This is a genomic window from Falsiroseomonas ponticola (assembly GCF_016805305.1).
GTDB lineage: Bacteria > Pseudomonadota > Alphaproteobacteria > Acetobacterales > Acetobacteraceae > Falsiroseomonas > Falsiroseomonas ponticola.
On sequence record NZ_JAERQN010000009.1, the window covers coordinates 168,219 to 225,492 of the forward strand.

Genomic DNA, 57,274 nt, shown 5'->3' on the forward strand with positions numbered 1-57,274 from the left:
CAGCACGGAGGGTTGCCGCGTGCTGGACCTGCAGGCCCAGGGCGTGGAGCGTGCCATTGCGGGCCTGGCGCGGACGGAGGGGTTGCGGGTCAGCGGCCTTCGTGCCGCCGCGATCGGGAAGGAGGCGATCCACCTGGCCGATGGCGCGCGGGACGCCACGCTGCGCGACATCACCGTGGCCGATTACTCCCGCGATGCCGCCGCGCGCCATGCGGCGATCCGCCTCGGCGCGGGCTGCGACGGCGCCATCCTGCGCGACATCCGCACCCGCGACAGCGGGGAGGAGGGGGCCCGGACCGCCGGGCCGGCCGTGGCGATCGACGGTGCGTCGCGCGGCGTGATCCTGGACGGCATCGTGGCCGCCCAGGCCCCGGCCGCCGTGGCGGGCGCCGAGCGCCTGTCCGGCAGCATGGTCGGCGCCACCGTCACGCTGTGAGCGAGGGGCGCCGCCCTTTCGTCCCCGCGGGCGTACCCGGCGGGAAACCCGCCAGCCTCAGGCGAGGTCGCCCTCGAGGCTCGCCGCCGGCTCCGGCAGCACGACCTCCTTCTCCAGGAAGCGGCGGACGCGATCGACCGTCATGGAGCGCAGCGGGCCCCCGGCCTCCCGCATCACCTGGTAGGAGGCGGCGATGAAATCCTCCAGCGCCATGCTCTCCCCGTCCTGGGTGCGGAAGGTGGTCTCGCCCTCATGGTTGATCCGCCGCGCCAGCTCCGGATAGAGCGGCCAGCCGGGCCCCTTCGCCAGCTCATCCTCCGGCACCGGCGCTTCCCGCGTCGGCAGGCCCGCCTGGGCGAGGGCCTGGCGCGTCATATCGTGGATGATGTCGGCCTTGGGGTGGTTGATGGTGTGCATGTAGACCGTGCCCGCCGCGACGAAGCGGGAGAAGTCGTAGCCGAGCCGCCCCGTGTCGCGTTGCAGGCTGTCGGAGGCCCGGGCGATCTGCTGCGCGTAGCTGGCGCCGGCATAGACATAGGCGTTGAACAGGGCGGTCGCCCGCCGTTCGGACAGGCCGAGCTGGAACGCCGCCGTGCAGATGGCGGAATGGTATTCGCCGAGCGGCCCCCGCAGCCGGCCCGACGGGCCTGCCACATAGGTGCAGTCCGGGTGGAAGCCGGTGACGGCGATGTAGGGGAATGGGACGACGCGCACCTTGCTGGACAGCGCCACCTGGCCGAGCGGGCCGGCCAGGTCGTGCTCCGGGTGCTGCGCCAGGACGAGCTCGCACTTCGCAAGCCGTTCCGCCGCGCCCTGGCGCTGTTCCGGCGTGTAGCGGCCGATCTTGGCGGCGTGGATGATATCGACCTCCGCCCCCGGGATCAGGGCGGCCACGCTGCGCGCCACGCCACGGGCCTGGCAGTTGCCGATGACGCCAACCTTCATGGATCGAGAGCCTCTTCGTCGCAGACGACCTTGTAGAGCGCTTCCAGCTCCGCATCCTCCGTCGCCGCATTGCTGGGGACGGGCTTGGGCGCCGGCGCGGCGGCCTTCTCGGCCGGCCGGGGTGCGGCCGGGGCGGGCGGCGGCGCGACCGCCTTCCCCGCCAGGAAGCGCCGCTTGAACATGCCGAGCACATGGTCCACGCCCGTCGGCTGGACCGATCGCAGATCGTCGGCGAAGTGGCCGTAGCGCGCGTGATGGCCGGTGATGATCTCGTAGGAGGGGAAGTAGGCGACGTCCGGCAGGGATTGCGACACTTCCTCCGCCACCACGCGCAGCGCGGACTTGCTGTAGATGGTGGAGACCAGCACGTGCCGCGGCTCATAGGTCGCGATCAGCGGGACCGGCGACACGGTGAGGATCACCCGCAGGTCCGGGCGCAGCAGCCGGAGCTTGGTGATGAAGGCCGTCAGGTCTTCCGTCATCTCCGCGACGCGGCGATTCACGAAGCGGTAGCTGGCATGTTCCGGCGCGCCTGCGACGCCGGGGGCCAGCGGCACCACGGCGCCATCCTGCTCGCATTCCCAGGTCTCGGTCAGGCCGAGGGTGAAGACGAAGACGTCGCAGGTCTCGAACATCGTGCGCACGGCGGCCAGGTGCCGCGTGCGGTCCTTGACCAGCGCTTCCACGGTGCGGAACCCATCGGGTTCCACCTGCGGGCGGAAGGGATCGACGAAGGCGCCGTCCGGCCGCCGCCAGACCTCATCCACCGGGGAGAAGAGGCCATAGGCGCGCTGGAACAGCTGCAGCATCTGCCGGGTGGAGTAGATGTTGCCGAAGCGCGCGGGATAGACGCCGTAGTTGCGCGCCTCCGGCCCGGCCTCCGTGACGATGTAGTTGAAGCCCTCGCGCAGCAGGGCGCGGGAGATGTGCTGGGCGAAGCAGCTGCCCGCCGTCGCGATCCGGTCTTCCGGCGTCAGGCGGAAGGGGGGATCGTCGGTCGGATCGACCGCCTCCGGCGCCGGGCGCGCCACCGAGCGCCCCCAGAAGGCACGGTCCGGCAGGTTCGCGTAGGGGCTTTGCATCGGGACCACGCTCCTTTGCGCAATCAGGGTTTGCGCTTCACTGGCAGGCAATCGGATGGGCGCGGCGTCAGCGCAGGCCCGCCGCCCGCAGCCTTTCCCGCGCCGCCGCGATCTGGGGCAGGTCGAGGTTCACGCCGGGGTTGGCACGGTAGATCGCGAAGCAGCCCGCGACATAGTCCTCCAGCCCGATCCGGCGGTCCCCGTCGGGGCCGCGCAGCCGGGCGTTCTTCAGGTAGATGGTATCTCCCTTGAATCCAAGACGCCCGGCGATTTCCGGGAAGACGGGCAGCACGCCCATCTTGGCCAGGCCGTCGCGGATGGCGGGCGGTTCGCCGGCCGGCACCGCTTCCCCGGCCCGGGCCAGGGCCAGCGGCACGATGGAGGCGATGACGAAGGCCTTGGGGTGGATGCCGCTGTACATGAAGCTGCCCTGGGCGCGCCAGGCATCGATCGGCAGCGTCAGCCCCGTGCGCGCCGCGGCTTCCTTCAGGAAGGCGAGGGAGCGTTCATATTCCTCGAAATAGCCGAGCGCCGAATAGACATAGGCGTTGAACAGCCGCGTCGCGCGCGCCGCCGAAAGGCCTTCCGCATAGGCGGCCGCGGCGATCAGCGAATGCGCGCCCCCGATCGGGGAGGAGAGGTCCTTGCCATCGGCCTGCAGGGAGATCTCGTCCGGGTGGAAGCCGCGGAAGGTGATGGCGGGGAAGAGCACCATGTTGCGCAGGCGCTTGGAGAGCTGTTCCGTCCGCACCGCGCCGTAGGAGGCGCGCAGCGCCGGCTGCGCGAAGACCGTGTCCAGCGTTTCCAGCCGTTGCACGATGGCCTCGTCGTTCATCAGCATCCGGTAGGAATAGACATCGACCTCCGCATCCGGCTGGATGGCCTTGATGCCCGCGGCGAAACCTGCCGACTGGCAGTTGCCGACGACCGCGTATCGCTTACCCACGGGCCTGCTCCGCCTTCTCCAGGACCTCCTCGTCGCACACGGTCTGGTTCAGCTCCTCGAGGTCGGCGACGACGCGGGGCGCGCCGGCCAGGGTTGGACGGATGGCGGGGGCGCGATGCGCCGGCGCGCGGGGGCGGGGCGGGGCGGCGGCGCGCGTCGGCGGGGCCGCGCCATCGGCCGCCAGGAAGTGGCGGCTGAAGATGGACATCACGTGCTTCACCCCCTCCGGCGTCACGCTGCGCAGGTCGGGCTCGAAGAAGCGGTAGTGGTTGTGGTGGCCGGTGATGATCTCGAAGGAGGGGAAGTAGGCGACGTTGGGCTGCGCCATCACCACCTCCTCCGCCACCACGCGCAGCGCGGACTTGCTGTAGATGGTGGAGACGAGGACGTGCCGCGGTTCGTAGGTCGCGATCAGCGACACCGGGGAGACGGTGAGGATGACGCGCACCGTGGGGTTCACGCTGCGCAGCATGGTGACGAAGGTGTTCAGCTCCGTCGCCATGTCCACCACGCCGAAATTGGCGAAGGCGTAGTCCTCCTCGCGCCCGCCCTCGGGCTCCGCCACCACGCCGGGGGCGAGGGGGAAGACGGCACCGTCGCGCGTCGAATACCAGCCTTCCGTCAGGCCGAGCGTGTAGACGAAGACGTCGCAGGTCTCGAACATCTCCCGCACCGCGGCCAGGTGGCGGGCGCGGTCGGCTTCCAGCGCTTCCAGCGTCGGGTAGCCGGCGGCCTGGATCTGCGGGCGGAAGGGATCGACCCAGGCGCCGTTCGGCATCCGCCACGCGGCGTCCAGCGGTTCGAACATTCCGTAGGCGCGCTCGAACAGCTGGAGGAGCTGGCGCACGGTGTAGACGTTGCCGAAGCGCGCGGGATAGACGCCGTAATTCTCCCCGCCGCCGGCGGGCTCGGGCTCCGTCACCAGGTAGCGGAAGCCCTGGCGGACGAGGGTGCGGGAGATGTGCTGCGCGAAGCAGCTTCCCGCGGTGGCCACCTTGTCGGCGGGCGCGATGGCGAAGGGGACGTCGGTGACGGGATCGACGGCCTCGGGCGCGGGCTCCGACACGGCGCGGCGCCAGAAGGATGTTCCGGGCAGGTCGCGGTAGGGATTACGCATGGTCATGCCTGGCTCCGTACGAGGCGCGAGGAGACCTGCATCGCCTCGCCTCCAACCCTCGGCAGGCGGCCGTGCGAAGGGCGAACCGGGCAACACGGGCCGGCGGGAAGGCGAGAGGCGGAGCGATCACCGCGGATGATCCAACCGGGCCGGCGGGCAGGCGGCCCGCCTCCAGCAAGTCCTCGCGCTGCGGTCGACAAGTCATACTCACTTCCCTACCTTATCGCATGCGGGTAGGGTCCGTTCAAGTCCGCGGGGGGTCGCCCCGAAGGGCCCGCCGGTCCCCGCGCGACCGTCGTCGCCGCGGCGCCGTCACGGGACGGAAGCCAGGCGGCGGTGCCGCGCCCACCCGGCCATGCGGTTGCGTCTGATCTGGGAGAATTGCGACATGCCATCGCCCTATGCTGGCCTGCCGCCCACAAGCTTCTGGCGATCCGGCATCGCCGGCGCGGCCGAGGGCCAGTTCCCCGGCATCTTCAAGCCCCGCTTCGACATCACGCGGAAGACGCGCATCGCCACGGCGGGCAGCTGCTTCGCGCAGCATGTGGGGCGCCACCTCCGCTCCCTCGGCTTCCGCATCCTCGATGCCGAACCCGCGCCGCCCGGCCTTTCGGATGACGAGGCGAAGGAGTTCGGCTTCAACCTCTATTCCGCGCGCTACGGCAACATCTACACGGTGCGGCAGCTGCTTCAGCTCGTGCAGGAAGCCTTCGGCCTGTTCACGCCCGCCGATGCCATCTGGCAGCGGGACGGCCGCTTCTTCGACGCGCTGCGGCCGACGGTGGAGCCCGATGGCCTGGCCACGGCGGAAGCCGTGCGCGCGCAGCGCGCCCAGCACCTGGCCCGCGTGCGCTCCGTCCTCCTCGAAGCCGATGTCCTGGTCTTCACGCTGGGCCTGGTGGAGGGCTGGGTGCATCGCCCCTCCGGCACCGTGTACCCGACCGCGCCCGGCACCGTCGCGGAGAGCGCGGCGCCGCAGGATATCGGCCTGCACTGCTTCGACTTCGTCGAGGTGCGCGATGACCTTCGCGCCGTGCACGCGCTGCTCAAGCAGCACAATCCGAAGCTGCGCTTCCTGCTGACGGTGTCGCCCGTGCCGCTGACCGCGACCGCGCTCGATGACCATGTGCTGGTGGCCACCACCTACGCCAAGAGCACGCTGCGTGCCGTCGCCGGCCAGATCCGGCAGGAGAACGCGGATTTCGACTACTTCCCCTCCTTCGAGATCGTCGCGGGCCATCCCTCCGGCGGGCGCTTCTACAAGCCCAACCTGCGGGAGGTGACGAACCAGGGCGTCGCCTGCGTCATGTCCCACTTCTCCGCCGCGCTCGGCGTCACCGCCGCGCCGGCGGCGCCGGCGGAAGCGCCACCGCCGCCGCCGCCCGCCTTGGATGCGGAGGAGGAGCGGGAGAAGATCATCTGCGACGAGATGCTGCTCGAAGCCTTCGCTCCTCCCTCGGCAAAGGGCCGCTGAGATGCTGCGTCTCTGCATCGTGGGTGCGTCCCACGTCCTCGCGCTGCGCGAAGGCGCGCCGGACCTGGCGGCCGAATGCCAGCGCCGCGGCATCCGGCTGACCTTCTTCGCCAACAAGCTCAACGCCGTCACGGTGGCGGATGGCCTGCTGGCCCCGGATCCGCCGCTGCGCTCCAAGCTGCGCGCCCGGGTGCTGAGCAAGGGCGGCGTGCCCGATGTCTCGCTGGGGGACTACGATGCCTTCGCCGTGGTCGGCGTCGGGCTGTTCCGCACGGCGCTGCAGATCTACGGCCAGTGCCGCGCCGAATCGCATGACCCCGGCGACGGGTCGCAGCAGCTTGTCTCTGATCGCTGCTTCGAGACGTCGCTGGCGAACACCATGCGGCAGACCGAACACGCGCACCGCTTCTCGCTGCGGCTGCGCGCCGGCACGGATGTGCCGATCGCGCTGCTGCCCGTGCCCTTCTACAAGGAATCGATGGCGGACAGCGAGGAGTTCGGCCCGCGCCTGATCCCCATGCGCGATGCACGCGCTGCCCAGGCGCTGGCCGACAGCTACCGGCGCGCCATGCGCCGCCTGGCCGGCGACCAGTTCACCGTCATCGACCAGGCGCCGGAAACGCTGGCCACCCCCGCGCTGACGCATGACGATTTCTCCGTCGGCAAGCGGGAGACGAGCGAAGGCATCTTCGACGACCCCAACCACATGAACGGCACCTATGGCCGCATCATGCTGGCGCGCTGCCTGGACTGGGCGGAGACGGTGGTGAAGGTGCCGGCCTGAGGAAAAAGGCAGGGCCGCGCGGCCTTCCTCCCGATTCCTGAAGAGGCGGTAACCCCCCTCGTCTCCGGTCCAGCATGGTATGCTTGAGGCCGCGTTCCGAGATTGTAACTCGGCCGGCCGCGATCGGGACGACTCAGGACGGGACGCGTTTCTCCTACGTCTCGATCAGCGCTGGTTAAGCGGCTGTCCTGCGGCCCCTGCCCCAAATCGCCTTTTGTATCCCTTCTTCACCACAGTGCCGCGCGGGCAGGACGCTTGGAATCATGGGGAGGTCACTAGGGTCAATTGCCGTCCTTCGGGAAAGGTGACGTGGGGTGTCGGGCGATGCTGGAGAGCGAGACTCCCTGGGCGCATATCGGCAGCGGCACGGAGTTCGGCTCGCGGATCGAGACCACTGACGTCCGAACCCTCGCTGGAAGCCTTGCGAATCCTGTGGGAGGCGTTGATGACGAGGACACGGTTTGACGACAAAACCAACCCTTCGCGACGGAGCCGCGCAGACTATCTCTTCGACTTTCCCGCGAACCTCTGGTGGGTGAATGTTTGCCCCTCCGTTGACGACTCGGCATTGCAAGAAACTCGGGTATCCGCGCATGCTTCGGTCAATATGGAAACAGGTGGTCAGGCGCGGCCACGATTCGCCGGGGCGGAATGATGCACGTCAGTTGGCTTCATATCTCGGACGTTCACTCGCACGAAAGCGAAGGACATCATCGCACCGCGATGTACGCAGAGATCGTCGCGGCAGTGAAGGCCAGATCGGATAAGCCGGATTTTGTGTTTTTCACCGGCGACCTAGCATACTCCGGAGCAAAGACAGAGTATGATCTTCTCGAGAACCATCTGCTCGTTCCTCTCCGCTCGGCCTTGCCATCTCCGTGTAAGTTCTTTGCGGTACCGGGCAATCACGACGTTGACCGAAAAAGGATCGTCAATCCCCGACTTTGGATGACGGAGCAGAGGGAGAGCGATGCCTTTCAAGAAGTCAGTGCAATTGGCCAGCGGAAGCGCCGTGACGCTCTACTGGCTCGGTTTCAAGAATATTGCTCCATCGAAAGTCGCCTTTTCGACTGGAAAGACAACTGGCTTGATTCGGAGCGTGGCACAGCGTGCAGCGTCGAGACGGTCGGTGGACGTTGCATCGCGATCGTTGGTATAAATACCGCTTGGCTGTGTCATGACAACGACGACTGGGGGAAGCTAACGGCCGGTCGCACCATGGTTGACGCTGGTCTGCGCAAAGCGGCAGATGCGAACGCGGACATCACAATCGTGCTGGGCCACCATCCGCTTGCCGCGATGAAGGGCGAGAAGCCTTGGTCGGATGGAGCCCGGATTGAGGCCCGCTTGAGCCAGGCAAATGCTGTTTATCTGCATGGCCACCTCCACAGATCAGGGGCTCAGCAAACCGGCGATTCAATGCGCTCGGTACTTGCTATCCAAGCGCCGTCTGGCTTCCAGGCGGGCGATAATGCGACGTGGCGCAATGGAATTCTGTGGGGAGGCGTGGACTTCTCGACCCGACGCGTGATCATTCAGCCCTTGCGTTGGAATGACGAACACCAATGCTACGTGCCAGATTCTGACGCTGCCCCTCCTCATCTCCGCGTGCCCGATATCGACGGGTTCGCCTATCGGCTGCCAGGCAAAGCGCCTGAGAGCAACGCCCTCCCCGTTGCTACCGTTCTCGGACAAGTCCTTCCCTCGGTCCCAGATGGTTGGGAAGTCATCAATCGCGATGCGCTCGGGCAGCGTACCGCAACCCGCCCATCCGCAGCCATGATGAAGGATTGGTTCGACGGCCAGTTTCCTCGCTGGGAAGTAGCCGCCGCGGAGGGCGTTCGGCCGCGCCGTGTCGTCGAGGACGTCGCACGGCGCTTCGCGGCAGCACATGCTGGAGCATCGCAGCCGACCGTGACCTTATTCACTGGGGCCGGCGGCGAGGGCAAGTCAGCCGCGCTGCTTCAGGTGGCTGCGTCACTGCTACGCGGTGAGCAGGAATGGACCTGCGTGTCTCGCAAAGCTGCTGCAGCCGAGCTGCCGGATGACCTGTTTGCGAAGCTATCGCTCCGTCCTGGCCATGCCTGGATCATTGTCGTGGATGATGCCGAGAACATTGGGCGGCAACTGGCAGCCGCGATGCGCGGACTCCAGCCGCGGACCGACGTGCATCTCCTGCTGGCGGCTCGTGCCGCCGATTGGGCGATCCGCGGTTTGACCGATGCGGTATGGCAAGGCGTGGCGGAATTTCGTCGCGCCACGATCGCCGGTCTCGATGCCGATGACGCGCGCCGGATTGCGGATGGCTGGGCCGCGTATGGTGATGAGGCGAAAGGGGCGATGCTCCGCGGGAAAAGTGCCGAGCAGATTGCCGCGGCGCTGCTTGAGCAGGCACGTCAGTCAGCGGCTCGACAAGACGAGGGCGCGCTGCTGGGAGCCTTGCTCATGGCGCGATCGGGGGAGGACCTCAAGGCTAGAGTTGGAAGGTTGATCACGCCCTTGGCGGGTGCGCCTGGAGTCGGCGAGTACTCGCTGCGCGACGTCTACGCGATGATCGTAGCGATGCATGCGGAAAACCAGTTGTATCTCTCGCGGACCGTTCTGGCTTATGCGCTGAATTGTTCGGAGGCGGAACTCGACCAAGGGTCGTTGCGGCTGTTGCGGAACGAGGCGATGTTGGACACCGGTGGAACCTATATCTTGACGCGGCATCGCCGGGTCGCCGAGGCCGCGCGGGACTGGTTGGTTGAAACGGGTGAAAGAGTGGACCGCTGGTATCCCTGGCTCGCCCGTGCTGCGCTGCGGCAGTTTTTGCAGCAGCGCCCATCGACGCACGATATGGCGATGTGGTGCAATGAATTGCCACGACACTTCACGCAACAACCGCCGAATCGGCGGCCGGTGGCTGTGGCTATCACAAAGGCATTGTTTGAGGCGCATCCGGCCGATCCGATGAGATTGACCAGCTATTCTTCAACGCTCCGCCGTACGGGAAATGCTGGCTCTGCGTTCGATCTCATGAGCAAGGAAGCGCCAGCATTTTCGCGTCGCCGCGACGTGCTTTACGAATGGAGCGTTTCTGCTGGCGGGGCAGGTGACTACGGCCTCGATGTTTGGCTTGCCGCAAAATCATTCGCTGACGATACCGGCCCGGATCTCACGCCATTGCGATTCAAGCTCGGCCTTGCAGGTCTCGGCGCAGCCTTTCGGAATCTGCGAAGCATGACGCAAGATCCTCGCTTTTCTGCAGGTCAGGCAGCGTGCGGGCGGCTCGGCCTTATGCTCCAGGAGGTCGATGTAACCACCAAGGGCTATTTCGAGGAACACGCGAGAGCAGAGCAATCGCGATCGGCGATGCGGCCAACCGTGCAAACGGATATAGACACCATGCGCCGCGCCATAACCGCGGCGGCCGACGAAGTGCAGGTGGAAAACAACCCCCCGGCGATCGCAGATTTGATCGGAGAGCCTGACGGCTACCGCTTCAGCGCGCTTGCAGCGCTCTTGTCCGATCGGCGGCCAGGGCACGAAGGTGGCCGAGACACCCCGAAGCCGGGCCGCGGTCTTCGGCGCTGATGTGAGCATCCTGGCGGCACCTAGCCGAGCGAAAAGCAGCGTAGCGGTGCGAACGAGAGCGCAACTGGCGGTGGAAGTGCGACTCGGTACAGGCGGTGTCCAGGCTGGAGCCTTGGAAACCAGCAGATCAAAGTGCTGCGCAGTACAGAACCGGCCACACAGTAGAAGCCTGAATCATCGAAAAATGAAGTTGGAGCGCCCACCAATTCGACCGGACAGGCGCTCCAACCGTGAGGGCCTGTTCGTAAGCCTAAGCCCCGCCTATGTCGAAGGCTATCGAGCGCGTCGGAATCATCACCGGCCGGGAGCGTCGGAGGCGATACACTGCCGACAAGAAGGTACGGCTGGTCGAGGAGACGACCCGAGCCGGCATGACGGTCTCGGCCGTCGCCCGCCTCCACGGCGTCTCTCCATGCCTTCTCTTCAGGTGGGGGCGACGCATGGCCGAGGGTGGCTTGGAGGCGGTCAGAGCTGACGAGGACGTGGTCGCCGTAAGCCGCGTCCGCGAGCTCGAGGCGATGGTCCGCGAGCTGGAGCGCCTTCTCGGCCGCAAGACGATGGAGGCCGAGATCCTCCGCGAGGCCCTGGAGCAGGGCCGACAGAAAAAAGGACGCGTTGCGCTTGCCGCCGTCGCCACAGGGCGGTTCCCGGTGAAGGCCGTGGCCGACACGCTAGGCGCTACCAGGTCAAACCTAGTGTCCTGGCCGAGAAATAGCTGGCCACTCAGAGTTGGCCCTGATTCGCTGCACTCGGCAGCGGAGTTCGGTCATGGCAGCGCCGAAGGCGGTTCGGATCGAGTTGTCGGCAGCCGAGCGCGGCGAGCTGGAGGCCCGCCTGCGACGCCGGAAGGTGGCACGTGGCGACGCGGTGCGGGCGGAGATCGTGCTGCTCGCCGCGGACGGGCTGAGCAACTTGGCGATCGTGGAGCGCCTCGGGGTGGCCCGCATGACGGTGGCGACTTGGCGGCGCCGCTTCGCCGAGCTGCGGCTTGACGGCTTGGCCGGCGAGCCCCGCCCAGGTGCTCCACGCACCGTCACCGACGAGAAGGTGGCCGCGGTGGTGACCGCGACGCTGGAGACCCTGCCGGTGGGCCGGACTCACTGGAGCTCGCGCGGCATGGCCAAAGCAGCCGGGCTGGCGCCGTCCACCGTCCAGCGGATCTGGAAGGCGTTCTCACTCCAGCCTCATCGGGTGGAGACCTTCAAGCTCTCGACCGATCCGCTGTTCGTCGAGAAGGTGCGCGACATCGTTGGCCTCTACCTCAGCCCGCCCGAGCGCACCCTCGTGCTTTGTGTCGATGAGAAGAGCCAGATCCAGGCGCTTGACCGCACGCAGCCGTTGCTGCCGCTGCGGCACGACCTCGCTGTTCGCCGCGCTCGACGTGAAGGCCGGCACCGTCATCGGCACGTGCATGCCGCGGCACCGTGCGGCGGAGTTCCGCCGCTTCCTGGATGCGGTTGAGGCCCGCGTGCCGGCACACCTCGACATCCACGTCGTGATGGACAATGCCTCGAGCCACAAGACGAAGCTCGTTCGTGACTGGTTTGCAAAGCGCCCGCGCTGGCAAGTCCAATACACGCCGACCTCGGCCTCCTGGATCAACCAGGTCGAGCGGTTCTTCGCGCTGCTGACCGACGACGCCATCCGCCGCAGCGCCCACCACTCCACGGCGGAGCTCGAAGCCGCCATCAAGGCCTACATCGACGCCCACAATGCCGAGCCGAAGCCATTCAACTGGACCAAGAACGCCGACGACATCCTCGCCGCCGTCCAGCGCTTCTGTCAGCGCACCATCACCGTCCAGGTAAAGTGCCTGGGAACTTCAGAGTCGGGACGCTAGGCGAGCAGATGCCTCGAAGGCCGTGATGGAAGTCGCGTACAAGCCGGATTGGCGGTGAAGGCATTCTAGCCCGGCCGAAAATCTCAAGCCGCGGCCATGCGATCCGCCGGAGGCGGCGGGCGCTTCGACCAAGAATCCTATCGCCGTACCAACTTGTCCGCTCCCGAAGTACGGATTTCGAGCAGGTGAGATTCGAACCGAGGCGAATGATCACCACGCTGAAACTGGCGTGTTACCTAGGTTTCTGCATTCCGTACTAGATCGGCTAAGTCAGGAGGTCTGGAGAGAATTGGCCTCCGGAGAGCGTTTTCCGGCCGTCTCTGCGCCAGGCCAGTCAACAGGTCCGCCCCAAAAACCCCAGGAAACCTGCCACTCAGCGCGGCGGTCGGTCAGGCGGAGAGCGCGGCGCGCAATGGAACTGGCGGAGGGAGTGCGACTGGGTTCGAACAGTCTCCAGGTTCCACGATGAGGCGTGACGTCGAGGAAGCGGCACATCCTGTTTCTGATGCCCAACTTATCGTGGGCTCGGCTGACTGAAGGAGGTCACGCCGCCTTCAGCGTGATGGTGAAGACGGCGCCCTCGGCTTCGTTGTGCGCCTCGATGCTGCCACCCATGCCCTTCATCAGGCCGTGGCAGATTGAGAGGCCGAGGCCTGTGCCCTTGTCGGGCCCCTTGGTGGTGACGAAGGGCTCGAACAGCCGCGCCATAACCTCCGGCGCGATGCCACCGCCCGTGTCGGCGACCGTCAGCCGCACTATCCCGTTCGCCCCTGGAGCCACGGCGATGCGGATCCGCCGTGGCGCGCTGGCGTGGCGGGTGGTCAGCGCATCGCGGGCGTTCAACAAGAGGTTGGACAGCACCTGCTCGATCAGCACCGACTGCCCCTGGACGATCGGTGTCGGCTCGCCGAGCGCCACCTCGACCTCGATCGAGGCGTCGCGCAGCGCGCTGCGGGTGAGGTCCAAGGCGCCCTGGACAGCCGCCGCGAGCGGCACGGCCTGCGGCGGCACACCGTCCTCGCCGCCCCGTGCGAAACGCCGGAGGCGGTCAATCATGTCCGCCGTGCGTCCTGCCTGCTCGACGATGCGTTCGAGGCTCTCATCCACGCTCTGGGCGTTGCCCTGGCGGGCCTCGAGTTGCGCGATCTCGGCGGCGAGGGAGATGGTCTGCAGCGGCTGCTTGATCTCATGCGCTAGGCCGGCCGCCATCTCGCCCAGAGAGGCTAGGCGTGCCGAGGCCTTGGCGCGGGCCTCGGCCTCACGCCGCGCGCTCACGTCGACCGTGTAGCCGACGATCTCGGCGCCGCCGTCGTGCCGCCGCACAAGCACCCTGGCGAGCGTATGCAGCGTTCGCCAGCCGCCGCCGGGCTGGCGCATTCGCCACTCATAGCTCGCATAGCCTTCCCGCAGCAGCTGCGGCATCTCTCGCGCGAGGTTGGTGTCCTCAGGGTGGATCAGATCCTCGAAGTTCCGACGCGTCGCGAGGTCAGCTGCCGGCCAGCCCATCACGATGTCCAGGTCGCCGCCGCGATAGACCGGTCGGGAGGAGCCGTCGGGCGCCACCTCACGCAGGAAGATCACTGCCGGGAGGCCGCCCAGTAACCGTTCGACCTCAGCCCGCCCGGTGCGCAGCGCCTCGGCTTCGCGGCGGGCGTCATGCACCGCCTCGCGGCGGCTGGCCCACACCACAACCGCAAGGCCCAGACCCAAGGCGGTCCCGCCGGCGATGAGCCAGCGCAGAGCTTGCCAAGCAGAGGCCTGCTGCGCGGCCAGTGGCTCGGCCACCGTCACGGTCCACCCTGGAGCCAGTCTCAGCCGCTCGACCGCGTAAATGTTGTCCTCCCCGCTCCAGCCAGGACCGGTGACGAGGGCGCGCTGCTTGCCCGCAATTGCGGCGTTGACCCAGCCGGGTGCCCGAACGCCGATCCTTTGGCCTTCGGGATCGAAGCTGTGCGCCAGGATATGGAGCTGTCCGTCGGCGACGGCGGCGAAGGTGCCAGGCGGCAGGTCCTGGCGCGCGAGCAGCTGTCGCAGCGCCGCCGGCTCAAAGCTGAGCGCCAGGGCCCGCGGCGGCAAACCGTCGCGAACGACCGGGACCATTGCGGTCAGGATCTGCCGCCGTATGACCGATCCCTCGAACAGGTCGGATATGCCGGCTCGGCCATGCTCGAAGACCTCGGCCAGCAGGGGCTCGATGGCACGCCGGTTGTTCGGGGGCAGCTCGGTCGGGAGGGGGGTATGGTCCTCCTGCTTGCTGAGAGAAAGGACGCGATAGCCAGGCGGCGGGCCCAGCAGCACGATCCAGCCGTCGAATAGCTCGCCCACGCCGCGGCTACGCGTGGTGAAAGCCTGGGCGTCGAAATCCTCTTCAAGTTCCCGCGAGGTGGCGAGTGCCTGCAACGCCACGAGATAGGTGCCCAGCTGGGCATCTACCGCAGCCGCAAGAGCTCGCGCGGTATCGCGCAGGCGTGCCTCGTCGGAAGCGCGGTACGCTCCCAGAGCGCTGAGGACGGCCAGACCGGCGAGGACGACGAGCGGCAGCAGCGCCACGCAGCCCATCAGAAGTGCGCCGCGCCGACTCTGGCTCCCGCGGGCTGGCGCCTTCAGGGTCTTCACGTCCTGCTGTTCCATGCGATGCGGGCGCCCGACGTGAGTCACGCAAGATTGCGCGGCTATTCCTCTACCAGATGGTGATTTCGGAGCCGAATATCAGGCGGGGCCTGCCGTCCGCCATCGCGGTGTCGTGATACCGCAAGCCTAAACCGTCGCTGGTCGGGTCGTTGGCTGACCGGCAGTTTGCAACGCATCGAATTCCACCGAGGTGGGATGCCTGTAATGGACAGCCTCATCGATCGACGTCGGAGCCGGGAGACCCCCGCCAGCCGCGTTCTCGTGGTGGACGACGACGCGACGCTGCGCAGCCAGGTGGCGTCTGCGCTCAAGGTGACGGGATTCCGGACGGTCGAAGCGGCCGACGCCGATGGCGCACTCACGGCACTCGCCGTGAACCCCGACATTGCCGTCGTGCTGAGCGACATTCGGATGCCGGGACGCAGCGGCATCGCGCTTGCGGAGGAACTTCGGATCGGCCAACCGGGGCAGCGTGCCGTCGAGGTGGTGCTGATGAGCGGGCATGCCTGCTTCGGCGAAGCCGTTGACGCCATGCGGGCGGGTGCCTTCGACCTGCTGCGCAAGCCGTTTCGCCTCGCGGAGATCGCCAACGTGGTCAGTCGTGCGATGGCGCGGGCTCGCGCCCGGCGCCAGGCCGCGCGCGCCACAGAGCAGGCTCGCCTGGAGCGCGAAGCGCTCTGTCTCGCGGCACCGGTGGGCCTTGGTCGCATCGGGCACGACCTGCGCCTCGCCGGTGCTAACCCGGTGCTCACGGAGATGCTGGGCATCGCGGAGAGCGCCAATATAGCTGATCTATGGGCGCAGGCGCCCGAGCTTCGGCAGGAACTGGAGCCGGCCGTCGCGCGCATCCTCGCGGGCGAAGCCGGGCAACCTGCGGCGTGTCTGCGGATCGAACTGCCGCTGCGGTCAGGCGCTGGCATGGCCTGCGCCCGCGTCGTGGATGTGCGACTCTATCCTGTGCCCGACGGTACGGATGCCTCTCGCGTTGACGCCGTCGGCCTGGCTTGCCTCGACGTGACGGCAGAGACCGCGCTGTTGCGCGAACTCGATCATCGCGTGAAGAACGCCTTCGCGGTCTTTCTGGGCCTAGCCCATGGCGCCGCACGTCACGCTGCCGACCGCAATGCCACCGATGTGGTCGGTGAACTGACCGGGAGGGTGATGGCGTTGTCGCGCGCGCATGACTTGGTCAAGCCCGCGGTCGGCGGCCGCCTTGAAATCGCGAAGGTGGAGGTGACCACGGTGCGGACGCTGGCGGAGGCGGTGCTCGCCCCGTTCAGTGGCGGCGGTGACGCGCGGATTGCGCTGCAGGGACCGGATGTGGCGCTTGGCCCTCGGGCGGTCTCGGGGCTGGCCCTGGTGCTGCACGAACTCGTCACGAACGCATTGAAGCACGGGGCGCTGTCCGCGCCGGCCGGTCGGGTCGGGTTGGCCTGGGCGGCCGCTGCGGATACCTTGATGCTCGACTGGAGCGAAACCGACGGCCCGCCTATCGAGGGTCCGCCGGCGCGCTCCGGCTTCGGCCTGCGACTGCTGGGCCAGCCCAATCGAGGCGGCATGCGACTACGAACGGCGCTCGACTGGTCCCATCCCGCCGGCCTCCAGGCCCGGATCTGCCTATCCTGCGCATCAGCCTGAGGGGATCCGCGCCCGGTCGCGGATCGCGTCGCGCGGAGTCTAATCGGACATGAAGGCCGCTATTTCAGCGGGCAGTGAGGCGCGCCAGGGGATGGCGACGGTCGACGAGGTTCACCAGGCCCAAGCGGAAAAGTTCGGGCGGCTCGGACGGCGGCGACATGGGCGGCATCAGTGGGCTCCGGCGCGGCGACCCGCCGGCGGAATCACAGCCTCTGAGCGGCCTCAGCAGTGGCGCGGATTTGCGAGGTTTTCCCCACTCCGGATAGGTGCATTGCAAAGGCGAATACTTACGCTGTAGGAATCATCCAGGAATTCCGCAGGCTCCCGCGTTTTTCACGGTCGACTACCAACCCAGTCTCATCCGGGTGCGCCGGAGGCCGCGGCGCAGCCGCTCCGCAAGCGGCAAGGACGCTGCTTCCCGCGCATCGCGCGCTGTCCACTTCCCACGATTCCACGCAAAGTCCCGTCGGATTAGCTGTGCGCGGTCGCGCACCGCAAACTCGAGCGTCAGCGCCCGTCTTGGCGCGGAGGATGTGTTCGGACCGGCGCCGTGCAGGACGCGTGAATGGTGCAGCACCGCATCCCCTGCGCGCAGCCGCACGCTCTCGACGCGGCGGAGATCGGGCGCGACGGCGGCCAGTGCATGGGCGCGGGGATCGCCGCCCACGCTCTCATGGGCCAGCAGAGGGCCGTGGTGGCTGCCTGGCACATAGCGCATGCAGCCCATTGCCTCGTCCACATCCTGCAGCGCGATCCAGCAGGACACCGCCATGCGGTACGGCGTGCCGATGGTGAAGGAGGCCTCATCCTGGTGCCAGGGCGTCGCCGCGCCGATGCGGGGCGGCTTGCAGATGGCGAACTCCCAGACGAGGTCTGCCGCCGGCAGCAGCGCGGCAGCGAGCGCCTGGGCGTTCGCCCGCATCTGCGTGTGCGCCAGCCAGGGCGCGTGGCGTGATGGCCAGGCGAGCTGCGTTAGTCGGGGCTGCTCAGGTCGATCGGCGGGGTCCAGCATGTCGAAGAAATCGCCGCGCTCCCAGCCGGCGCGGGTGTCGAACAGGGCATCGTAGAGCGCACGGATTTCTGCGAGTTCTGCAGGCGGGACGACCCCTGGCACGGCCACGAAGCCGTCACGCAGGAAGCGCGCCCGCGCGACCTCGTCGAGCGGCAGGAGGGCATCGCTCGGTCTAATCAGCATCCGTTGGTTATCCGGTCTTTCCAGGAATGGTGCGCTTATATCGGCTGGCTCCTGGCAGCGGGGAGTCACGCTTACGTTGCCCGACCACGCCATCTCACTGTGGTACGGCTCGGGCCCGAAGGCGCGGAGATCGTCGGCCACGGTGCGCCAGGGGGCCAATCGCTTACATAGGTGGGCACGGCGGCGCCCCCGCTCGTCCCAAGCAACCGGATACCCACTGTCCGTCAACTGACAGAAGTTTGCCGCCTCGACTACAGCCGCGCCGCCTGTCGGAACAGCTCATCAACCTGCTCCGCCGTGGCGTGTCCTGCCGTGATCAGCGCCGCGAACAGCGGGTCGCTTCGGCGCGCCTCAAACATCGTCGCCCAGGTGATGCGCGCGGCGAGCGCGGCGTCCTCCGGCAGGGTGGCGATGATTGCGTCGAGCTGCGGCGGTCGCGCCCTTGTCTCGGCTGCGGCAAGCGCCTGGTCGGCGGTGAGGAAGCCACTCCCCAACAGCCCGAGGATCAGCTGCCGAAAGGAGATGCTGGCAGGCACGGGGAGCGGTGGCGCGGGCGGCGCTTCGTAGGGCGCGACCGCGCCGGCCTCGCCTACCGCCAGCCGCGTCCAGATCTCGCGCGCGTGCGGCAGCGTGTCGCTGGCGGTTGCCGTGAAGGCCACCCAGCCGAGGCTGCGGAAGTTCACCTCGAGCTCGATGCGGCTGCCCTCCGGATCGGCGGCGCGGGCGTCGCGCAGGCCACCGTCGCCATGAGCGCGGCGCTCATGAGTGCGCAGTTGTAGATGATCTTGTCGATGATTTTGACTCGCCGAGCCGGTTCGCCGCCCAGGTCATCGAGTCCGCGATCTGTCCGCACAGCAGGGAGCGGACCGCGGTGCCGTCCCGCGCGGCGAATGCCGCTACGATGCGCTGCCGCGTATCGCGCCCGTCACGCTGGCTGACATAGTCGGGATAGAGGAGTTGCCGGTAGGTGCCGACGCGCAGCCAGGCGCTGCCGATCAGGTCCAGCAGCGACGGCATCCCCGCCGATGCGTAGAGCGTGAAATGGAAGCGCCGGACGCCCTCCATGTCCGCGACCAGATGCCTGCTCCTCCGTGCCTCGTAGAGAGCCTCCGCCGCGGCCTCGAGCTCCCGGACCGCCGGTTCTGTGGCGTTCATCGCGGCGCGCTCTGCTGCAAGGCCCTCGAGTGCGAGGCGGACGTCGCGCATCTCGAGGATCTTGGCCCGCGTCAGCTCCGGCACGCGCACCGAGCGGTTCGCCGCGCCGATCAGCGCGCCTTCCGCGACAAGGCGGCGGAGCGCGTCGCGAACCGGCATCGGGCTGACGCCGAGCATGTCCGCGCAGCTGCGGAGCGTCAGGCGTTGCCCCGGCGTGAAGCGGCCGGCGGCGAGCGCAGCCTGGAGTTCCAGATAGACGCGCTGATGCGCGAACGAATCCTCGGCGGTGCTCAAGGGGCAACCCACGCTGTTGTCGGGGTTGAGATGTAGGGCCGCGGCGATGGCCTGCGAAGACGCTGGCGTTAGATAATCGTGATCACAAATCCTGTTGACGCTCCCGAATTTAGCCGCATAGGCTCGCAAAAGTTCAAGTTTGCGATCACAAACGGCCCTCTGCCGTGTCCGAGGAAACGCCCATGCGCGAGAACGCGATCCGGAAGCTCTGGGCCGAGGGCAAGCCGGCCCTGATCGGCTGGCTCGGCATTCCCTCCAGCGTCTCGGCGGAGCTGATGGCGCGGGAGGGATGGGACTGCATCTGCCTCGACATGCAGCACGGCGCGATCGACTACGCCGATGCGCTGCCGATGCTGCAGGCCATCTCGACGACCGATGCGACGCCGATGATCCGACTCGAGGGCAGCGATCCGGCGCGGATCGGCAAGCTGCTCGATGCCGGTGCGTATGGCGTCATCTGTCCCATGATCAACACGGCCGCCGAGGCCGCGGCCTTCCTGCGGGCTTGCCACTACGGGCCGAAGGGCAACCGCAGTATCGGGCCGCTTCGCGCCGCGCTCTATGCCGGCGCGGACTACGTGAAGCACGCCAACGAGACGATCCTCGCGCTGCCGATGATCGAGACCAGGGAGGCGCTGGCGAATCTCGAGGAGATCCTCTCGGTGCCGGGCCTCGAGGCGATCTATGTCGGGCCGTCGGACCTGGCCGCCAGCATGGGCTATTCCTCCGGCTTCGATCCGGAATTCCCCGAGGTCTACGAGGCGATCCTCCACATCGCCGCACGGTGCCGCCACCACGGCGTCGTGGCCGGGATCCATGTCGGCTCCGTGGACTACGGGCAGCGCATGATCGCGGCCGGCTATCGCCTTCTCGCCTATCGCAGCGACTTCCGGCTCCTGCAGTGGATCTCGTCGCGCGCGCTTGCGGCGATGCGCCGTGGCGCGCCGGATCCCGCGGTTCCCTGAACGCCACGCAACGCACAGAGGAGCAGATCATGGAGATGCCCGTCCTGTCCCGCCGCAGCCTGCTTGGCGCGGCCGGCGTCGCCCTGTCGCCCGGGCTTGCGCATGCGCAGGGCGGCTTCCCTGACCGGCCCATCCGCCTGATCATCCCCGTCCCGCCCGGGGGCATCACCGATGCGCTGGCGCGCGCCATCGGCGCGGCGGCCGGCCGGCACCTGCGCCAGCCGATCGTGGCCGACAACCGCCCAGGCGCGGCCGGCACGCTTGGCCCTGCGCAGATGGCGCGGTCCGCCGCGCCCGATGGCTATACGATCAGCACGATGAACGCGACCGTGATGCGCATGCCGGTGCTCAATCGCGTCGAGTACGATCCGATGACGGACTTCACCTACATCATCCGGGTCGCCGCCTTCGCCTACGGCGTCGTGGTGCGCGCGGATGCGCCGTGGCGGACCTGGGACGAGATGATCGCCTATGTCCGCGCCAATCCCGGCAAGGTCTCCTATGGCAGCTTCGGCATCGGCGGGGCGGCCCATGTCGGCATGGAGCAGATCGCCGCGCATTACGGCCTGAACTGGGTGCACATCCCCTATCGCGGCGCGACGGAGAACTTCACCGCGCTGCTCAGCGGCGACATCCAGATCGCGGCCGATTCCTCGGGGTTCATGCCGCTGGTCCAGGCAGGCCGTCTCCGCTCGCTGGTGGTCTGGAGCGACCAGCGCCTCCGCAGGCTGCCGGACGTGCCCACGCTGCGCGAGGTCGGGATGGACCTGTCCATCACGCTGCCCTACGGCATCGCGGGCCCGAAGGGCATGCCGCCCGCGGTGGTGCAGATTCTGCACGACGCCTTCAAGGCCGGCATCGAGGATCCCGCGCACATGGAGGTGCTGGATCGCTTCGACATGGTGCCGGCGTATCTGAACACCGCCGACTACACGCGCTACGCGCTGGCCTTCTCGGAGGAACAGAAGACACTGCTGCCGCGCCTCGGCATCTCTAGCAACTGACGGCCGGCAGGATCCGCCGCCCATGACCGCACGCCCGTCCTGGCAAGGTGTCCAGTCCGTTCTGGTAACGCCGTTCCGTGCGGATGGCGTCGTCGATCTCGATCGCTTCGAGGTCCTTGTCGATGCGAACATCGCCCATGGTGCCAGCGCCGTCATCGCCTGCGGCAGCACCGGCGAGTTCTACGCGATGACGGTCGCCGAGCGCACGGCGCTCTACCGCGCTGCGGTGCGCACGGCGGCAGGGCGCGTGCCGGTCATCGCCGGTGTCGCCGACCTGCGGACCGACGTCGTCCTGGACCTCTGCCGTGCCGCTGAGGCCAGCGGGTGCGACGGCCTCATGGCGTTGCCACCGATCTACGCGATGCCGGGCGAGGCGGAAATCGAGCATCACTACGCCCTCATCGGTGCTGCGAGCGGCCTGCCGCTCATGCTCTACAACAGCCCTCGCCGCGTCGGCGTGAGCATGTCACCAGAGTTGGTGGCGCGGCTGGCCGCGAAGATCCCCGCGGTCTGCGCGATCAAGGACAGTTCCGGCGATATCCTGCATCTCATGGAACTCGTGCGCGCGATCCGTGGGCGCCTCTCCGTCCTTGTCGGCTACGAGACGCTGATCCGGCCGGCGCTCGCCTGCGGGGCGCAGGGCGTCGTCGGCATGGCGCACCAGATGGCCGGCGGCCTCGTGCGCGCCTATTTTGACGCCTGCGCGAGTGCCGACAGCGCGGAGGCCGACAGGCTGGAGCCCGGCATCTTCGCGCTCTATCGCTGCTTCAGGCTCGGCAGCTACTACGCCGGCATCAAGGCCGCGATGAACGTGCTCGGTCTTTCCGTTGGAGAGCCGAGGCCACCATTGCTGCCCTACGATCGGCAGCAATACGCCGCGGTCGAGGCCATCCTGCAGGACGTGGGCGTCAGGGCGCTGATCGCGTCTGCTGCCGACCGGCCACTTGTCACACGATAGACGGCCCGAAGCCCTGTCGAGCATGCGACGCACCGAGCCACCACAGGCGGCCTCGATTAGACGCCGGTGCAGGTGACGCGGTCTGCCTCGGCACGTGGATGCCGTGGTGGCGATGCCGGCCTTCTGCACTGCGACACCAGTAGGAAAGGCAGGAAGAATGATCGAGCGCATCGACCGAACCCCGATCATGCATCGCGTGGTCCGGCATCAGGACACACTCTATCTGTCGGGGATCATCGCCGCCGATCTGGCGGCGCCGATGGCCGGGCAGACGAGGCAAGTGCTCGAGCGCCTGGAGGCGTTGCTCGCGCGCCATGGCAGCGGCCGATCCAAGGTGTTGGCGGCGACCATCTACCTCAGCGACATGACACAGAAGGCGGCGATGAACGAGGTGTGGATCTCGTGGTTCGCGGCTGAGGACCTTCCCGCACGCGCGACAATTGGCGTTGCCGATCTGGGTCCTGGCGTGCTCATCGAAGTTGTCGCGACAGCGGTTTGCTGAGGCGAAAGGAGCATGGTCTGCGTGAAAGCATAATCAGAGCCCCGCCGCACGCCGAAACAGCTCATCCACCTGCGCCGCCGTTGCGTGCCCCGCCGTGATGAGCGCCGTGACCAGCGGGTCGCTGCGGCGCGCCTCGCTCATCGTCGCCCAGGTGATGCGCGCGGCGAGCGCGGCGTCGTCGGGCAGCGTGGCGACGATCGCCTCGAGCTGCGCCGGCCGTGCGCGCGTCTCGGCCGCAGCGAGCGCCTGCTCTGCGGTGAGGAACCCGCTCCCCAACAGCCCGAGGATCAGCTGCCGAAAAGAGACCGTCGTCGGCACCGGGAGCGGTGGTGCGAGTGGTGCTTCATAGGGCATGACCGCGTCGGCCTCGCCCGCCGCCAGCCGCGTCCAGACGTCCCGTGCATGCGGCAGCGTGTCGCTGGCCGTCGCCGTGAAGGCCACCCAGCCGAGACTGCGGAAGTTCACCTCGAGCTCGATGCGGGAGCCCTCCGGATCGGCGGCGCGGGCGTCGCGCAGGCCGAGCACGTCAAGCGGCTGTGTGGCCGGGGCGCCGAGCGGCGTCGCGAGCGCGGTCTCGGCAGTGGGCGCGTCGACGTTGGCGTCGATCGCGCTGTCGATCATGGCGTCTTCCATGCCGTCGCTCATGGTCATGCGATCCGCTGCCAGAGGGCGAGCTGCCAGGAGGTCGTGGCGCCTTCGTCGACCGATTAGGGCGGACTGAACCCGAGACAGCGCCTGGTGCCTGGGAGGGTGCTGGTGCTGTTCTCGATCCAGAGGTTGCCGCCGCCGATGGTCGATGCGGCGGATCGAGACGGCGATCTGGGGCATCGTCGCGGCGCTGGTCGCGCTGGGCGCCGGCGGCGCGCAGGTGCTGCCGGTGCTGCGCGCGCTCGCCCAGGGCGTCAGCCCGTGAGTGCGGCACTCGATCCGGTGGTGCGAGCGTGCTCTGGTGTCCGTCGTGAGCCGCGCTCCGGGCAGAGACCGACGCAGTGACGGCAGCGCAGCAGCAGCAGCTCAGCATCAACATCATCGGCGGGCTGCTGGTCTCCCAGTAGCTGACGCTCTTCACCACGCCAGAGGTCTATAGCATGCTGGAACAAAGAGCAGCAGCGCGACGAGAGTGCTTGCGTCGCCTCGCCGCGCTAACGGAGTGAGGCGACTCGGCGCTCAGGCGAGGCTGAGGTCCAGCAGCCGGTCCGCATTGCGCCATAGTATCATCTCCCGCGCCGGCACCTTGATGTCGAGCTGCATAAAGCGCTCAACATAGGGCCCAAGCGGGCAGAAGGGATAGGCCGTGCCGAACAGCAGTTGCTCCGCAAGAAAGCTGTTCGCCGCGCGCAGGTAGTCGTCCATGCCGGGCAGGTCGATGAGATACATGTCCGGGCAGAGATAGAGATTCGGGCGGCGGAACGCGACCGAGACCATCTCCTGCACCCACGGCCAGCCTCCATGCGAGCAGATGACGGTCAGCTTCGGAAAATCCGCGAGCATGCGGTCCATGTGCGCGGGCGCAGTGTAGGTGATGTCTGGCCCGGCACCACCGCCGGCCATAATCACCAGCGGCATGCCGGTGTCCTCGCAGTGCGCGTAGATCGGATAGAGCCGCCGGTCGTCGGCATGCAGCGGCGGTTCCATCACGCCGGGCTCGAGGTTCACCATTGCGAGGCCGAGGCGGCGGCATTCTTCGATCATCGCGACCGCGCGGCGACGATCAGTGGTATCAGCTGAGCCGATGCCGATGAAGCGACCTGCATTCTCAGCAACGATCGCCGCGACATCCTCGTTCGGCACGCTGCCGAGGGTGGCCGTGGTGCGCCCGACGACGATGCCGCGCGTGATCCCCGCCGCGTCCATCTCCTGCAATAGCAGCGGCATCGACTGTGCCTGCACCGACGCTGCGGGTTCGAAGCCGAGCCGGCGCGTGTAGCGGTCGCGGTTGGCGGCGTTGGCATAGATCTTCGTTGCCAGGAATCCGCGCGACGGCGGACGCAGTCGGAAATCCACGATCGGCATATGCGTCCTTCCCTTTCTTTCTGTGCGCCGCGCGAACATCGGTGCGTGGCGACGGGCTGCCTCACCATGCCCGTTGACACGCCATGCGAACAGGTGTGCGATTTACGGACAAGATGTGCTGCGCGCATGGTACATCTGGGGGAAACGGGTCATGATCATCGACTTCCGCGTGCGTCCGCCCTTCGGCGCCTTCACCTCGACCGCCATCTTCAATCCGCGGCCAGTGAACCCGGCGCCCTGGGCGGCTCGGCCGCTGCAGATGAACATTCCCTACTACCGTTCCTTTGCGGAACGCTCGATGGACGCCTTTATCGAGGAGATGGATGCAGCCGGCATAGGACTAGGCGTCGTTATGGGCCGCCAGTCGCCGCCGCAATACGGCTCCGTCCCGAACGAGGACATCGTCGAGCTGGTGCGCCTGTATCCAAAGCGCTTCGTGGCCTTCGGCGGGATCGACGGCAGCAACCCCGATTCGGCAATGGCTGAGATCGAGAAATGCATCGCCTGGGGCTTCAAGGGCGTCGCCTTCGACAATGGCTGGTGCGACCCGCCTCTCTACGACGACGACGAGAAGCTGATGCCGCTCTATGCGCGCTGCGCAGAGGCGGGGCTTATCGTCTCCTTCACCTCCAGCATCTTCGTTGGGCCGGACCTGACCTATTGCGATCCCGTGCACGTCCAGCGCGTGGCGCGGCGCTTTCCGAAGCTCAACATCGTCGTGCCGCACGCGGCCTGGCCCTACACGGTGCAGATCTGCGCCGTCGCCTTCCAGTGCAGCAACGTTTACTTGGTGCCGGATTTCTATGGCCACATCCCTAACACGCCGGGCGCGGACGAGTACGTGAAGGCGGCGAACTACTACCTAGGCCACCGGCTGCTCTTCGCCAGCAGCTATCCCGTGCGACCGCTCGGCCAGAGCGTCGAGCAGTTCCGCGCGCTGCCCTTCGAATCCGACGAGATCCGGTGGCGTTGCCTAGGTGGCAATGCTGCGCGGCTGCTCGGCTTGTAGAGGAAGACAGGCCATGACGAACGGTAGCTTCACGCCCCGCCTCGACAGGCGGCGGGCGATCGGCCTTGCCTTGGCTGGTCTCGGCGCGGCGGTGGGGCCGGCGGCGGCGCAGGGCAGCTTCCCTTCGCGCACGATCCGCCTCGTGGTGCCGTTCCCGCCGGGCGGGTCGAGCGACCTGCTCGGGCGCCTCGTCGCGGCGCAGCTGTCGCAGCGGCTGGGGCAGCCGGTGGTGGTGGACAACCGCGCGGGCGCCGGCGGCACGCTCGGCATGCAGCACGTCGCGCGGGAACCGGCGGATGGGTACACCATCGCGCAGGGCGCGATCGCGAGCCTTGCCTTCTCGCCGCTGCTGATGAACCCGCCGCCCTATGACCCAAACACGGTGCTGACACCCGTCGCCTTCGTGGGCAGCGACTACAATGCGCTGTTCATCAACGCGCGCATCCCCGCGCGCAACATGGCCGAGCTGGAAGCCTGGATCCGCGCGCAGCCGAACCCGGTGCCCTATGCCTCGGCGGGCATCGGCACGCCGGCGCATCTCGGCATCGCGACCTTCGCCCAGGGCCGCAACCTGCCGATGACCCATGTGCCCTATCGCGGTGCGGCGCCGGCGATCCAGGACGTCGCGGCGGGGAATGCGGCGATGATCTTCACCGGCGCCGTTGCCGGGCGTGGCCTGGTGGAGGGCGGGCAGCTGCGCATGCTCGCGGTCAGCGCGCGCAGCCGCATGGCGGACTTCCCCGACGTGCCGACGGTGCGCGAGGCCGGCGTGCCGGAGATGGAACTGCTGGTCTGGTACGGCTACTTTCTGCATCCCGCGACGCCGCGCCCCATCCTGCAGCGCTACCACGCCGCCTTCATGCAGATGCTCGGCGATGCCGCCTTCGTGGCGGAGTTGCGTCGCGGTATGATGGAACCCTTCCCCGCCGACCAGCGGCTGGAAGATGCGCCGCGCCTAGTGGCGGAATCGGTCGCCGATGTCCGCCGCCGGATCGAGGCCGCTGGCGTGAAGCCCGAATAGATGCACCCCTGCACCTCCGTGCATCGGACCGCACGTAGGCCGGACTGCGCGGCAAGAACCTCGATTACCAGCGCGACGCTGTGCTCCTCGGGCCAGACTGCCTCACAGGGCTCTCACTCCGAGCCGGCACGCCTAACGAAGACATCGCGGACTGCACGGGGGGGCCTAGCATTCAGTGCCGCCCTCAATCGCCCAGGCGCTGACATTCCAGCGCCATCGCCCGAGCGTCACGGCGTCGAACACCACCATCCCGACGAAGGCGGCGTAGATTTGCACAGCTGCCCGCGCACCCTCAGAGCCGCGCCGCGCGCTGGAACAGATCATTTACCTGCTCCTCCGTGGCATATCCTGCGGCGATGAGCGCGGCGAACAGCGGGTCGGCCCTGCGTGCTTCGGACATGGTCGCCCAGGTGATGCGTGCAGCGAGCCCGGCGTCCTCCGGCAGCGCGGCGAGGGCGGCGTCGAGCTGCGGCGGACGCGCGCGCGTTTCTGCGGCGGCGAGCGCCTGTTCCGCGGTGAGGAACCCGCTGCCCAGCAGCCCGAGGATCAGTTGCCGAATGCCGTCGGTGTCGGAGATTGGCCCCGCCTGCACCGAAGGAGAACCCGTCGGCGTGGCCTTGGATCCTTCACGTCCAAGTCTGTGTCTAAGCGCCCAGTATGGACGAAGCCCGCGACCCAGGTGGCGACCTCCGCCTCCGTCAGCGCATCGTAGGCGAGGAGGCTGTCCGTCTTTGGGGGAGGACGGCGCAGGCCAGCGGTAAGCGCTCCAGGTGGTCACCATCCTGCTTGCGGCTGTCTTGAGCGGCCCTTGGGCGGATCGCCGCGAGCCGCTCCGCTGCATGCCTGGTCCGGACCTGCTCCGCGCCGCGGTGCGCCTGCTGCTCGTGGCCGTGTGACGGATCCTGGGCTCGTCAAAGGTGGTTGGCCCCGGCGAGTAGGTTCTGGTGATGGCTACAAGCAAGCGATACCACTCGCCACGAAAGGCTACGGGATTTCCATCTCCAGCAATGACGAACTCAACGATTTACCGTGCGCATCGAGCGACAGCGACCGCGTGACGCCGCCGCCGAGCGCGCCGTGCAGCACGAAGTTCAACGCCCCGAGATGCGGCAGCGCATGGCGCAGTACCGGGCCGTTCACCATGGTGCCGAAATGCGCCGCCACCCGCTCCGCCGTCGCGTGGCGGGCGACGCGGTCGAACTCCGCCGGGTCGTGCACGATCAGCGCGATGTTGGAGGTGTCGCCCTTGTCGCCCGCGCGGGCATGGGCAAGGTCGCGCAGCTTCATCTCACTCCTCGACGAAAGCGAAGCGCGGCCGCACGGCGTCGCGCGGCACGAGGATGGAGGCGGCGGCGATGACCTCTCGCGCAGAGGCCGTTGCGCCGCCGCCGCCGGCGGGTCCGTTCAGCCAGATCGCCTCGACCTCGCGCCCGATCCGCTGCGCGTCGCGCAGCGTCGCGGCGCGACCCACGATCCGCGCGCGCACGTCGAGCGGCTCGTCCCGTCCGGCCGGCATCGGGCCGCGCAGCACGGAATCGACGCCGATCACGTCGCAGCGCAACTCCGAGATCGCGGCCCCGGTCAGCTTCAGGCGCTCTGCCACGATCTCCATCGCCAGCCTTGCCCGCGCCACGGCGCCGGTGCCGGCATAGGAGATCTGGCCCTCGCCGATGAAGCCGTCGCGATAGCCGACCGTGACCTTCAGCGTGTCGGGACGCGCGCGGCCCGTGCCGCCCTCGACCGCGATGCGGCCGGCGCCGTCGGGGCGGAAGCGCACGCCCGAGAAATCCGCCGTGACGTCGGGCTGGAGGTAGGCCGCCGGGTCGTGCACCTCGTAGAGGAGTTGTTCCGTGCAGGTGCGCGGGCTGAGCTCGCCGCCCGATCCCGCGACCTTGCCGAGCAAGGCGCTGCCGTCTTCCGCCACCTCGGCGAAGGGGAAGCCGAGCCGCGCGAGGCCGGCGACGTCCTTGACGCCTGGATCGGCGAAGTAGCCGCCGGTGAGCTGCCCGGTGCATTCCAGCAGATGGCCGACGACCGTGCCCTGGCCCAGCCGGTGCCAGTCATCCATCGCCCAGCCGAACTCCCGCACCATCGGCGCGAGGAACAGCGCGGGATCGGCGACGCGGCCTGTCACCACGATCTCGGCCCCGGCCGCCAGCGCCGCCACGATCGGCTCGACGCCCAGATAGGCATTGGCCGAGACCATGGCATTCGCGATGTGGGCGAGGCTGCCGGGCCGGTCCAGCAGGGGCAGGTCCGCGCCGCGCAGCGCGTCCGTCACGTCGTCGCCCTCCACCCAGGCGATGCGCGGCACGCGCCCGCCCAGCCTTCGCGCGATGGCGGCGATGCGCCGCGCGGCGCCGGCCGGATTGGCCGCGCCCATGTTGCTGACGATGCGGATGCCGCCGGCGAGGCAGGCCGGCAGCATGGCGGCGATCCGCTCCTCAAGCCAGGGATCGAAGCCGGCCTCGGGGTTGGCCAGCCGCGCCTGCTGCGCCAGCGCGATGGTGCGCTCCGCCAGGCATTCGAAGACCAGGTAGTCGAGCCCGCCCTTCTCGGCGAGCTCGACCGCGGGCTCGATGCGGTCGCCCGAGAAGCCGGCGCCCGCACCGATGCGGATGCGCCTCATCGCGGCTCCAGCACGATGCGGCCCGTCACCTTCCCGTCATGCAGCAGCTGCAGCGCCTCGTTCGCGCGGCTGCGCGGCATGCGGGTGATCGGGATCGGGGCGAGCCTGCCGGACTGGGCCAGCGCGATCACCTCCCGCAGGTCCTGCGGCGAGCCGGTCGCGCTGCCCAGGATGCTGCGCGGCCTGAAGATCATGGAGGCGAGCGAGAGCGGCATCTCGCCGCCCATGATGCCGACCAGCACCAGCTTCCCGCCCTTCGCCAGCGCATCGAAGCCGAGCTGCGCGGTGCTGCCGGCATTCACGAAGTCGATCGCCGCGAGCACCGGGCCGCCGGTCGCCGCCATCAGCCGCGCCATCGCGTTCGGCGCGCCGGGATCGACGACCGCGTCCGCGCCCATCTCCAGCGCCGCCGCGCGCTTCTCCGCGCTGATGTCGAGCGAGACGATGCGCCGGTGGCCGAGCGCGCGGAGCATCGAGATCGCCGCGAGCCCCAGGCCGCCCGCGCCGATCAGCACGAAGGGCGCATCGGGCGGCAGCGGCATCGCCTTGCGGATCGCGGAATAGACGGTGATGCCGGGACAGGCATAGGTCGCGGCCAGCGCCGGATCGACCGTCCCCGGATCCACGAGGTAGCGCGGATGCGGCACCACGACGCTGTCGGCATAGCCACCATGGCGCATCACGCCGATGCTGCTCGGCGTGGCGCAGATGTTGTCCTCGCCCGCCAGGCAGCGCGCGCAGACGCCGCAGCCGAGCCAGGGGAAGACGACCCGCAGGTCGCCCACCGCGACGCCCGTCGCGTCGGGGCCGCATTGCACGACCCGGCCGACGACCTCATGCCCCATGGCGCGCGGCAGCGTCACGCCGCGCTCGGTCAGCTTCAGCACCTTGCCGCCGCCGAGGTCGTATTCGCCTTCCCAGAAATGCAGGTCGGAATGGCAGACGCCGCACTGCGTCACCTCCAGCACCACCTCGGTGCCGGAGGGATCGGGATCGGCGATCTCGATGCATTCGAGAGGCGCGCGGTTGCGCACCACGGCCCAGGCCTTCACGCGCGTCACTCCACGCGGATGTTGGCGCTGCGGATCAGGTTGCCCCAGCGCTCCGTCTCGGCCGCGAGCAGGGCGCGCAGCGTCGCGGCATCGCCGGTGACGAGTTCCACGCCCTGCTCGCGCATGCGGGCGCGCAGGGCCTGGTCCTCGGTCGCGGCGCGCAGCGCGGCGCCGGCGCGGTCGATGATCGCCTGCGGCGTGCCGGCTGGCGCGAACAGGCCCTGCCAGAACGTCACCTCGCCGAAGGCCGGCAGCGCATCGGCGACCGGCGCGAGGTCGGGGAAGTCCGGGTTGCGCGTGCGCAGCGACACGCCGATGCCGCGCGTCTGCCCGCTGCGGAGGAAGGGCAGGGCTTCCTGCACTCCCTGGAAGATGGCGTGCACGCGGCCGGCCGCGAGGTCGAGCGCGGCCGGTGCGCCGCCGCGATAGGGCACGTGCTCGATCTCGATCCCCGCCGTCGCCTTGAACAGTTCCAGGCAGAGATGGCTGACGGAGCCGACGCCGGGCGAGCCGAAGATCACCTTGCCCGGGTTCGCCCGGGCATGGGCGATGAGCTCCGGCACGGTGCGCGCCGGGACCGAGGGGTGGACGTGCAGGATGAAGGAGGTGCGGAACACCATCCCGATCGGGTCGAGTTCACGCCCGGGCTCGCGCGGCGGCAGGTTGGGCTGCAGCGTCTGGTTGATCGCGAGCGTCGTCGTGCCCATCAGCAGGGTGTAGCCATCATTGCGCGCCCGCGTGACGGAGGCGGCGGCGACGGACGTCGCCGCGCCGGGGCGGTTGTCAACCACCGCCGGCTGGCCGAGTTCACGCGCCATTCGCTCCGCCACCACGCGGCTGGTGATGTCGGTGACGCCGCCGGGCGGATAGCCCTCGACAATGGTGACGGCACGCGTCGGCCAGGCGCCCTGGGCGCGCGCGCCGGAGGGCAGCAGAGCAAGGCCGAGCGGCGCGGCGAGCACTGCGCGGCGCCGGATGGCGGCAAGGGCGGGCATGTCGGACATGGTTGCGTTCCCCCATGGACGATGGCCTTGCGCCCCGTCCTTCGTGTTCGTGGACGCAGGATGGGCGGCTGGCGCCTTCACGGAAATTGAAAAGTTCTGGTGAGAGCCATAGGCTGGGATTATGGCCATCACCCTTCGCCAGATGCGTGCCGCCGTTGCGGTCGCGCGCAGCGGCAGCTTCGGCCGCGCCGCGGCGGAGCTGCACATCTCCCAGCCCGCCCTGACCGTGCAGATGCGGGAGCTGGAGCAGGAGCTCGGCCTGCGCCTGTTCGACCGCGGTGCGCGCGGGGCGGAACCGACGCGGCTCGGCGGGGAGCTGGTGGAGACCTTCGGGCGCCTGCTGCGCGAGCTTGACACCGTGGTGGCCGGCGCGCGGGAGAGCGCCTCGCGCCGGGCGGGCCTGGTGCGGCTGGCGGTCCTGCCCTCCATCGGCACCACGTTGCTGCCCGCAACACTCGCCGAGTTGCGGCGGAGCAGTCCGGGCATCCGCGTCCAGGTCCATGACGCGGTGGCCGGGCGCATCCAGCGCCTGGTGCGCGACGGCGTCGTGGAACTCGGGATCTGCCCGGAGATCGACCCCGATCCCGCCCTGGTCGCGACGCCGCTGTTCGAGGATGCGCTCGTCGCCGTGATGCCGCGCCGGCACCGCCTGGCAGCGCAGGGCGGGGTCACGCTAGCCGCGCTGGCGACGGAGCCGCTCATCCTGACCGACCCGGAGAGCAGCGTGCGCGCGCTGTTCGAGCGGGGGTGCGCTGCGCGCGGCATCACCGTCTCCGCCGCCTATGAGGCGACCTACATCTCGACCGTGCTGGCTCTGGTGCGGGCCGGCCTCGGCGTCGGCGTGCTGCCCGCATCCTCGGTGGAGGCGGGGGCGGACCGGGCGCTCGTCGCGACGCCGGTCACGGACGCGGACCTGGGGCGGCGCATCGTGCTGGTGCGCAGCGCCGGCCGTTCGATCTCGCCGGCCGCGGAGGCCTTCGTGGACGCACTTGCGGTCGGACTGCGCGCCCCCGTCGGCGGCGAGAGGCAGGCATAGGCCACCGCTGACGCCGCTTCCAGCAGCCCGGCAAAGCTTCAGCGCCAGCTTCCCGCAGCGGAGAAGCTGGCGCTGTTGCCGCGTCAGGTACCCGGGTTGAACCACCCGCCGCGCCAGTCGATCGCGCCCACGCCGAAGTCGAACAGGACGCTAATCTCGATCCCATCCACGCCCTGGATCGGATTGGTGCCAATGCGCGGTGCCTCGGCGCCGTCCAGGTAGCCATAGACGTAGACCGGCGACGCCTGCTGGTGCGCAAAGAGATACCAGCGGTTCGCCGGGATCAGCGGCTCCACGATTGGCTCGATCATGCCGGCGTAGATGTTCTCCCTGCTGACCTGATCGGCCGCCACCGGCACAGTCAGCTGCCGTGCCGGCATCTCGAGGTTCGGCCCGACCAGGAGCCGCATGTGCTCACCGATCGCGATCGGGATCCCGTCGAGGCTGCGCTGCCGCATGATCGCCGCTCGTCCGGCCGCGAGCGAGGTGATGTCGAGCGCCGAGCCCGCCGCCGCCTTGTTCGCGCGTGCGGCGCCGGTCGAGAACACGGGCGCGTTGCCGGTGACCAGCGTCGGGCCGTCGCCGTTCGCGGCGTTCAGCACGGCATAGGCGATGGCGTTCTCGAAGTCGGCGATGCGCCGGCCGATCATCGCGCCGAAGTCGGTGAAGGCGCCGAGGTCGTCATTCACCAGCATCTGCCGCGTCACCCGGAGCCAAGCCGTCTCGCCCCAGAGCACCGCCTCCGGATCCGCGCCGAAGTGATCGTCGCTGGCCTGCTGCAGCTCGGTGAGCAGGGCATCGAACTCCGCCTTCTTCGCCAGGAAGGCCTCGAGGCTCCGCTGCTGGTTGGCTTCGCGCTTCGTCATGGTGGGCTCCGTCGTCTGCATCGCGTGACGGACCATTCGCGCTGTGCCGCGCGCGAGCCAAGCGGGATCGAGCGCCATGCCGCTGCTATCAGGGGTCTGTCTGATGATGTCCCGAAGCGGGCAGAAGCCGTGCCGCGGCTCGACGGCCTGAGGACGGCGTCAGCACCCCGGCCAGCAAGGGGTTCGGCTCGACTTCCCGCCGCTGGGAAGTCGAAGCCGTGTCGGCGACATTCCCAGCGGTGGGAACTTCGCTGCACTGCGTGCCGCGGGCCGACGCCGGGCGTCTCCGCCACAGCGACCAGGCGGTCGTCACATGGCCGTCGCCTGCCCCTCGAACTGGTCGGCCACGTCGTTCAACAGTGCCGCGACATGCTCCTGCAGCAGCGTCTGGACGAGGTGCGGCTCGGCGCCGATCTGGGCCGCGATCTGGCCTGCCACCCGCGCTGGCCAGTTCAGCACCGTGTCGCGCATGGCGCCGGCGATCTCATCGATGCGGGCGTCCGCCTTGGCCATATCGATCAGCCGACCCTTGCTGCGATCGAGAGCAAGGCGCTGCGCTTCGACCCGCAGGGCCAGCCGGGCGATGGTCAGCCGGCCCAGCGCCGTGGTCTCCATCGGCGGCGCGATCGGTGAGCGCCCTGGCCGCGCCGTCTCCACCATGTCGCGGCGGACGCGCTCGACGTCCCAGCTGCCGTCGGCCTCGCGGGCGATGCGCCCGACGCGCTCGGCCTTCTGGATGGCGGTGTGGGAGAGGCCAAGACGGCGCGCGACCTCGCGCGCCGAGGTGGTTCGCTCGGGCATGATCCTCTCCATCGGGGCAGGAGCGTTGGCAATCGGGGCAGGCGCGATGCCATGCAGGGTCGGCAACTGGCGGGGGCTGGCAAGGCCACGCAGAACGAAATCGCAATGTATGCAATCGGTTGCGAGTCGTTCTTAACGGACTGGCATCTGCTGACAACCTGGAAAAATCTTCTGACGCTAGCGAGGTCGCGCGCTGCTGCCCCCCGCATACGTCAGGCCCAGGAAGGAACCATGGCCTCGAAACCGAGGCGGGCAGGGCTTCTCGACGTACTGACAACTTACCCCGATCGGATTCCACTCCGCTACGGGTGAGTTGCACGAAGCTGACACGAATCGTGGCGCGGCTTGGCGCGAATAGTCGAAACCACCGATGCCTGTAGCGCCCGGTCCGTACCAAAGTGTTCGCTCGCGAAGTACGGATTTCGGGCAAGTGGGGTTCGAACCAGGCCAAGCGCCCACCGCGCTGAAACCGGCCATTTACCTCGGTTTTTGGGTTCCGTACTAAAACGCCCAAGTCAGGAGGTCGGGAGAGAATTGGCCTCCGGAGAGCGATTTTCGGCCGTTTCCGCGCCGGGCCAGTCAACAGGTTTGCCGGGAAAACCCCAGGAAACCTGCCACTCAGCGCGGCGTCCGGTCAGGCAGAGAGTGCGGCTCGTATGGAAACTGGCGGAGGGAGTGCGCCTGGGAACAAACAGTCTCCGCCCGCCAAGGCCGAGAATAGATTGGCTGCGTGAGTGAGGCCGTGGCCGATTATGACTGCGCGGGGTCGTTTGGTGCTTGGCTCAGCTGACTGTAGGTCGCTTCTACAGCGCCAGCTTTGCCCCCAGGCCGCCATCCACAGCGACATCAGCGCCGCTAATGTAGTGTGCCTCGTCGCTCAGCAGGAAGAGAACCGCCCGCGCGACGTCCCTAGGCATGCAAGGCCGGCCGCGGGCTGATCCCAAAGGCTGCGCCTGCGCCCAACCCGCAACCAGCGCCTCCACTTGGTCCGCGCCGGCGACGCGGGAAGCCGCTTGGCGTAGCAACGGCGTATCAACCACGCCCGGAGAGACGCTGTTGACGCGGATGCCGGACTCCGCATGATCCAGTGCCATAGCTCGCGTCAGGGCGACGAGAGCGCCCTTGGCCGCGACGTATGCAACCCCGTTCCGCTTTCCAAGATGTGCCTGCACGGAGGCGAGCAGTACGATCGCGCCGCCCGCAAGTGACAGCGCCGGCAACGCCGCCTTCACCGCTCTGAACGCGCCTGTGAGGTTGACATCCAGCACTTGCTGCCAGTCGGCTTCCAGCATCGTCCCGACCGTGCCGGGGATTTGGATGCCCGCTGCGCAGACGAGCCCGTCGAGCCGCCCCCACTGGTCGACCGCCACCTGCACTGCGTGATGCAGCGCTGCCTGGTCGCGCACATCTGCGGCGACAGTTACGACACGCTGCTGTCCGAGTTGCGCCGCCGCGTCACGGATCTGGACGGCATCGTGCCCAGTCAGCACCACCGCGCCACCTTCCGAGAGAAGTTCCTCAACGATCGCGAAACCGATGCCGGTGGCGCCGCCGGTCACCATGACGACGCGACCGTCGAACCTGCTCATGCGCCCGTCCTCCCCTCCGGCAGTCCGAGCACCTCAAGATCGATCGTCTGGATCGTGCCCGTTTGGGCCTCAGTGACGTAAAGGAGTCCGGGCCGGCGCGGATCGAAGCAGAGATTGGTCGGTATCAATCCCTCCGCAGTGTCGATCCGCGCGACCGGCTCGCCGAGCGCGTCGAAGACGCGCACGCAACCTGCCAAGGCGTGGCAGACAAAGAGCCGCCCTGCACTGTCAAAGGCGATGCCGTCCGGCCCACCGCCGAGCGAGCCGGAGAGTTGGATCACATGGCCGAGCTTTCCAGGCCCGCCATCGGGCCGCAGCATGACGCGCCAGATCGCGTTGGCCTGCGTCAGCGCGATGTACAGCATGCCACCAGCCGGCGCGAAGGCGAGGCCATTCGGGCTCGGTAGGCCCACCGCCATCAGGTCGAGGCTGCCGTCACGCGCCAGACGCAGCACACGGCCCTCGGGCCTCGCGAGATCGGAGGCGCCTTGGTCGGTGAAGCAGATATCGCCTCCGGGCGTGAGCGCGAGATCGTTGACACCAAGCAACGCCTCGCCGCGGAAGCGGTCCACCAGCACCTCGAAGCGGCCCGCCCCGGGCGCTAGGCTCAACAGGCCGAGGCGGTTGTCGGTTACATAGGCTGTGCCGTCGGGCGCGAGCTTCAGGCCGGTCGGCCAGCCGTCATGCTCGACGATGACCGACCAGGTGCCGTCGGCGTCGAGCCGGAGAAGCCGCCCGTTCGAGATATCGACACACCAGAGCGACCCGTCCGGCGCGATGGCCGGCCCCTCCAGGAAGCAGTCGGCCGGCGTGCCGTGACGGCGGAACTCAGTCCAGCCATTCGCGCAGGCGCGGCGTAGGCGATCCGGCAGCCGTGCCCGCAGCGAGAGGCGCGCGCGGATCACGGCAGCGGCACCCCGCCATGGACCAGCGCCTGGCCGCTCGCCGCGTCGAACAGATAGAGTTCCGCGCCCAGCAGCGAGAGCGGCACCATTTCACCGGGGCGCAGCGGCAGGTCTGGCCCAGCCTTACCACAAAATTCAGCGCCATCGGTTTCGGCGAAGAAGATCTGCTCGGCACCGGCATGCTCCACCAGACGAAGCCTCGCCTGGCACGCGACGGCATCAGGCCGTGCGCCGAGCAGCACGCCCTCAGGCCGGACGCCCAACGCCAGCTTCCGCCCGGCAAAGCCCGCCCAGGGCCCGCCATCGGGGAAGGCGAGGCGCAGCGTGCCGGCTCGGAAGGTCTGGTGAGCACCATCCGCGATGACTTCGCCTTCGAAGATGTTCATCTCGCGATCGCCCATGAAGTTGGCGACGAAGAGGTTCGCCGGTCGGCGATAGATCTCCATTGGTGTGGCATACTGCTGCAGCAAGCCGCTCTGATAAATAGCGATGCGGTCGGACAGGCTCATCGCCTCGCTCTGGTCATGCGTGACATAGACGATGGTTGACCGCAGCCGCAGATGCAGCGCCTTCAGGTCATGCCGCATCCGCAGTCGCAGACGGGCATCAAGGTTGGAGAGCGGCTCGTCGAGTAGGAATACGCCCGGGTCGCGCACCATCGCCCGGCCAAGCGCCACGCGCTGCTGCTGCCCGCCCGAGATCTCCCGCGGGTAGCGTTCCAGCAAGTGCCCGATGCCGAGCGTCTCCGCCACCGCGGCGACCCGCCGCGAAATCTCCGCCGTGCCGAGATTGCGGCCGCTGGCCCGGAGCGGAAAGGCCAAGTTCCGCTCCACCGTCATATGCGGATAAAGCGCGTAGTTCTGGAAGACCATGGCGATGCCGCGCTGATCTGGGCTCACATCGGTCACGTCGCGCCCGCCGATCAGAATGCGGCCCGCATCGGGCGCCAGAAGACCGGCCAGGATATGCAGGGTGGTCGTCTTGCCGGAACCGGAAGGGCCCAGCAGCGAGACGAACTCACCAGGCTCGATGCGCAGATCCAGGCCGGCGAGCGCCACGCTTTCGGCATAGCGTTTGGCGATGCCGCGCAGCTCGATGCCAGCGCCGCTCGGCGTGTCCTGTGCGGTCATCCCTTCACGCCTCCGCCCGTCATGCCGGCGACGAAGTAGCGCTGGAGCAGGATAAACAGGACCAGGATCGGCACCGTCGCCACCATCGCCGAAGCCAGCAGTGGACCCCATTCACGCCCGTAGAAGCCAAGAAAGTTGTAGATCGCGATTGGCAAGGTGCGCTTCTCCTCTGACGATAGCAACGTCACCGCCACGACGAAGTCGTTCCAGGCGAAGACGACGACGAACAGGACCGCAGCGACCAAGCCCGGGCGCGACAAAGGCAGCACTACCCGCCAGAGAGTCTGGAAACGGGAGTAGCCGTCCATCATCGCGGACCACTCCAGTTCCTCCGGCAGGCTCTGGAAGTAGGTGGCGAGGATCCAGACGGCGATGGGCAGCTGATAGGCGGTGTAGACCAGCACCAGGCCGAGATGCGTGTTCATCAGGCCGATGTCGGCAATCAGCGTGTAGGTTGGGATCAGTAGCGAGGCGACGGGGATGCTCATCACCGCGACGATGACGATGATCGCCGCCGTGCGTCCGGCGAAGCGGTAGCGCGCCAGGGCGTAAGCAGCGGGCGCGCCCAGCAGGACGCAGAGGATGACCGTCCCTGCCGAGACAAGGAGGCTGTTGCCGAGGAAGCCGCCAATGCCCGCCTGCCAGATCGCATGGTAATTTTCGATGGTCGGCTCTGCTGGCAGCAGGCTCGGCGGAAAGCGGATGATCTCCCGCGGCGTCTTGAAGGAGCTCGACAACCCGAACAGGATCGGGAACAGAGCCGCCGCGGCGAGCAGCAGCGATACCACCAACCGCAGCACGCCGCGCGAAAGCCTAGCCATGCGCGCCGCGCCCCCGCTTGCGGAACAGGAAGAGCATGATGGCGACCGCGGCGATGTTGAACAGGGTCAACACTACCGCCATCGCGTTGGCGCGGCCGAGGTCGTAATCCTCGAAGCCGACGCGGAAGATGCGCAGCGCCACCGTCTCCGTCGCGCTGTTCGGCCCGCCGCCCGTTAAGATCAGCGGGAAGGTCAGCACGTTGGCGAAATGCAGCAGAAGGCGCGCGCAGGTGATGACCATCACCGGCCGAAGCAGCGGCAGCACGATCTCGAACAGGATCCGCATTGGCCCGGCGCCGTCCATCCGCGCCGCTGCGATGAGGCTCGGCGGAATGCTGCGCAGCCCCGCCAGCAGCAGCACCATTGCGAAGGCAGAATCGCGCCAGACGCCATTGGCGATCAGGGCGGCAAAGGCGTAGTCCGGATCGCCGAGTATGGTCGGCACATCCAGACCGACCCAGGCGCCGGCCAGCGGCACCAGCCCTGCATCCACCGAGAGCAGCCACTTCAACAGCAGAGAGCCGACCAGCATTGCGACCACGTACGGCACCAGCACCACGGTGCGCATCAGCACGTTGGTCGCCGCATCGCGATTGAGGAACAGCGCGAGCGCGAACCCGACGCCGAAGGTCAGCGCCAGGGTAACCAAGCTGAACGAGGCGGTTACCAGCAGCGCATTGAGAAAGCCGGGATCGGATATGATCCCGAGGTAGTTCTCGAGCCCGATCCAAGACTGCAGCTGGAAGAACCGCACCCGATGGAAGCTGTAGTATAGGCTGCTGCCGAGCGGCGCGAAGACGAACACCACTTCGATCAACAGTGCTGGAAGCAGCAGCATGTAGGCTGTGCGTGACGCCGAGCTGTGCATGCCGCCCTCTTCCGCCTCCCTAGGCCGCTATTGCCGGGCCCGCGTCGCCGCTTCCGCCTCGCGCAGTGCCTGGAGTGCGGGCACATTTCCGAGGACGACGCGCTGGGTCGCGCGGTTCAGGTCGGTGAAGGTGCGCGCAACGTTGCAGTCCGCCGGCAGCCAGACCTCGCTCTCCGCCCACATGCTGGCGAGGCCGCGAAGCGAGTCGTACTTTGCCTCGCGGAATTGCGGCTTCTCAGCGACCGACCGGAACAGCGGCACCAACCCGCCCGGCTCGGTCCAATATTCCATCGCCTCGGGACCGCACATGTAGTCGACGAAGCGGGCGGCAGCCTCCTGCCGGCGGGAGTTGCGGGAGATCGCGGCGAACCAGCCGGACATGTATTGCGGGCCAGGCTTCGCGGCATCGAAGCTCGGCCAGGGCATGATCATGAGTTCGGAAGCACCCCAGGGCGCGCGGTCCACCACATTGCCAAAGCGGCCATTGCCACTGCTGGCCATGGCGACGCGCCCGCCGATGAACTGCTCGATCACGTCGTCTAGCGTATGCGCGAAGCTTTCCGGGCTCGCGACACGATGGCGGCGGACCAAGTCTGCTTCCATCTCCACCGCACGTGCGCCGTGCTCATTTGCAAGCAGCGGCGCGCAGCGATCGCCGAACAGCCGGCCACCCTGGCTGCCCATCAATGCGTTCGCGGCGAACGACATGGTGGTGCGATCTGTCGAGAGCGGCAGGCCGGTGCCCCAGCGCTCCACACGGCTGCCTTCAGTTCGCTGCATGCGGGCGGCGGCGCGGGCGAAATCGTCCCATGTCTTTACCGAAGCCGGGTCGATGCCGGCCTCGCGGAACAAGTCACGCCGGCTGAACAGCACGATGGAGAGCGCCATGATCGGCAGGGCGTGCTGGCGTCCACCCTGCTTCAGCCACTCATTCGCCGCCGGCAGCACGATGTCCTGCTTCAGCGCCGACGACCATTTATCGGTCACGAGCGGACCAAGATCGGCGGCGACGCCGGCATTCACCAGCAGCCCCATGTTCTCGCCATTCACCCAGCCGATGTCAGGCGCGTTGCCGGCCCGGTGCGCCATGACGAAGCGCTCGGCGAGCGTGGACCAGACCTGGCTTTCCACGCGGATCCTGATCGTTGGATTCTGCGCCTCGAAGCGATCGATGATGAGTTTCAGCGCACGGTCGCGTGGTGTCGTCCCTGTCGGGCTGAGGAACGTCCACATAGTGAGGACCTCATTGGCCCGCGCAGCCTTGGTGCCGAACAGGGCCGGCGTGGCCATGGCGGCGGCCGCGAAGGTGCGGCGCGTGAGCCGAAAGCGGTCGGTCATTGGTTTCCTCCCTCCGGACCAGCACTGCACACCGTGAGACTGTGTCCTGTCGGGGATGCTGGCCTCCCAAACAGTCGACAGTTTAATATTACGGTCGACAAAAAATCTGTCAATCAGATTCCGGACGCCGGCGCTCCAGGGCGCCGCGTGGATTTCGGGGGTACAGGCGCGGCGACCAGGTGCGTGCGCAGCGCCGCCAGCGTCTCGCGCGATGAGCGGCGGATATGCTCGGTCATCGCTGCCTCCGCGGCATCCGGGTCGTTTTGGTGGAACGCGTGGAGCACCCGGCGGTGCTCGTCGTTGCGCTCCGGCCGGAACTCCGCTTGGGAAGCGGCGACGTATCGGTAGCGGGCGCTGCGAGTGCGAAAGCCAGCTAGGCACTCCTGCAGAGGGCGGTTGCCGCAGGCATCGGTCACCATCTGATGGAACTCGGCGCCGCAGCCCAGTGCACCGAGATAGTCTCCTCGTGCCGCGGCGGCCTCCATCCTGTCGATGTTCTCGCCAAGCTGCTGAAGCTGCCGCCCTGTGAGGTTGCCGGTGGCCAGACGCGCGGCCAGGCCTTCCAGCGTGCCCCTGACCAGGAACAGCTGCTCTGCCTCGTCGAGGTCCAGCGGGCGTACAAAGACGCGACCGGTTGCGGTTCGCTCGACGAAGCCCTCAAGTTCAAGCTGTACCAGCGCCTCCCGGATCGGACTGCGACTGGTCTGGAATCGCTGGGCGAGCTCCGGCTCACTCAGTCGTTCGCCGGGTCGCATCTGACCGAGGAGGATCTCGGCCCGCAGTTCGTCGGCGGCGCGTTCCTGAAGTGCCACTGTCGCCTCGCTTGCTGTTGTCGTGATCAGGGAACCGGCGCGTCGAAGCGGGCCAAGGCCGCGGCGCCGTGCAGCACCTCGATCCGCAGCCGGTGCTCGACTGTCTCGCCAGGAGCGAGGTAGCGGATGGCGCCCGCGGCCTCCAGCACGGCGCGCTTTGCGGCTTCATTGGTCGCCGGCTCGATCGCCAGCACCTGCATCCCTTGGGCCATATTGCGCCAGATCTGCAGGTGCGGAAGCGACGCGGCATCCCAATCCAGCGCCACGCCGATCCCACCGGCCAGACTTCGATTCAGGATGCCCGCCCGCCGTGTGCCGCCGGGCGCTGGCGGCGCCTCATACAACTCGTCACCGGCCTCCTCCGGGGCGGCGGTAGGGCCACGCAGCACCGAGGCGAGCCCGGCCGCATCGGGCAAGTACACTTCTGTTTCGCGATCAAGGAGGGGGAAGCCAAAGTTGAGATGGTAGAGCTGGACGAATGGCGTCGGCCGGAAGCCAAGATTCTGAATGCGGTCCTCGATGAGGATACTGGTGCTGCCGAGCGGCACTGCAATCCGCCGGCGCAGCGCGAAAACCTCGCCATAGAGCATCGTCTGGCGCAGCTCCGCTTCGCACCACAGCGTGCAATCATCGCCCTCCCAGACCTCGCCCTGGCCGAGCAGCTTTGCGGGAGTCTGCGCTATCCGGCCATGCAGCGGATAGTGCTGCGTCGGACGGCGCGGCCCGAAGTGCGCGGCCGACCCTTCCGCCGGGCCGCGCACATGATCCAGCCCGCAGGTCACCATGAAGCCGTCGAGCGAGCGCAGCATGCCCGCGCCGCCATCCTCGTCGTCATGATGCAGGAACGGCGAGCGGAAGCCGTTCGGCGAACGCCAGCCGAGCGGCACGCCGCCTGACGTCAGAGCACCGATGTCGAAGCCGCGATCGACAAGCACCCGGAGTTCGAGCCCCCCGCCGGAACGGATGTCGAGATGCCGTCCAGGCCGCTCAGGTCCATCGGCAAACTCGCTCAGCGTGATCCCAGCGACCTGCTCAAGCCGACCGACTTGGCGGAGCAACTCCCCACGCGACATGCGACGGCCGAATAGGAATGGCATGCGGCAGGATCTCCATGTCGACAGCCGAACGGAAGGGCTCGCCTGAGATGCAGCTTAGCCTTGACCAGGGATAATTGTCGACCATACAGTTACCCTGTCGACAGAAACCGAAGGGCGCCCGACCGATGCCGCGTATCACTGACGTCACCTGCGTCTTGGTTTCCGAACGTCTACCGGCGGAATGGGCGGCTGCGCATGGAGTCAGCAGCAAGCGGGACGAGGCGCTCGTCTTTATCACCACCGAGGATGGCCGTGTCGGCGTTGGCGAAAGCTATCATGCCTTCTCGCCCGGCACGATCCCAGGGATCGTCGAAGGCCACATCCGGGAGATCCTGGTCGGTCGGGATTCGTCCGAGATTCAGCTGCTGTGGGAGGAGGTGTTCTTCTCCACGGGCCAGCTCGGCTCGGCGGCGGTGGCAGCAATGTCCGGCGTAGACATAGCGCTGTGGGACCTGCTCGGCCGTCGGACCGGCCTGCCCGTCGCCACGCTGTTGGGCGGCGGAGGCGTGGACCTCGTGCCTGCATATGTCGGCTGCATGTGCCTCGGCTTCCAGGATGCGGCGTCGCTGCGGGAGGAGGTGAAGCTCTATCTCTCACAAGGCTACACCGCGATGAAGCTGCGCGGCGGGAAGGATCTGGAGGCGGATGTTGAGGCCGTCGCCACCGCGCGCGAGGTGGCGGGGCCGCATGTCGACCTGATGATCGACGCGAACTCCGCCTATTCGCCGCCCGAGTCCCTGCAGCTTGCAAAGCGGCTGGAGCGCTACGGCACTTTCTGGTTGGAGGATCCGTTCGATTTCAGCGTGAAGTATCATCACGCCGACATGGGGTGGCTGCGAAAGGCCTCGCCGGTGCCGATCTGCTCCGGCGGCAATGTCTATACCCGTTTCGACGTTCGGGCGCTGATCGATGCTGGAGGCGTGGACTACCTCACCCCCGATGTCTGCAAATGCGGCGGCCTGTCGGAAGCGATGCGCATCGCCGCCCTGGCAAGCGCCCACAACATCATAGTCGCGCCGCACACTGTTGTAGGTATCGGGACGGTCGCCGGCGTGCACTACACCGCGGCGATACCGACGCATGTCCGCGGTCACATGGAATGGGACGCCTCGGTGGTAAACCCGCTCCGCGACGAGATGTGCCGCCCAGCTCTCTCGATTGTTGATGGCTGTATCGCTGTGCCGACTGGGCCGGGCCTCGGGGTTGAGGTGCCGTCGGCGGCTATGCTAGAGCGCTTCTCGTTTATCCCTGGTCGAGAGATCTCAATGCCGCCGCGCCGGCGGCGCTGGGATCCGGCGCTCAGGAATCCGGCACGCCAAGTGCGTCGCGAGCCGGTGACCACCGCCGTCAAATAGACATCACCGGCTCAGGGTTGCGGCGCCGCGGCAGCCCCCGCTATCAGCTACTTGCTGCTCGCAGAACACCCGCTCCGCGAGGGGTTCGGTCTCACAGTAGCGCTGTCTATCAACCCGCCTTCCGCTTCACCACCTGCACCGCCAGAGGTGCAGCGGCCAGATCCACCGTCGACGCGCTGACATTCCGCGCTGTGACCCGCACGCTGTTGTTCGACCAGACATGGCAGTCGAGCACGAAGGCGATGCTGCTGCTGTCCAGCGAGGCGTCCGCGAAGTCGCCCCGCCGCGCGCCCGGCACCGAGACGTCGACGTTCGCCGTCGCGCCCGGCGCAAGGCTCGGCAGGTCCCAGTTGGTCTCCAGCGTCAGCGTTACTGCGGCTCGCCGCTATGCGCGAGCATCCTGGGGTCGATGACGGGCTCATACCATCGACTTGCGACCGCCATCCAGCGCGTGATTACCGCCTGTAGGCCGGGTTCATCGGCACACAGGTGGAAGGTGTGGAGGCGGTTAACGATGTCGCGCATCAGAGCGCGCATCTCATCATCATCGATGCGCGAGACGTTGGGCCAGGGGATACGTCGGCCATCTGTATCCACGACGAAGACGTCTGAGTAGTCGCCCGTGCGCGTGGTGGGGACCTGGCCGGCGTGCAGATCCTCCAGTTTCGAGTTCCGCACGCAGATCACAGCCATAATCTTTGCGCGGCGCGCTGCGACGCGCTGTTCGTCGTTCTTGCTCATGGGCCTGGGTTCTGGTGCGCGACCGCTACGACGACGGTGGCATCTCTGGCGGGACGTTGGAACGCCCCGCCTTGAAGCGCCTCGTCGCTGACATCCAGGAGGGCCTGGTCGATGTGGTGGTGGTCTACAAGATCGACCGCCTGAGCCGCTCCCTGGTCGATTTCACCAAGCTGGTCGAGGTGTTCGATGCGAACAACGTCACCTTTGTTTCTGTGACGCAGAGCTTCAATACCACCACCAGCATGGGGCGGCTGACACTGAACATCCTGCTCAGCTTCGCCCAGTTCGAGCGAGAGGTCATCGGCGAGCGGATCCGCGACAAGGTCGCGGCCTCGCGCAAGCGCGGCATGTGGATGGGTGGGTACGTGCCGCTCGGCTACGACGTGCGCGAGCGGAAGCTGGTGGTGAACGAGGCCGAGGCCGCGCTGGTGCGGAGGATCTTTCAGGGCTTCGTCGAGACGCAGTCCTGCACCAAGCTGGTGCAGGCCCTGCGAGCCGAGGGCGCAACTACCAAGCGCGGACGCCCGCTGACGAAGCACGATGTCTATCGCATCCTCAGCAACCGGGTGTACCTCGGCGAGGCGGTGCACAAGGGCATGGCCTATCCCGGCGAGCACGACGCCATCGTCACCCAGCAGCAGTGGGACGCGGTGCACGCCATCCTGCAGGTCAGCCCGCGGGTGCGGGTTAATCGGACGCGGAACACGACGGCGCCGCTGCTGCGCGGGCTGATCTTTGACAGCGACGGCCGCGCCATGTCGCCGAGCCACAGCCGCGGGCGGGGCGGGCAGATGTACCGCTACTACGTCAGCCAGGCGGTGCTGAAGGGCGGCGGGACCGAGCGGCCGGCGATCCCGCGGCTGCCAGCCGGGGAGATCGAGTCGGCGGTGGTCGCACAGGTCCGCGCACTGCTGCGGCAGCCGGAGATGGTGGTCGGCACCTGGCGGGCGGCCCGCGCGACGGCACCGGAGGTCACTGAGCAGGAGGTGCTGCTGGCGTTGGAGCGCATAGAGCCGCTCTGGGACGAGCTCTTCCCGGCCGAGCGGGCGCGCATCGTGCGGCTGCTGGTGGATCGGGTCGACGTCCGGGCGGAGGGCGCCGCGGTGCGGCTGCGGCTCGACGGGCTCGGCAGTCTGGTGCGGGACCTCGCTGCCCGGGGGGCCGAGGCCGGGAGGGCGGCAGTATGAGCGACGCCGCGCAGACCCTCATCGTGGTCATCCCGCTCCGGGTGAAGCCGCGGGGAGGGCGGAAGGCGATGGTCACACCCGGCGTACTGGCGCTGGAGCGCCGGCAGGACCTCACGCTCATCAAGGCTGTGGCGCGAGCCTTCCGGTGGCGGCGAATGCTGGAGACCGGGCGCTTCGCCACTATCAACGAGCTGGCCGCGGCAGAGAAGATCAACTCGTCCTATGTCTCGCGCGTGCTGCGGCTGACGCTGCTGGCGCCGGACATGGTCGAGGCGATCCTGGACGGGCGGCAGCCGGAGGGGATGACGCTGCCGGCGCTAATGAAGCCGTTCTCGGTGGAGTGGAAGGAACAGCGCGAGGAGGCGGCCCTGAGACGCGCGGGCAGCTTCACATTCGTCGATGCGCAGTCGCATCGGTCCTGCTAGTCTCGCCTTAGCCGGTTTTGGGCGAAGGAGGCGGCATGGCACCACCACCGACGCGGCGATTCCACGTAGAAAGTGGCCCGCCAGAACTCTTCGAGCGCATCCGGTTCATCATCGGGCGGCGCGGTCCGCAGAACCTCGACTTATCGCACGACCACGCGGCGGAGAGGGCTGTCGAGCGGCGCTTCCCAACCGAGATCGTTACGCCCTTTCGGCCCGAGGAGTGGGAGCTTCTGACCGCTGAGGTCTTGCCCAGCGGGAAGTTCATGCGGACCACATGGGCGCGTGTCTATGAAGGGCAGCGCTGGTTAGTGACCTTCGCGAAGGGGGAGATCGTCGTCACTGGCTACGAGGGCGACCCGCGTCGGATGCTGCGCGGCCCGAGCATCGTTCGGGGTGGCGAGTTCTTCGAGAAGGTGGCTCGAGTGAATCGGGACCTCATGGCTGCGGAAGGCGAGGGCGCAGGAACCTAGCCGATACCTCAGCCAACGGACCACGGCCGAGAGCGCCCGGGAAGCCTGCGAATGTTGAGGCGACCCGAGTGCGGCAGGCGGCCCCCGCAACCGCCCATAGAACTGCGCAGGCTGCCGCGAACGGCTGTGTTGCACATCTGGCCATAATGGCCAATACTCGTCTTCAAGCGAGGCGAGGCTCAGCTGTGCACAAGCTAACCGCAAAAGAGGCGAAGTACGGCTTCGGCCGACTGATTGACCTCGCGCGAGCAGAGCCAGTGATCATCACTAAGCATCTGCGCCCAGTCGTCGTCGTCGTCTCTGTCGAGGAGTACGAGCGGCTCACGGCCGCCTCCGCTGTCGCAGCGTCCAATTTGCCTCCCGCGAAACGAACTCCACGGAAAGCGCCATGAGGCTCATCCGCAATTCGGGCGCGGACCGGGTACTGGACGAGTTGAAGCGGACACTGGGGCCGGGCAGCCGGCTGGACGTCGCGTCGCCGGGAATTTCGCTCTTCGCGTTCGCCGAGCTTCGGCAAGCCCTGGACGAGACCGAGCAGTGCCGAGTGGTCCTGCCCGCCGCCGACATTGTGTCGGCCGGCCTGCTCGGAAGCGACCGCGACCGGGCGGCCCGCAATCGTCTGCATCAGCGCTGGCTGGCCAGGCAATGTGCGCGCTGGATCAGAAGCAAGGTCGATGTCCGGACTGCGCCTTCTCCTCTTCCGCAGTCCGCGCTCGCGGTGCGTGGGCCGCAGGCAAACATCGGCACGATCATCACGGGCAACTGCCCCTTCACCACAGAGGGCCTCGGTGTCGTACCGGGTAACCAATTCAGCCTGATCCAGTGCTCGGAGAACGAAGGCGAGTGGGTGTTGCTGAGTGGCTGGTTTTCAGCCCTCTGGGAGAGCCTTGGCGCAAACTCCGCAAGCGAAGCCATCGCCGGAAAGCTCGACGAACTGGTCGCCGAGCTATCGCCGGCGCTGGTCTACCACCAAATCCTCGAACAGGTCTTCAGCAGCCAAGGCGGCGAGCTGGACGAAGATTCCGTCATCAAGTCTGCGACTGGCATCCGCGAGACTGCAGTTTGGAAGAAGCTCTTCCGCTTTCAGCGCGACGGTGTGGTCGGCGTCATCGATCGCTTGAACCGTTTTGGCGGTTGCATCCTCGCGGATAGCGTAGGGCTGGGAAAGACGTTCGAGGCGCTCGCGGTCATCAAGTACCACGAGCTGCGGAACGACCGCGTCCTCGTGCTCTGTCCGAAGCGCTTGCGCGACAATTGGACACTCTACAAGTCCAACGACCGCCGCAACGTCCTCGCAGCTGACCGGCTTCATTATGACGTGCTGAATCACACCGACCTGTCGCGAGAAGGTGGGCTCTCGGGCGACATCGATCTGAGTTACGTGAACTGGGGCAACTACGACCTCGTCGTGATCGACGAGTCGCACAACTTCCGGAACAAGGCCCAGCATCGCGATCGGGACACCCGGTACGACCACCTGATGAAGCGGATCATCAAGGCGGGCGTGCGGACCAAGGTGCTCATGCTCTCCGCGACGCCTGTGAACAGCCGCTTGTCCGATCTGAAGAACCAGATTGCCTTCGCGACGGAAGCCAACGATGCGGCGCTTCGTCATGAGGGCATCCCGAGCATCGAGACGACGATCCGCCTCGCGCAAACGCAGTTCAACCGTTGGCTCGCCCTGCCGGAGGCCACGCGCAAGCCCGCGCGCCTCATCGAGATGCTTGGCTTCGACTACTTCAAGCTGCTTGATCTGCTGACGATCGCACGGTCACGGAAGCATGTCGCTCGCTACTACGGTACCGAGGAGACTGGACGGTTCCCGGATCGTCTGGCCCCTATCAACGTCAAGGCCGACGTGGACGCAGAGGGCCGGTTCCCACCCATTCGCGACGTCAACAACGAGATCCGGCGCCTCAACCTCGCCGCCTATGCGCCGCTCCGCTACGTCTTGCCGAACAAGCAGGCCGCCTACGATGCGAAGTACAGCACCCGGCTTCGCGGGCAGGGCGATCGCATCTTCCGACAGCAGGATCGAGAAGAGAGCCTGATCCATCTTCTGCGCGTGAACATCCTCAAGCGGATGGAGAGCTCAGTGGCCTCCTTCGCCTTGACGCTCCAGCGGCAGCTCGAGGACGTGACCGCGCTGCTTCGCCGCATCGACCAGCGGGTCGATGCCGTGGATGAACTCGACATCGTTGACATCGACATCGACGATCCGAACTTCGAGGCACTTCTGGTCGGCCGCGGTGTCCGGGTGCTGCTGCAGGACATGGATGTGCTGCGCTGGCGCCAGGAACTGACGGAGGACCGCGATCGCCTCCAGGCGCTGCTGCGCTCCGCGCAGGCCATCACGCCGCAGCGGGATTCAAAGCTCGCGAAGCTGCGCGACATGATCGCCGCGAAGGTGCGGACGCCCATCAATGCTGGGAATCGGAAGGTCATCGTCTTCACGGCCTTCGCCGACACCGCCGAGTACCTCTACGCGCAGCTCTCCGACTGGGCACGGCGGGACCACGGCGTGCACACGGCACTGGTCACGGGGGCCGGCCGTAACAGAAGCACCTTGCCGAAGCTGCGGTCAGACCTGGCGAGCATTCTGTCTGCCTTCTCGCCTCGCTCGAAGGAGCGCCCAGAGGAGCTGGCGGAGGACGGCGAGATCGATTTGCTGATCGCCACCGATTGCATCTCTGAAGGCCAGAACCTGCAGGACTGCGACTGGCTGGTGAACTACGACATTCACTGGAACCCCGTGCGCATCATCCAGCGCTTCGGCCGCATTGACCGCATCGGCTCGGTCAACACGCGGATCCAGCTGGCCAATTTCTGGCCGAACATGCAGCTGGAGGAGTACATCAACCTGGAACAACGCGTGAGCGGCCGCATGGTGCTGCTCGACGTGTCGGCCACGGGGGAGGAGAACATTATCGAGACGCAGTCCGGTAACCAGATGAACGACCTGGAATACCGGCGGCGTCAGATGGAGCAGCTTCAGGAGCGGGTCATTGACCTCGAGGACCTGTCGAGCGGCATCTCCATCACGGACCTCACGCTCGGCGACTTCAGGGTCGAGCTGGGGGCGTTCAAGAAGTCGCATGAAGACGAGCTCGCGCGCCTGCCGCTCGGCGCCGCATCCGTCGTCACCGCACCCCCTGGGCAGGAGCATGACATCCCGCCTGGCGTCATCTTCTGCCTCCGGGCTGCAAGCGACGAAGCTCTCCAGGCGGTCGAGCCGGGATACCCTCTCGCGCCGCATTACCTGGTCCATGTGTCGGCCGATGGGGAAGTCGTGCTTCCCCACAGCCAGGCGAAGCAGATCCTCGACCGCCTCAAGACCCTCTGCGCCGGGGCGGAGGAGCCTGACAGGGCGGCCTGGGCGCGTTTCGATCAAGCGACACGCCATGGGCGGGACATGGAACCGCACCAGCGGCACCTGGCCACCGCCGTCTCTTCCATCCAGGGGCAAACCGAGGAGCGCGCTGTGGCGAGCCTCTTCACCCCGGGCGGCACCCATGCGCGGAAGGGGGAGTTCCGCGGCAGCGACGACTTCGAGGTCGTCGCCTACCTTGTGATCCTGCCACCGGGATGAGCGCCGCAGACGACATCATCGAGGCCTTGCGCCTGCCGCCCGACGCGCGGCTCGATCAGCGCGTGCCGAAGAAGCTGCTCGCGGAGCAGGGGGCGCCTACGGCCGCGGATCGTCGGGCCATCCAGGAGGGGATCGAGGAGCTGGTCTGGGTGGCCGCGCTGAAGCCGGCGGGTATCGGCATACCTGCCTATCGCGACGAGGAGCGGGAGTACCTGGAGATCGCGGTACTGCGGCTGGGTCTTCGCGCGACGGCGCGGCGCCCCCGAATCACCGAACTCGTGCACCGAGCGATTCCGTATCCGGTGCTGCTCCTAGCTGAGCAGGGCGAAGCGACGGAGATGTCGACGGCGGGCAAGCGCTGGTCGCAAGGCGAGGCGGGGCGGACAGTCCTGGACGGTGCTCCCGTGGTCGCATCCGTCGCGCCTGTAGCGGACGCGGCCGCCTTGTCAGGCTTCCACGCGGCCTTGGCACTGGATCTGCAGCCGCGCGGTTCCCTGCGCGCTGCCTATGAGGGCTGGGAGGAGACGCTGGTCGCGCTGCAGGCCGCGAGGCTGTCGGGCGCTTTCCGTCTCTTGCCGGCGCGCGACGCGATGTTGGCAAGGCGAGCCGCGCTTGCCGAGCATGCCCGGCTCAACGCCGAGGTTGCCCGCCTGCGGGCCGCCGCGGGACGCGAGAGACAGATGGCGCGGCGCGTTGCCGCGAACATGGACATCCAACGTCTGGAGGCGGCTCTCGCCGCCGCTCGGGCACGACTGTGACGAACGAGGCAAGCATGAAGAAGCTTACGGCCGGAGATCCCGAAACCAAGAGCGCCGACATCGTCGGCTCCAACATCGAGGCATTGCGGAGCCTTTTTCCGGAGGCTTTCGGCGAAGGCGGGGTCGACTTTGAGGTGTTGAAGCAGCTTCTCGGCGCCGCAGTCGACGAGCGGGACGAGCGCTACGGACTCAGCTGGCATGGAAAGCGTCGCGCAAGACAACTTGCCCTCATTCCCTCCTCCGGGACGCTTATCCCCTGTCCAGAAGAGAGCGTCGGGTGGGATTCAACACAAAACCTAATGATTGAAGGCGACAACCTCGAGGTTCTAAAAATTTTGCAGAAGAGTTTTGGCGGAAAAGTAAAAATGATTTACATAGATCCGCCGTATAATCGAGATGCGGATGTGATCTACAACGATGATTTCACTGATCCGGTCAAAAATTATCAGATGCTCACTGGGCAGATTGCGTCAGACGGTCGAAAATTGACAAGTGCCGCTGAGGCGTCTGGTCGATATCACACTGAATGGCTGAACATGATGTTCCCGCGCCTGCGCGTGGCGCATTCCCTATTGCAAAAGAATGGGGTTATATTTTGTAGTATTGATGACGCCGAAGTCGCCCATCTGCGCATAATGATGGATGAGATATTCGGGCAGGAGAATTTTGTTGCTGAACTAATATGGGAGGGAGCGAATAAAAACGACGCCCGCCAAGTCGGCGTGTGTCATGAGTACGTTCTTATCTACGCCAGGAATCGGGAGAGCGTTGAACGAGAGTGGGGTTTGAATAAGGAGGGTGTCGAGCCCGTCTTGCGTGAAGTCGCGCGCCTGAAGAAGCTCCATGGTGCCGATCACGAGACAGCGTCAGCCGAATTGGCTGGTTGGTTTCGCGCCAACAAGGCCAAGCCCGCTTTCGCAAATCGACGCTTTCGTAACATTGACGACCGTGGGGCATACAAGGAAGACGATCCGACCGCTCCAGGCGGCCGGAAATTCGAGTTGCGCAATCCATTAAACGGTAAGGTCATCCCCCTCAGACCAAATCGCGGGTGGAGTTTCGATCAGGAAGAATTCAATCGCCTAGTCGAGGAGAAACGCATCACCTTCGTTACCGAGACTACAATCATGGTGCGCCGTTATCTGCACGAGACTGATAAGCTAACACCGCCGAGCGTTTTTTATCAGCCGGCGCGCTCAGCATCAGAGCGTCTAAATCGCCTCATGGGGGCGGCAGTCTTTGATTACCCCAAGGACGAAGCCATAATCCAGAAATTCGTGCAGATGGCGTGCGGTGACCAGTCCGGATCCATAGTAATGGATTTTTTTGCCGGTTCAGGCACCACCGCACATGCGGTTTTAATGCAGAACGCTGCGGACAGCCTCGATCGTAGATTTATATTGGTGCAGCTTCCGGAGATGCTTGATGAGAGTAGGCCTGAGCAGAAGATTGCGGCAGAGTATTGCCTTGGCCTTGGTAGGCCGCGAAACATTGCGGAGCTTACTAAGGAGCGCCTGAAGCGATCCGCGGCCTCCATCACTGCTGCCAGCGGATCGTCGCCCAACGACAATGGATTCCGCGTCTACAAACTTGCGCCCTCTAACATCCGCTCTTGGCAGCCGAACGCTTCCGATCTTGAGGGCACACTCCTCGCGAACGCGGAGCATCTGGTCCCGGGGCGAACGGAGGCGGATGTCCTGACCGAGCTTCTGCTGAAGCTCGGCCTCGACCTCTGTGTCCCGATCGCCCGACGGGAGATGGCTGGCAAGACCGTCCACTCCGTAGGTGGTGGCGTGCTCATGGTCTGCCTTGCAGATGGCCTGAACCAGCAGGTGGTTGAGGCCCTTGCGCACGGCATCGTTTGCTGGCGCCGAGATCTGGCACCTGCGGGCGACACGCGTGTCGTCTTCAAGGACTCTGGCTTCGCGGATGACGTGGCCAAGACCAACATGGCCGCCATCCTGCAGCAGAACGGCATCACCGACGTGCGCAGCCTGTAGGTGGGGGCCTCGCAATGAAGCTGCAGTTCGAACCAGACCTCGATTACCAGCTCGCCGCTATCGAGGCCGTTTGCGACCTGTTCCGCGGGCAGGAGATCAACCGCACCGAATTCACTGTGACGCGGCGTGCACTGCCTCCGGGAGATGCCAGCGGCCAGGTGGCACTCGACCTCGGTGCCTTCACCAGCGCGCAGGGCGAACTCGGACTTGTGGAGACTGAGCGCGGCATAGGCAACCGTCTGACGCTGCTGGACGAGGAGATCCTCGCCAACCTCAAGGAGATCCAGCTGCGCAACGGGCTGGCGCCGTCGGAGTCACTGACCTCCGGCGACTTCACCGTGGAAATGGAGACCGGCACCGGAAAGACCTACGTCTACCTCCGCACCATCTTCGAGCTGAACAAGCGCTTCGGCTTCACGAAATTCGTCACCGTGGTTCCCTCGGTGGCGATCAAGGAGGGCGTGTACAAGACGCTGCAAATCACCGAGGCGCACTTCCGCAGCCTCTACTCCGGCCAGCCCTTCGACTACTTCCTCTACGATTCTTCGAAGCTCGGGCAGGTACGGAACTTCGCCACCAGCCCTACCATCCAAATCATGATCGCGACCGTGGGTGCCATCAATAAGCAGGACGTGAACAACCTCTACAAGGACAGCGAGAAGACGGGCGGCGAAGCACCGATTGAGCTTATCCGCGCGACGCGGCCCATCGTCATCGTGGATGAACCGCAAAGCGTGGACGGCGGCCTTCAGGGAAGTGGCAAGAAGGCGCTGGATGAAATGCGCCCGCTCTGCACCCTTCGGTACTCCGCCACGCATGTGGACAAGCACCACATGGTCTATCGACTGGACGCGATCGACGCCTACGAGCGCAAGCTGGTGAAGCAGATCGAGGTCGCGTCGGCGGAGGTCTCCGGGGCTCATAACAAGCCCTACGTCCGCTTTCTCGGCGCTACCAGCAAACGGAACGTCGTCACCGCCCGCGTCGAGTTGGACGTGCAGCAAGGCGCGCAGGTGCGGCGGAAGGAGGTCACCGTTCATGACGGCGACGACCTCGAAGAGGTGACAGGCCGCGCCCTCTACAAAGATCACCGCATCGGTGAGATCCGCGTGGACACGCAGGTGATGGAGCTCAAGGCGCCCGGCGAGCAGCCTTTCCTGAACAAGGACCAGGCGATCGGCGACGTGGACGCGGATGGCATCAAGCGTCTGATGATCCGCCGCACCATCCAGGAGCACCTGAGAAAGGAGAAGCGGCTCGCGCCCCTGGGCATCAAGGTGCTCAGCCTCTTTTTCATCGACGCGGTGCAGCACTACCGGCAGTACGACGGTGCCGGGAATATCCTCAAGGGGAAGTATGCCCTGATGTTCGAGGAGGAATACCGTCGGGCGGCCCGCGATCCGGACTTCACCAGCCTGTTCAAGGAAGTGGACCTGACCACGGAAGCCGAGCTCGTCCACGACGGCTACTTCTCGATCGACAAGCGCGGCTCCTGGTCCGAGGTAGAGCTGAACGCGAAAGGTGAGCTGAAGAACCAGGGGAGCAGGGACGACGCAGAGCGCGCTTACAACCTCATCATGAAGGAGAAGGAGAAGCTCCTAGGCTTCGAGACCAAGCTGAAGTTCATCTTCTCCCACTCGGCGCTGCGGGAAGGCTGGGACAATCCGAACGTCTTCCAGATCTGCTCGCTACGCGAGATCGGGACCGAGCGCGAACGGCGGCAGACCATAGGCCGGGGCTTGCGTCTGTGCGTGAACCAGAAGGGCGAGAGGGTTCGTGGCTTCGAGGTGAACACGCTCACGGTGACGGCGAATGAGACCTACGAAGCCTTTGCCGACAACCTGCAGAAGGAGATCGAGGCCGATACCGGTATCCGCTTCGGCATCGTGGAGAAGCATCAGTTCGCGCGGATCCCGGTCACGCTACCGAGCGGCGAGACGAAGGCGCTCGGATTCGAGGAATCCCAGGCGATTTTCGAGCACCTGCAGCAGCAGGGCTATGTGAATGCCAAGGGCCAGGTGCAGGACATTCTGCGTAAAGCATTGAAGGACGGCACGCTGACGCTGCCCGATCGGTTCGCGCCTCACCTAGGCGCGGTGAAGGACACGCTCCGGAAGCTTGCCGGGCGCCTGGAGATCAAGAACGCGGATGACCGCGTGCCGATCAAGCCGCGGAAGGAGGTTCTCCACAGCCCCGAGTTCCAGGCCCTGTGGGATCGCATCAAGCACAGGACCACCTACCGCGTGCAGTTCGACAACGAGGCGCTGATCGCGGCTTGCGCCAAGGCTATCGAAAATGGGCCGGCCATCGCACGGGTGCAGGTCACCTTCCGCAAGGCAGATATTGCCATCGGGCAAGGGGGCGTGCAGGCGACGGAGACGTCTACCTCTGGGCCGGTCACGCTGGACGAGGGTGACATCCTCCTCCCTGACCTGATCACCGATCTACAGGACCGCACGCAGCTCACACGACGCAGCATCGTGCGAATCCTGACCGAGTCAGGGCGTCTCGCCGACTTCAAACGAAACCCGCAGGCATTCATCGACATGGCGGGAGACGCCATCAATCGAGCAAAGCGTCAGGCCCTGGTCGACGGCATCAAGTACCAGAAGCTCGGCGATAGCGAGGTCTATGCCCAGGAGCTTTTCGAGACCGAGGAGCTGGTCGGCTACCTCAAGAACATGCTCCAGGACACCAAAAAATCGGTCTTCGAGCACGTCGCCTACGACTCGGCTGGCGTTGAGCGGACGTTTGCGGAAGATCTCGAGAAAAATGAGGCGGTGAAGGTGTACGCCAAGCTCCCGGGCTGGTTCAAAGTCCCGACGCCCCTGGGAACCTACAATCCGGACTGGGCTGTAGTGATCGACCACGAGGGGACGGAGCGCCTCTACTTCGTTGTGGAAACCAAAGGCAGCCTCTTCGCGGCGGATCTCCGGGGGCAGGAGGCTGCCAAGATTGCATGTGGCAAGGCGCACTTCGCGGCGATCGCCGCGGGGCATGCTCCGGCGCGATTTGTCCAAGCCACGAAGCTTGAAGACGTGCTGGCGCAGGGCGGCGGGTGACAATGACACAGGGTCTGCAACGGGTTAGGAGCATGCGTCCTCCCCGGAGCGGGTCGATCTCCGTACCTGCGGTTTTGCGCGGAAAGTATGGAGGTCAGCCGGTTGGTTGTCGAACCGGTAACGGAGGCCGTGCGCCGTAAGCATTTGAAATGCAGCCCGTTTCGGTCGGCGTACTTAATCGGGCAAGTCGGGAGGTCCGGAGAGAATTCGCCGCCGGAGAGCGATTTTCGGCAGCCTCCGCCTTGGGCCGGTCAACAGGCCCGCGCGGAAAACCCCAGGCAACCTGCCACTCAGCGCGGCGTCAGGTCTGGCGGAGAGCACCGCTCGTATGGGAACTGGCGGAGGGAGTGCGCCCGGATTCGAACCGTCGCCGGTGCACAACGGCCTGATTGGCAAGGTCGCTGTTCGCGCTTCGCCAGGCTCACGCCAAGTGGCAGGCCACGCGCTGACCGGTCTCGCGGATGTCGACCAAGGGCGGTACCTGTTCCGCGCAGACCGGCTCCGCACGCCAGCACCGCGTCCGGAACGGGCAACCTGACGGCGGCGCCATCGGGTTCGGCACATCCCCGGCCAGGACACGCGGCGCGCGCGCCTTCTCGGTCGCGGGGTCGGGGATGTTCGCGCTCTCGATCAGTACCTGGGTATATGGATGCCGCGGCGATCCAAGCACATCCTCAGCCCGCCCGAGCTCCACGATACGGCCGAGGTAGATCACGGCGACGTCGTGCGACATGCTCGCGACAATGGCGAGGTCGTGCGAAATGAAGACATAGGACACGCCGAGTTCGCGCTGGAGATCCTTCAGCAGGTTGATCACCTGCGCCTGCACCGAGACGTCGAGCGAGGCCACCGGCTCGTCGCAGATCACCACGCTGCACGCCCGCACCAGCGCCCGCGCGATGCCCACGCGCTGGCGCTGCCCGCCGGACAATTCGTGCGGGAAGCGCGTCGCCATGATCTCCGGCAGGCCCACGCGGTCCAGCAGCGCCAGCGTGCGGCGGCGGCGTTCCGCCTTCGGCAACTGGCGCTCCAGCACGTCCAGCGGCTCGCGCACGATGTCCTCGATGCGCATGCGCGGGTTGAGCGAGGCGTAGGGCGACTGGAACACCATCTGGATGCGCGCCAGCGCCGCTTCCCGCGCCGCGCCGCGCAGG

At 67.0% G+C, this 57,274-nt stretch carries 49 protein-coding genes and 2 pseudogenes (2 of these 51 only partly in view); 23 read left to right on the plus strand and 28 right to left on the minus strand.

Annotated features, from left to right (window positions below):
• A protein-coding gene (locus JJI54_RS23265; RefSeq protein WP_203075670.1) for a hypothetical protein crosses the window boundary here: on the plus strand, positions 1–436 show its 3' end. The gene continues 1,412 nt to the left of window position 1, outside the view; the window shows 436 of its 1,848 coding nt (coding positions 1,413–1,848); the start codon falls outside the window, past its left edge; the stop codon is at positions 434–436.
• 57 nt (positions 437–493) lie between these two features.
• Here JJI54_RS23265 and JJI54_RS23270 read toward each other — a convergent pair whose 3' ends face one another.
• From JJI54_RS23270 to JJI54_RS23285, 4 genes are all read right to left on the minus strand, one after another.
• The gene (locus JJI54_RS23270) at positions 494–1,381 is read right to left on the minus strand and encodes a WcbI family polysaccharide biosynthesis putative acetyltransferase (protein WP_203075671.1); all 888 of its coding nucleotides are present in this window, start codon (positions 1,379–1,381) and stop codon (positions 494–496) included.
• Positions 1,378–2,463, minus strand: a complete 1,086-nt coding sequence (locus JJI54_RS23275) for a GSCFA domain-containing protein (protein WP_203075673.1) — start codon at positions 2,461–2,463, stop codon at positions 1,378–1,380. Before JJI54_RS23275 ends, JJI54_RS23270 begins: the two co-directional genes overlap by 4 nt.
• A 67-nt stretch (positions 2,464–2,530) precedes the next feature.
• The gene (locus JJI54_RS23280) at positions 2,531–3,409 is read right to left on the minus strand and encodes a WcbI family polysaccharide biosynthesis putative acetyltransferase (protein WP_203075675.1); all 879 of its coding nucleotides are present in this window, start codon (positions 3,407–3,409) and stop codon (positions 2,531–2,533) included.
• Positions 3,402–4,532 (minus strand): GSCFA domain-containing protein, encoded by a 1,131-nt coding sequence (locus JJI54_RS23285; protein ID WP_203075677.1) that lies wholly within the window; start codon positions 4,530–4,532, stop codon positions 3,402–3,404. Before JJI54_RS23285 ends, JJI54_RS23280 begins: the two co-directional genes overlap by 8 nt.
• Before the next feature lie 382 nt (positions 4,533–4,914).
• Here JJI54_RS23285 and JJI54_RS23290 point away from each other — a divergent pair, with 382 nt between their 5' ends.
• From JJI54_RS23290 to JJI54_RS23305, 5 genes and pseudogenes are all read left to right on the plus strand, one after another.
• Complete coding sequence (locus JJI54_RS23290) at positions 4,915–6,000, plus strand: GSCFA domain-containing protein (RefSeq protein ID WP_203075679.1); 1,086 nt, start codon at positions 4,915–4,917, stop codon at positions 5,998–6,000.
• Between the two features lies 1 nt (position 6,001).
• Entirely contained in the window at positions 6,002–6,784 is a 783-nt protein-coding gene (locus JJI54_RS23295) for a hypothetical protein (protein ID WP_203075681.1), read from the plus strand.
• A 651-nt stretch (positions 6,785–7,435) separates the two neighbouring features.
• Positions 7,436–10,360, plus strand: a complete 2,925-nt coding sequence (locus JJI54_RS23300; protein ID WP_203075683.1) for a metallophosphoesterase family protein — start codon at positions 7,436–7,438, stop codon at positions 10,358–10,360.
• A 263-nt stretch (positions 10,361–10,623) separates the two neighbouring features.
• A pseudogene (locus tag JJI54_RS32365) lies at positions 10,624–11,055 on the plus strand (transposase); the annotation flags it as partial.
• Between the two features lie 73 nt (positions 11,056–11,128).
• A pseudogene (locus JJI54_RS23305) lies at positions 11,129–12,200 on the plus strand (IS630 family transposase).
• Between the two features lie 543 nt (positions 12,201–12,743).
• On the opposite strand, the gene JJI54_RS23310 reads toward JJI54_RS23305, so the two are convergent.
• The gene (locus JJI54_RS23310) at positions 12,744–14,831 is read right to left on the minus strand and encodes a sensor histidine kinase (protein WP_203075684.1); all 2,088 of its coding nucleotides are present in this window, start codon (positions 14,829–14,831) and stop codon (positions 12,744–12,746) included.
• Positions 14,832–15,035: 204 nt separating this feature from the next.
• On the opposite strand from JJI54_RS23310, the gene JJI54_RS23315 reads away from it, so the two are divergent.
• On the plus strand, positions 15,036–16,469 hold the full coding sequence (locus JJI54_RS23315) for a sensor histidine kinase (RefSeq protein WP_203075685.1): 1,434 nt from the start codon (positions 15,036–15,038) through the stop codon (positions 16,467–16,469).
• Between the two features lie 343 nt (positions 16,470–16,812).
• Here the strand turns inward: JJI54_RS23315 and JJI54_RS23320 are convergent, their stop codons facing one another.
• From JJI54_RS23320 to JJI54_RS23330, 3 genes are all read right to left on the minus strand, one after another.
• The gene (locus JJI54_RS23320; RefSeq protein ID WP_203075686.1) at positions 16,813–17,664 is read right to left on the minus strand and encodes a phytanoyl-CoA dioxygenase family protein; all 852 of its coding nucleotides are present in this window, start codon (positions 17,662–17,664) and stop codon (positions 16,813–16,815) included.
• 251 nt (positions 17,665–17,915) lie between these two features.
• Positions 17,916–18,347 (minus strand): hypothetical protein, encoded by a 432-nt coding sequence (locus JJI54_RS23325; protein ID WP_203075687.1) that lies wholly within the window; start codon positions 18,345–18,347, stop codon positions 17,916–17,918.
• A gap of 76 nt (positions 18,348–18,423) precedes the next feature.
• On the minus strand, positions 18,424–19,113 hold the full coding sequence (locus JJI54_RS23330) for a GntR family transcriptional regulator (RefSeq protein WP_203075688.1): 690 nt from the start codon (positions 19,111–19,113) through the stop codon (positions 18,424–18,426).
• 182 nt (positions 19,114–19,295) lie between these two features.
• On the opposite strand from JJI54_RS23330, the gene JJI54_RS23335 reads away from it, so the two are divergent.
• From JJI54_RS23335 to JJI54_RS23350, 4 genes are all read left to right on the plus strand, one after another.
• Positions 19,296–20,078: an HpcH/HpaI aldolase family protein gene (locus tag JJI54_RS23335; RefSeq protein WP_203075689.1), complete on the plus strand. Its 783-nt coding sequence runs from the start codon at positions 19,296–19,298 to the stop codon at positions 20,076–20,078.
• Positions 20,079–20,107: 29 nt separating this feature from the next.
• Positions 20,108–21,082, plus strand: a complete 975-nt coding sequence (locus JJI54_RS23340; protein ID WP_203075691.1) for a Bug family tripartite tricarboxylate transporter substrate binding protein — start codon at positions 20,108–20,110, stop codon at positions 21,080–21,082.
• Between the two features lie 22 nt (positions 21,083–21,104).
• On the plus strand, positions 21,105–22,040 hold the full coding sequence (locus JJI54_RS23345) for a dihydrodipicolinate synthase family protein (RefSeq protein WP_203075693.1): 936 nt from the start codon (positions 21,105–21,107) through the stop codon (positions 22,038–22,040).
• A 157-nt stretch (positions 22,041–22,197) separates the two neighbouring features.
• Positions 22,198–22,542 carry a RidA family protein gene (locus JJI54_RS23350; RefSeq protein ID WP_203075695.1) on the plus strand — a complete coding sequence of 115 codons (345 nt, stop codon included), beginning with the start codon at positions 22,198–22,200 and terminating at the stop codon, positions 22,540–22,542.
• A 33-nt stretch (positions 22,543–22,575) separates the two neighbouring features.
• Here the strand turns inward: JJI54_RS23350 and JJI54_RS23355 are convergent, their stop codons facing one another.
• Both JJI54_RS23355 and JJI54_RS23360 read right to left on the minus strand, forming a co-directional pair.
• Complete coding sequence (locus JJI54_RS23355; protein ID WP_203075697.1) at positions 22,576–23,187, minus strand: hypothetical protein; 612 nt, start codon at positions 23,185–23,187, stop codon at positions 22,576–22,578.
• 522 nt (positions 23,188–23,709) lie between these two features.
• The gene (locus JJI54_RS23360) at positions 23,710–24,555 is read right to left on the minus strand and encodes an amidohydrolase family protein (protein ID WP_203075699.1); all 846 of its coding nucleotides are present in this window, start codon (positions 24,553–24,555) and stop codon (positions 23,710–23,712) included.
• Positions 24,556–24,706: 151 nt separating this feature from the next.
• On the opposite strand from JJI54_RS23360, the gene JJI54_RS23365 reads away from it, so the two are divergent.
• Both JJI54_RS23365 and JJI54_RS23370 read left to right on the plus strand, forming a co-directional pair.
• Positions 24,707–25,564, plus strand: a complete 858-nt coding sequence (locus JJI54_RS23365; RefSeq protein ID WP_203075701.1) for an amidohydrolase family protein — start codon at positions 24,707–24,709, stop codon at positions 25,562–25,564.
• A 13-nt stretch (positions 25,565–25,577) separates the two neighbouring features.
• Positions 25,578–26,585 (plus strand): Bug family tripartite tricarboxylate transporter substrate binding protein, encoded by a 1,008-nt coding sequence (locus JJI54_RS23370; protein WP_203075703.1) that lies wholly within the window; start codon positions 25,578–25,580, stop codon positions 26,583–26,585.
• 292 nt (positions 26,586–26,877) lie between these two features.
• Here the strand turns inward: JJI54_RS23370 and JJI54_RS23375 are convergent, their stop codons facing one another.
• From JJI54_RS23375 to JJI54_RS23395, 5 genes are all read right to left on the minus strand, one after another.
• On the minus strand, positions 26,878–27,177 hold the full coding sequence (locus JJI54_RS23375; RefSeq protein WP_203075705.1) for a hypothetical protein: 300 nt from the start codon (positions 27,175–27,177) through the stop codon (positions 26,878–26,880).
• Between the two features lie 392 nt (positions 27,178–27,569).
• A complete protein-coding gene (locus tag JJI54_RS23380) occupies positions 27,570–27,872 on the minus strand; it encodes an AtuA-related protein (RefSeq protein ID WP_203075707.1) in 303 nt (100 codons plus the stop codon).
• 1 nt (position 27,873) lies between these two features.
• Positions 27,874–29,214 carry an acyclic terpene utilization AtuA family protein gene (locus JJI54_RS23385; RefSeq protein ID WP_203075709.1) on the minus strand — a complete coding sequence of 447 codons (1,341 nt, stop codon included), beginning with the start codon at positions 29,212–29,214 and terminating at the stop codon, positions 27,874–27,876.
• Positions 29,211–30,266 (minus strand): alcohol dehydrogenase, encoded by a 1,056-nt coding sequence (locus JJI54_RS23390; protein WP_203075711.1) that lies wholly within the window; start codon positions 30,264–30,266, stop codon positions 29,211–29,213. Before JJI54_RS23390 ends, JJI54_RS23385 begins: the two co-directional genes overlap by 4 nt.
• A 5-nt stretch (positions 30,267–30,271) precedes the next feature.
• Positions 30,272–31,270: a Bug family tripartite tricarboxylate transporter substrate binding protein gene (locus tag JJI54_RS23395; RefSeq protein ID WP_226382029.1), complete on the minus strand. Its 999-nt coding sequence runs from the start codon at positions 31,268–31,270 to the stop codon at positions 30,272–30,274.
• Between the two features lie 121 nt (positions 31,271–31,391).
• Between JJI54_RS23395 and JJI54_RS23400 the strand changes: the two genes are divergently transcribed.
• Entirely contained in the window at positions 31,392–32,306 is a 915-nt protein-coding gene (locus JJI54_RS23400) for a LysR family transcriptional regulator (RefSeq protein WP_203075713.1), read from the plus strand.
• An 83-nt stretch (positions 32,307–32,389) separates the two neighbouring features.
• Here JJI54_RS23400 and JJI54_RS32370 read toward each other — a convergent pair whose 3' ends face one another.
• The 10 genes from JJI54_RS32370 to JJI54_RS23450 all read right to left on the minus strand — a co-directional run bounded on the left by JJI54_RS32370 (position 32,390) and on the right by JJI54_RS23450 (position 42,533).
• A complete protein-coding gene (locus tag JJI54_RS32370) occupies positions 32,390–33,250 on the minus strand; it encodes a Mu-like prophage major head subunit gpT family protein (protein WP_226382030.1) in 861 nt (286 codons plus the stop codon).
• Between the two features lie 231 nt (positions 33,251–33,481).
• Positions 33,482–33,973, minus strand: a complete 492-nt coding sequence (locus JJI54_RS23410) for a hypothetical protein (RefSeq protein ID WP_203075715.1) — start codon at positions 33,971–33,973, stop codon at positions 33,482–33,484.
• An 803-nt stretch (positions 33,974–34,776) separates the two neighbouring features.
• Entirely contained in the window at positions 34,777–35,562 is a 786-nt protein-coding gene (locus JJI54_RS23415) for an SDR family NAD(P)-dependent oxidoreductase (protein ID WP_203075717.1), read from the minus strand.
• Positions 35,559–36,467, minus strand: a complete 909-nt coding sequence (locus JJI54_RS23420) for an SMP-30/gluconolactonase/LRE family protein (RefSeq protein WP_203075719.1) — start codon at positions 36,465–36,467, stop codon at positions 35,559–35,561. The genes JJI54_RS23415 and JJI54_RS23420 overlap by 4 nt, the downstream gene beginning before the upstream one ends.
• On the minus strand, positions 36,464–37,597 hold the full coding sequence (locus tag JJI54_RS23425; protein ID WP_203075721.1) for an ABC transporter ATP-binding protein: 1,134 nt from the start codon (positions 37,595–37,597) through the stop codon (positions 36,464–36,466). The genes JJI54_RS23420 and JJI54_RS23425 overlap by 4 nt, the downstream gene beginning before the upstream one ends.
• Positions 37,594–38,418, minus strand: a complete 825-nt coding sequence (locus tag JJI54_RS23430; protein WP_203075723.1) for a carbohydrate ABC transporter permease — start codon at positions 38,416–38,418, stop codon at positions 37,594–37,596. The genes JJI54_RS23425 and JJI54_RS23430 overlap by 4 nt, the downstream gene beginning before the upstream one ends.
• On the minus strand, positions 38,411–39,256 hold the full coding sequence (locus JJI54_RS23435) for a carbohydrate ABC transporter permease (RefSeq protein WP_203075725.1): 846 nt from the start codon (positions 39,254–39,256) through the stop codon (positions 38,411–38,413). Before JJI54_RS23435 ends, JJI54_RS23430 begins: the two co-directional genes overlap by 8 nt.
• A 57-nt stretch (positions 39,257–39,313) precedes the next feature.
• Entirely contained in the window at positions 39,314–40,624 is a 1,311-nt protein-coding gene (locus JJI54_RS23440; RefSeq protein WP_203075728.1) for an ABC transporter substrate-binding protein, read from the minus strand.
• A gap of 113 nt (positions 40,625–40,737) precedes the next feature.
• On the minus strand, positions 40,738–41,436 hold the full coding sequence (locus tag JJI54_RS23445; RefSeq protein ID WP_203075729.1) for a GntR family transcriptional regulator: 699 nt from the start codon (positions 41,434–41,436) through the stop codon (positions 40,738–40,740).
• Positions 41,437–41,462: 26 nt separating this feature from the next.
• Positions 41,463–42,533, minus strand: coding sequence for an aldose 1-epimerase family protein (locus tag JJI54_RS23450; RefSeq protein WP_203075731.1), 1,071 nt, complete (start codon positions 42,531–42,533; stop codon positions 41,463–41,465).
• 125 nt (positions 42,534–42,658) lie between these two features.
• Between JJI54_RS23450 and JJI54_RS23455 the strand changes: the two genes are divergently transcribed.
• A complete protein-coding gene (locus JJI54_RS23455; RefSeq protein WP_203075733.1) occupies positions 42,659–43,888 on the plus strand; it encodes a mandelate racemase/muconate lactonizing enzyme family protein in 1,230 nt (409 codons plus the stop codon).
• Between the two features lie 109 nt (positions 43,889–43,997).
• Here JJI54_RS23455 and JJI54_RS23460 read toward each other — a convergent pair whose 3' ends face one another.
• A complete protein-coding gene (locus tag JJI54_RS23460) occupies positions 43,998–44,186 on the minus strand; it encodes a hypothetical protein (RefSeq protein WP_226382031.1) in 189 nt (62 codons plus the stop codon).
• A gap of 71 nt (positions 44,187–44,257) precedes the next feature.
• Entirely contained in the window at positions 44,258–44,629 is a 372-nt protein-coding gene (locus JJI54_RS23465; RefSeq protein ID WP_203075735.1) for a hypothetical protein, read from the minus strand.
• Between the two features lie 14 nt (positions 44,630–44,643).
• Between JJI54_RS23465 and JJI54_RS23470 the strand changes: the two genes are divergently transcribed.
• The 8 genes from JJI54_RS23470 (at position 44,644) to JJI54_RS23505 (ending at position 56,120) form a co-directional block, all read left to right on the plus strand.
• A complete protein-coding gene (locus tag JJI54_RS23470) occupies positions 44,644–45,816 on the plus strand; it encodes a recombinase family protein (RefSeq protein WP_318987564.1) in 1,173 nt (390 codons plus the stop codon).
• Positions 45,813–46,241: a hypothetical protein gene (locus tag JJI54_RS23475; RefSeq protein WP_203075737.1), complete on the plus strand. Its 429-nt coding sequence runs from the start codon at positions 45,813–45,815 to the stop codon at positions 46,239–46,241. The genes JJI54_RS23470 and JJI54_RS23475 overlap by 4 nt, the downstream gene beginning before the upstream one ends.
• A gap of 35 nt (positions 46,242–46,276) precedes the next feature.
• A complete protein-coding gene (locus JJI54_RS23480) occupies positions 46,277–46,711 on the plus strand; it encodes a hypothetical protein (protein ID WP_203075739.1) in 435 nt (144 codons plus the stop codon).
• 146 nt (positions 46,712–46,857) lie between these two features.
• Positions 46,858–47,103 carry a type II toxin-antitoxin system prevent-host-death family antitoxin gene (locus tag JJI54_RS23485; protein WP_226382063.1) on the plus strand — a complete coding sequence of 82 codons (246 nt, stop codon included), beginning with the start codon at positions 46,858–46,860 and terminating at the stop codon, positions 47,101–47,103.
• Complete coding sequence (locus tag JJI54_RS23490; RefSeq protein ID WP_203075743.1) at positions 47,100–50,300, plus strand: helicase-related protein; 3,201 nt, start codon at positions 47,100–47,102, stop codon at positions 50,298–50,300. Before JJI54_RS23485 ends, JJI54_RS23490 begins: the two co-directional genes overlap by 4 nt.
• Entirely contained in the window at positions 50,297–51,058 is a 762-nt protein-coding gene (locus JJI54_RS23495; RefSeq protein ID WP_203075745.1) for a DUF4391 domain-containing protein, read from the plus strand. Before JJI54_RS23490 ends, JJI54_RS23495 begins: the two co-directional genes overlap by 4 nt.
• Positions 51,059–51,072: 14 nt before the next feature.
• Complete coding sequence (locus JJI54_RS23500) at positions 51,073–53,058, plus strand: site-specific DNA-methyltransferase (RefSeq protein WP_203075747.1); 1,986 nt, start codon at positions 51,073–51,075, stop codon at positions 53,056–53,058.
• Between the two features lie 14 nt (positions 53,059–53,072).
• Positions 53,073–56,120 (plus strand): type III restriction-modification system endonuclease, encoded by a 3,048-nt coding sequence (locus JJI54_RS23505; RefSeq protein WP_203075749.1) that lies wholly within the window; start codon positions 53,073–53,075, stop codon positions 56,118–56,120.
• A 421-nt stretch (positions 56,121–56,541) separates the two neighbouring features.
• On the opposite strand, the gene JJI54_RS23510 is transcribed toward JJI54_RS23505, so the two are convergent.
• Positions 56,542–57,274: the 3' portion of an ABC transporter ATP-binding protein gene (locus JJI54_RS23510; RefSeq protein WP_203075750.1), read on the minus strand. The gene runs 254 nt beyond the window's last position; only the last 733 of its 987 coding nucleotides appear in the window; its start codon lies off the right edge, out of view; the stop codon is at positions 56,542–56,544.

Coding starts and splice junctions, on each gene's coding strand:
- JJI54_RS23270 (WP_203075671.1), bottom strand. CDS start 1,381: ATGAAGGTTGGCGTCATCGGCAACTGCCAGGCCCGTGGCGTGGCGCGC.
- JJI54_RS23275 (WP_203075673.1), bottom strand. CDS start 2,463: ATGCAAAGCCCCTACGCGAACCTGCCGGACCGTGCCTTCTGGGGGCGC.
- JJI54_RS23285 (WP_203075677.1), bottom strand. CDS start 4,532: ATGACCATGCGTAATCCCTACCGCGACCTGCCCGGAACATCCTTCTGG.
- JJI54_RS23290 (WP_203075679.1), top strand. CDS start 4,915: ATGCCATCGCCCTATGCTGGCCTGCCGCCCACAAGCTTCTGGCGATCC.
- JJI54_RS23295 (WP_203075681.1), top strand. CDS start 6,002: ATGCTGCGTCTCTGCATCGTGGGTGCGTCCCACGTCCTCGCGCTGCGC.
- JJI54_RS23300 (WP_203075683.1), top strand. CDS start 7,436: ATGATGCACGTCAGTTGGCTTCATATCTCGGACGTTCACTCGCACGAA.
- JJI54_RS23310 (WP_203075684.1), bottom strand. CDS start 14,831: ATGGAACAGCAGGACGTGAAGACCCTGAAGGCGCCAGCCCGCGGGAGC.
- JJI54_RS23315 (WP_203075685.1), top strand. CDS start 15,036: ATGGACAGCCTCATCGATCGACGTCGGAGCCGGGAGACCCCCGCCAGC.
- JJI54_RS23320 (WP_203075686.1), bottom strand. CDS start 17,664: ATGCTGATTAGACCGAGCGATGCCCTCCTGCCGCTCGACGAGGTCGCG.
- JJI54_RS23335 (WP_203075689.1), top strand. CDS start 19,296: ATGCGCGAGAACGCGATCCGGAAGCTCTGGGCCGAGGGCAAGCCGGCC.
- JJI54_RS23340 (WP_203075691.1), top strand. CDS start 20,108: ATGGAGATGCCCGTCCTGTCCCGCCGCAGCCTGCTTGGCGCGGCCGGC.
- JJI54_RS23345 (WP_203075693.1), top strand. CDS start 21,105: ATGACCGCACGCCCGTCCTGGCAAGGTGTCCAGTCCGTTCTGGTAACG.
- JJI54_RS23350 (WP_203075695.1), top strand. CDS start 22,198: ATGATCGAGCGCATCGACCGAACCCCGATCATGCATCGCGTGGTCCGG.
- JJI54_RS23355 (WP_203075697.1), bottom strand. CDS start 23,187: ATGAGCGACGGCATGGAAGACGCCATGATCGACAGCGCGATCGACGCC.
- JJI54_RS23360 (WP_203075699.1), bottom strand. CDS start 24,555: ATGCCGATCGTGGATTTCCGACTGCGTCCGCCGTCGCGCGGATTCCTG.
- JJI54_RS23365 (WP_203075701.1), top strand. CDS start 24,707: ATGATCATCGACTTCCGCGTGCGTCCGCCCTTCGGCGCCTTCACCTCG.
- JJI54_RS23370 (WP_203075703.1), top strand. CDS start 25,578: ATGACGAACGGTAGCTTCACGCCCCGCCTCGACAGGCGGCGGGCGATC.
- JJI54_RS23380 (WP_203075707.1), bottom strand. CDS start 27,872: ATGAAGCTGCGCGACCTTGCCCATGCCCGCGCGGGCGACAAGGGCGAC.
- JJI54_RS23385 (WP_203075709.1), bottom strand. CDS start 29,214: ATGAGGCGCATCCGCATCGGTGCGGGCGCCGGCTTCTCGGGCGACCGC.
- JJI54_RS23395 (WP_226382029.1), bottom strand. CDS start 31,270: ATGTCCGACATGCCCGCCCTTGCCGCCATCCGGCGCCGCGCAGTGCTC.
- JJI54_RS23400 (WP_203075713.1), top strand. CDS start 31,392: ATGGCCATCACCCTTCGCCAGATGCGTGCCGCCGTTGCGGTCGCGCGC.
- JJI54_RS32370 (WP_226382030.1), bottom strand. CDS start 33,250: ATGGCGCTCGATCCCGCTTGGCTCGCGCGCGGCACAGCGCGAATGGTC.
- JJI54_RS23410 (WP_203075715.1), bottom strand. CDS start 33,973: ATGCCCGAGCGAACCACCTCGGCGCGCGAGGTCGCGCGCCGTCTTGGC.
- JJI54_RS23415 (WP_203075717.1), bottom strand. CDS start 35,562: ATGAGCAGGTTCGACGGTCGCGTCGTCATGGTGACCGGCGGCGCCACC.
- JJI54_RS23425 (WP_203075721.1), bottom strand. CDS start 37,597: ATGACCGCACAGGACACGCCGAGCGGCGCTGGCATCGAGCTGCGCGGC.
- JJI54_RS23430 (WP_203075723.1), bottom strand. CDS start 38,418: ATGGCTAGGCTTTCGCGCGGCGTGCTGCGGTTGGTGGTATCGCTGCTG.
- JJI54_RS23435 (WP_203075725.1), bottom strand. CDS start 39,256: ATGCTGCTGCTTCCAGCACTGTTGATCGAAGTGGTGTTCGTCTTCGCG.
- JJI54_RS23440 (WP_203075728.1), bottom strand. CDS start 40,624: ATGACCGACCGCTTTCGGCTCACGCGCCGCACCTTCGCGGCCGCCGCC.
- JJI54_RS23450 (WP_203075731.1), bottom strand. CDS start 42,533: ATGCCATTCCTATTCGGCCGTCGCATGTCGCGTGGGGAGTTGCTCCGC.
- JJI54_RS23455 (WP_203075733.1), top strand. CDS start 42,659: ATGCCGCGTATCACTGACGTCACCTGCGTCTTGGTTTCCGAACGTCTA.
- JJI54_RS23465 (WP_203075735.1), bottom strand. CDS start 44,629: ATGAGCAAGAACGACGAACAGCGCGTCGCAGCGCGCCGCGCAAAGATT.
- JJI54_RS23475 (WP_203075737.1), top strand. CDS start 45,813: ATGAGCGACGCCGCGCAGACCCTCATCGTGGTCATCCCGCTCCGGGTG.
- JJI54_RS23480 (WP_203075739.1), top strand. CDS start 46,277: ATGGCACCACCACCGACGCGGCGATTCCACGTAGAAAGTGGCCCGCCA.
- JJI54_RS23485 (WP_226382063.1), top strand. CDS start 46,858: ATGGCCAATACTCGTCTTCAAGCGAGGCGAGGCTCAGCTGTGCACAAG.
- JJI54_RS23490 (WP_203075743.1), top strand. CDS start 47,100: ATGAGGCTCATCCGCAATTCGGGCGCGGACCGGGTACTGGACGAGTTG.
- JJI54_RS23495 (WP_203075745.1), top strand. CDS start 50,297: ATGAGCGCCGCAGACGACATCATCGAGGCCTTGCGCCTGCCGCCCGAC.
- JJI54_RS23500 (WP_203075747.1), top strand. CDS start 51,073: ATGAAGAAGCTTACGGCCGGAGATCCCGAAACCAAGAGCGCCGACATC.
- JJI54_RS23505 (WP_203075749.1), top strand. CDS start 53,073: ATGAAGCTGCAGTTCGAACCAGACCTCGATTACCAGCTCGCCGCTATC.